We start from the raw sequence: 56,203 nt of genomic DNA on the forward strand, positions 1-56,203 counted from the left end.
TCTTCCACACACGCGCCTCGGCGTCGCCCACGGGCAACTGGCCGAACAGCTGGCTGTTGAGCCAGTTGGCAAAGCGCTTGCCTACCTCGGCAGGCCAGTCCATCCAAAGCCATTCGCGGGCGAAATCTGCTTCATCGCGCAGTTCGGCCCGCAATGGGTCCAGCCACAATTGCTCTTCACGCACCAGCTTGCCGAAGCGTTCCGCATCGCGGCTCCAGCCAGCGGGCAGGGTCTGCTGCACTTCGCCGGCGAGCGAGACCATTTCATCGATCAGCGCATCGACGAAGGCTTCGCGGCGCTCGCGCGTTTGCAGGTTGGGCTCCGGGTCGGTCGCAAGGAAGGCACGCAGCTTGCGCACCGTGCTGCGCACCTCGGGACGGCCGATGAACAGCTTGTCGAACACGGAGCTGGCATGCACCGGCAGCCGTACATCGCTGCTGCGCCAGACCGGTGGCAGCGACGCCAGCAGGTAGTTGACCCCGCCACGCTCGCTGTTGAGCTGGGAAATATTCTGTGGCTTTGTCCCTCCCATCTTCTGGACGGCCAGCCCCGGGTAGTCATGGAAGACGCCGTCATGCGCCTTGCGCTCGCGCCGCGCCTGCCGGGCCGCCTTGTTGCTTTCCCCAAAGCGGTCTTCCTGCACCTGCGCATGCACGGCATGCGCCAGCGAGGTGGCAAACAACGGCGCCAGCAATTCATAGCCTTCATCGACACAGGCATCGCTGCCCGTCAGCCAGTACAACTGCTTGGCCCGCGTGTGCGAACTGGGTGCGCCCGCGCGCGGCTGGGTCAGGCCGACGAAGGCATCGCGCAAGCCCATGGCCTGCTGCGGGTCCTCATGCAGGGCTTGGAGCGCGCCCGGCTCTTGCACCAGCAGCGCGGCCAGCAGGCTGGTGCCGTCCACCTCGACCTTGAGGAACTTGTAGACGTCAAGCGCCGCCGCATTGCCCACCACGTCGCCGGCGAATGACTGCCCCAGCGCATGGCTTCCCAGTTCCTGCAGCGCTGGCAGGCCGGCCGGCTCCACATAGAGATTGGTGCCGCGCGCATCGGGATGTATGGGCTTGAGGGAGTGGGTGACGGCCTGGATTTGATCGACGCGCTTGGCAGCACTGGCCACCCAGGTATCACGCAGGAATGATGCGACGAGTTCGTCACGCTGAGGATCGTCAGGCTTGAGCTTTTCGAGCTTGGATTGCAATCGTTCTTGCAGGAACTGGTCGATTGCCGCACGAAAACCTGCCTTGCGCCCTGTTGCCGGGGCGTTGGACATAGGGATCACCTTTCGTGAGAAATGAAAGATAATTCCTCGGTCAACGAACTGACCGAGGAACTTGATGTTGCGACTGGAAAGTCGTCATAACGCTCTTCTGAGCGCGTGATTGCTAGCCACTGTGACCTCTCTTTCTTGGTTAGCGCCTTGAGAGCACGTTGTTGACACAGTCACCACCTGTTGTTAGCGCAGCAGGTGGTGGCATTCCATAATCCCAACCAGTCAACTCTTTACGATAAACCGCAGGTTTAAAGAACCAACTTGGCAGCTGGATCGTAGCCGCTACGTGGTATCTTCGCAACCGCTTTCGAACAGGAAGCTCAGAAAAGTCACCTCTTCAAGATGACCGCCACATTTCTGCTGAACAAGCAGCGCCTTTGCCACTGAAGTGCTTCAACAGGCTGCCAAGTGGCAGCCTTGCCAACCCAAAGATCAAGCGGCACTGCCAATCCGTGCAACACAGATAGCCGAAATCGACTCGCCTTCATGGAGTTGGAGTTTGGATGATCAAAGCAGAGATGCGCCCCATACACCCAGGTGAAGTCCTGCGCGAGGACTACCTGAAGCCCATGGACATGAGCGCCAACGCGCTGGCCAGGCACCTGCACGTTCCCGCCTCGCGCGTGAACGACATCGTGCTGGAGCGGCGCGGCATCACGGCCGACACGGCGCTGCGGCTGAGCCGCTTTTTTGGGGGCGACGCCCAGTCCTGGCTGAACCTTCAGACCGCCTACGACCTGCGCACGGCAGAGCTGAACGCGGAGTTGCAGGCGTCCGTGAGGCAAGTTCATCCGATGCAGCTGCATACCGCCTGATCCTCAGGCACGGCCCACAAAGCCCAGCACGCCATGCCAGCGCCAGCCCTGTGTCTTGTCGGGCAGGCTGGCCGTGGCGTACTTGCTTGCACAGGCATCCAGCGCCAGCCCCTTGCCCTGCGCCAGGGCAAGCAGTTCATGCATCAGGTCGGCCTGCCCCCATGCAGTGACAGACCCCTTCCGTGGGTCCAATGGCTCCCGGTGCAGCAGGCTGTCCTGCACCAGCACATGGAGCTTGTCACCCCGCCGCTGGCCATCGACCACGCGGTGCAGTTGCAGGCCCTCTTCCTCATCGTCCGGCAGAAACACCACATCCACGCGCGGCAGCGGGTCGTAGCGGAAGCGCTGGAACTGCGGCAGCAGGCCCGTGAGCCAGAAGCAGGCTGGGCTGGCCCAGTGCAGGCTGGCGGCGCGCAGCACCGGCGTGGCATCCGGGCTGTCTGCGGGGCGCGGCAGCATGGTGTCGTGCAGGCGGGCGTGTTCCAGGTCCACGAGGTTCCTGGCCGGGTGGAACTGCTCCCTGGCCACTTCGATGCGGGCTCGGGCGTCCACGGGCCAGAGGGGCTCGCCCTTGGTGTGCTTGGCCAGCAGCGATTGCAGGTCATGCGAGCGCAGGTGGAAGTACCGCGCCGTGTCCGCCTTGTCATCCACCGGCTCCATCTCGAAACCCGGCTTGCAGAATGCCGCCCGGCCTGGATGCTCGAAAGCGCGCAGGTTGCTGTCCAGCACCCGCATGTTGGCCTCCTGCACCGCACCCGACCGGTGGCGCCGCACGCGTCCGGCCAGCTGGATCAGCGAGCGCATGGACGAGGGCTCGACCACGGCCCAGTCATAGTCGTGGTCGCGGCCCACTTCGGTGACGGGGGAGCCGAGCACGATGAAGAGGTGGTTGACCTCATCGTTGGCATCAAGCAATGCGCGGATGGCCGGCCTCTGGAAGATGGGGTCTGCGCCGTCGGGGGAGCGGCGGTCCAGCGCGGTGTCCAGGTGCCGCTCGATGCTGGAACGCGCCAGCAGCGGAAACTGCGAGTGGTAGACGCACAGGTGCACCCGCACGCCCGGTGCATGAGCGCCCTGGCCATACATGGCCACGGCCACGTCGAACAGCGGTTCGATGTTGGCCATGCGGATGAGGCCGAAGCTCACGCGCTTGCCACTGGCGGGGTCAATGCCATGGTTGCCCGGCTGCTGGTGCAACTGCCATGCATGCTCCAGCGCGATGCGCGCAAAATCCCGGCGCCGCGCGGCCGGGTCCAGCCCCTGCCAGCCGGCAGGCAGGGGAGCGATGGCAGCCAAGCGCCGCACCTCGGCCCGGGCGAGCTGGGCCACGCGCTTTTGCACAAAGCTTCCGTGGCCTGTGCGAAACCCTGCGCCATCGGCGCAGTCCAGTGCCTGCTGGTGGAATTCGTCCACCCACAGGCAGCAGATGGCCACGGGCTCGCCGGGCCGCTCGCCGCGATGGCGCTGGAAGATCTCGCGCCCGGCGCGGTAGGCCAGGTACAGCCCCTCCACCAGCGCTGGCGGCAAGGTGGCCGAGGACAGCAGCACGCGCGAGCCGAGAAGGCCCGCCCAGTGCACGAGCCGCGTGAGCGCGGGCAGGTCGGCCATGTCGAAATCATCGGGCTCGTCCAGTACCAGGTCGCCCGTCATGAGGCGCAGCATGGGCGCGATCTGGCGGCCGCCGCGCAGGCTTTCGGTGGCGGGCGTGAGGTGGTCCACGGTGCAGGCCAGCACGGGCGCGGCGATCAGCGAGCGCACCTGCGCATCGTCGGTCAGGCGCTGCAGCAGCGGGTGCTGGTCATTGCCGTCGAACAGGACTTGCCCGCCTTCGTCGAGCAGCGCCTGGCGCGAGGCCGAACCCGTGGCCTCGGCCTGCGCTTCCCAGTACTCGAACAGCGCGCGGCTGGCCGCGCCGCCGACCTTGATGGCGAGCTGGTCGTCGCCCAGTCCCAGGTCGTTCTGGAACACCCGCCCCGTCTGCAGCGTGAGCGTGCGCAGGCCAATGGCGAAGGCACAGCGCATGCCCACGCCCGGGTCGGCCAGCGCGTTCATGATGCGGGCATTGCCCAGCGTCTTGCCGCAGCCGGTGGAAGCCATGTTGACGATGAAGCCGCCCTGGCTGGCGGCCCGGTGGCGCACGCTGGCAGCCAGGTCGGCAGCCTTGTCCTGCCACTGGAAGCGCGCGTTGCTGCTGCGCTTTTTGAGGCCGCGATGGCTGCGCAGTGCCGGCAGGCTGCGCGCCAGCGTGGGCAGCGAGCGCGCCACCAGCGTGGCATGGGCCTGCACGCCAAGCAGGTGCTCGTCCAGCGTCTGGTTGAAAGCGGACGCGGCGCCTGGAGCTGCACTCTTGCACCGGGTGTTGGCGTACAGCGGATAGCCCGCGTTGCGGAAAGGCTGGCGGCGCGCCTCGTCCTCGATGCTGGAGTAGTGGTGGTCGGCCAGCATCAGGCACAGGCGCGAGAGGTGCAGCGTGAACGGATCGCCCAGGCTTGCAGCGTCAAGCGACCGGCCCGCCAACTCCTGCAGCTTGAGCGCATAGCGCGCCGCCTGCTTGCGCCAGGCGGCCGTGGCCACCGGAAGGCCCTGCGGGAAGTCCCAATGGGAGCGCACTTTCGCCGGCTCGGCTTTCTCGCGCGGCTCGTTCCAGTCGGCGCTGATGCACTGCAGCAGCTGCTCGATCTCATTGCTGTTGACGAAGCGCGGGCGCGCGCCGAAGCGGCACCATTGGCGGCGGTCGGGCTCCAGATCGTCGTCGGACTCCTGCCGGCCTGCAGCGACCGGCATGCAGGGCAGCCGATGGTGTGTCAGAACCAGCCAGGCCACGGCGGTGGCCAGCGGCGGCAGCGCCTTGAACGGCAGATGCTGGCTGGCCTGCGGCTCGTCCAGGCCATCGCGCAGAAGGCGGCCGCTGCGGTGATCCAGCCATTGCGCCTCAAAGGCCCGGGCATCGGCGGCCTCATCCACACAGGCTGCCAGCCTTTGCAGCCATGCCGCGTCGCCGTCGCCGCCCACGAAAGCCTGGAACAGCCGCACCGACACCCATTCATGGCGGTAGTGGTTGCGCTCGCGCAGGCCAGGATTCTTCAGCCGGTCCTGGAATGCCTGGGTGGCCTTGCCCAGGTCATGCACCAGGGCCGCCAAAGCGGCCAGCGCCGTGATCAGTGGCAGGTGGTGCCAGTGGCTTTCATCTTCGGCGCGCAGCACGTTGCTGGCCGAGGTGTTGGTGGGCACGGCGCCTTCGGCGTTGAACTGGCGCCCGTCGCCCACGACCCACAGCAGTTCGCTGTGGTCGCGTCCGCGTATCCAGTGGCAGGCCACGGCGGTGTTCTTGCGCGCGCTCTGGCGCAGCAGCTTGCGCACGGTATCGAGCCCGGCCGCCGTGATGGGTGTCTGCCAGGTGCGGTCGCCGCGCCGCTCGGCAAACTGGTCGAGGATGCGGCGCGTTTCGGTGAGGGCGCGCTTGCTGCACTGGGAGACGAAGAGCACGTTCATGTGCCGCCCTCCTGCACAGCGCCGGGCGTTGTGGGCGTGGTGGGCGCGCCGGCCATGCGCGCCGTGTCGACGGCAATGCGCTTGAGCGTGTCGATGATGAAGTCCAGCGATTCGCTGCGCGTAAGGGCCTCTATGCATTGGCGGCGAAATTGCGGCTCGTCGTCGCCGCGCATGGCCGACAGGAAGGCCTGGGGCAGGATGGCGGCATCCTTGACCAGGTCGGCCGCATCGAACACCAGGCCGCCGCGCCGCGTCTTGCCATGCAGAACGGCCAGACCGTGGGGCAGGCCCAGCACCCAGGTGGCCGTGGCGCCCAGTCCGTAGGCCAGGTAGTTGCCATGGTCCAGATAGCGGTTGGCTGCATCGGTGCCGGTGCCGCGCTTGGCGCGCGTGAATTCGCCATATCCCACGGCGTCCACGGCGAGCTTGAACAAGGCCTTGGTCAGCCGTGCCTCATCGGTCAGCAGTGTCATGACATCGGGCGCATTGGCCATCAGCGCCGCAAATTGCTGCACCAGCGCCTTCAGGCGCTCCATGTCCACGGCAAAGCCGGATTCACGCAAGGCACGTGCACCCCATTCCTGCTGCAGCCGCTGCAATCGCAAAGCCTGCAATTGTTTGGCGGCATGCAGGCGCAGTTCATCGTCAAACCAGAATTGGACCCAGGCCTGCAGGTATTCAGTGGGGCGGTACTCGCTTTGCGGAGTGAGCCAGGCGACTTCCACATCGACTTCATTGGCGCTGAACAAGGGAGTTCCACCGCCGCCGCAAAAGCCCACCAGCACCCCAGCCTTGGCCAGCTCCCGCATGGCCGCCTGCGTGATGGAGGTGCCGGTGCCCAGCAGGATGCTGGTGGTGTTGGCAATGGGAATATTCCAATACAGGCTGCGCTTGCCGGCATCGGTCACATATTCCACCCGCCCGCCATTGACCAGGACACGGCAGTGCTCAAGGTAATAGATGTTGGCGCGTTTGGAATGGAGAATGGTCTTGAGATCCTGGCCCTTGATATCCTGCATTGCAGCCTCCCGCAGGCAGTTGTATCAAATTGCCAATCCCCTTCAATGGCCTGCCCCAGGAATAAAAAGGCGCCTTGCTTCCACAAGGCGCCTTTCTTTACATCCCAGTGAATGATCACTGCATCTGCTTCAGATTCCCAATCCGCACCAGCATTTCCGTGAACATCTGCATGTCGGCGCGCAGGTCGGGCAGTTCCTTGTATTCGAGCGCGTTGTGCGCCGTGTACTTCTTGCCGGGCATGGCGGGGCCGAAGTTGATGGCGTTGGGCATGAGCTTGGCCGTGGTGCTGCCGGCCGTGGGCACGGGCTTGGCGTCCAGGCCCGTGGTGTCGCCGAAGATGTTGAGCAGGGTGGACAGCCAGGCGCCCTTGGGATCGCGCGCCATCCAGTTGCCCTGGGTGTACTGCAGGGTGAGGGGAACCTTGGCGGCCTCGCTCCAGCGGGTGATGCGCTGCTCGACTTCGGTGCGCAGCTGCTCGGGCGTCTTGCCGCGCGGCATGCGCACGTTGGTGGTGACTTCGAGCTTGCCGTCTGCCGCCTTGATGAGGTTGGGCGACAGGGTCAGCGGGCCCATGAAGTCGTCGGCATAGGCAACGCCCAGCTGCTTGCCGAAGTAGTCGAGGCCGAAGGCGCCGTTGATGTAGCGCAGGGCGTTGCTGTAGGCATTGGGCTGGACCAGGGCCACGCCATCGGTGGGCATGAGCACCTGCTGCAGGAACAGCGTCAGGCGCGGCACGGGGTTGACGCCTTCCTCGGGGCGGGAGCCGTGGGCCGAGGTGCCCGTGACCTTGACGGTGGCCGTCGCGCCGCTGTGCTGTATGTCGATGGTGAACGGCCCGCCCTGCCCGGCATAACTGGTGGTGAAGTCACCCTTGGCCGCCTGCAGGCGCGCGGCGATGGCGGCAATGGCGGCTTCGTCGCTGGCCGTGATGGTGGCGGTGGCGGTCTGGGCAATGGCGTTGGCCGAGGCGGCGCCGGCCATGGCGGTGATGGCCGGGCGGGCGGGGTCGGTCTTCACGTCGTCGAACACGGCCTTGAGCGCGCCCGAGCCTTTTTCCGCGACGACGGCCGGGTACTTGCTGTCCAGCACGATGTTGTAGGCAGGCAGCGTGGTCTTGCCCTGGTAGTACTTCATGGCGTCGCCGCCGGTTTCCTCGGTGGTCTCGATCATGAGGCGTATGCCGCGCGACAGGGGCAGGCCGCTGTCCTTGACGGCCTTCATGGCGAACAGCACGGTGGCGATGGAGCCCTTGTCGTCGATGGTGCCGCGCCCGTAGATCCGATCAGGCATGGGTGGGACAAGCACCGGGGGATGGCTCATCAGGGTGATCCCGCTGTTGCCGGGCACAAAGGTAACCTCGAATGGGTTGATTTGCTTGCCGTCCAGCACCCATTCGGCGGCCACGGCAGGTACGACGTCGGCATGGGTGAGGATGCCGAATTCATCGGTGCCCGCGTTCGCTGCGTTCGCAGGCAGGGTGACCTCGAAGATGCGGTTGTCCACGTTGCGGTACTGCAGGCCGAAGTCCTTGGCCATCTGCTGCACCAGTTCGCCGAAAGCCAGGATGGCCGGGCTTTCGTGCGGCGGCACCTTGGGGTCGCGCACCGTGGGCAGGGCGACCATGCGCTCGATGCTGGCCAGCACGGCCCGCTCCTGCGTGAGACGCGTGTACAGGCCCAGCAGGCGGGCGATGTGGTTGAGTTCATCCCCCGTGAGCGCGGCGCCTGCGGCATGGCGCTGCACGGCCTGGGCGATGGCAGGCTGCGCGGCCGCGGCCTGCTTCAGGAAGCTGGCGAAGTCGGTAGGTGCCGGCTGCGCCTGGGCCAGCGCGTCCAGCGCGGGCTTCTTGAGGGTGTCGGCGCCGGCCGCGCCGCTCCACGCCAGGGCCATGCTCATGGCAAGGGCCAGGGTGGAGGCTTTGAACGGATGGTTCTTCATGGTCGTCGGTCTGTCGATGAATGCTGAGGCCGCAAGAATACGGGCTTTGCAGGCATGTTCCGACCAGGCCGCGCTCGCAGATCGCGCCAGAATCCGCCCCAGAACAGCAGGTCTGCGGCGCGCTATGCCGCGGAGGCCGGAGCTATCGACAGCGGAATGGTCACGGGCCCGTCGTTGAGCAGGTGCACCTGCATGTCGGCCCCGAAGCGGCCCGTGGCGACTTCCGGGTGCAGGGCGCGCGCCCGCTGCACGATGTAGTCGTACAGGCGCTCTCCCTCGGCCGGTGGCGCGGCGCGCGTGAAGCTGGGGCGGTTGCCGCCGCCGGTGTCGGCCGCCAGCGTGAACTGACTGACGATGAGCAGGCCGCCGCAGGCGCCCTGCCCGTCCAGGTCCTGCACGCTGCGGTTCATCTTGCCCGCGTCGTCGGCAAAGATGCGCAGCTTGAGCATCTTGGCCAGCAGCTTGTCGGCTTCGGCCTCGGTGTCGCCGCGCTCTGCGCAGACCAGGGCCAGCAGGCCAGGGCCTATGCTGCCGGCGACCTGGCCATCGATTTCCACGCGGGCCTGTTGCACGCGCTGCAGGATGCTGATCATGGTTCGGGGTTCGGGTTCTTGTCGGTGGATGGGGAAGGAGTGTCTGTCTGGCCTGCCGCCTCGATGGCGGCTTCCATGGCGGTCTGCATGCCCAGCGGCAGCAGCTCTATGCGCGCGTACAGGCCGGGCACGGCCTGCAGCAGTTCGGCCTCTATCTCGGTGCGCAGCCGCGCGGCGCGGGCCACGCTCCAGTCGCCGGGCACGTGCATGTGCAGGTCGGCAAAGCTGCGCTCGCCGGCGCGCCGGCTGGAGATGTTGTCAAAGACCACGCCATGCGCGCGGCGCGCATGGCGGTCCAGAACGGCGTCGATGCTCAGGCGCTCGGGCGCGTCCAGGGCCTGGTCCATCAGGCCCTGGGAAGACTGCCAGACCAGTTGCGCGCCCTGCACGCAGATGTTGATCGCAACCCCGATGGCCACGGCCGCGTCCAGCCACAGCCAGCCTGTGAGCGCTGCGCCCATCAGGCCGATGACCACGCCGGCCGAGGTCCAGACATCGGTGAGCAGATGACGGGCATCGCCCTCCAGCGCCATGGAGCGGTGCTGGCGCGCCGAGCGCAGCATGGCCACGGCCAGCAGGCCGTTGAGGGCAGAGCTGGCCACGGACAGCGCCAGGCCCCAGCCCAGCTGCTCCAGCGGCTGCGGGTTCCACAGCCGCGCCAGCGCCGCCCAGCCAATGGCCAGGCTGGCTCCGATGACCAGGATGCCCTCGAAGCCCGCAGAGAAGTACTCGGCCTTGTGGTGCCCATAGGGATGGTCGGTGTCCGCCGGCCGCTTGGCGATGGTGACCATGGTCAGCGCGAACACGGCGCCGGCCAGGTTGACGAAGGATTCGAGCGCATCCGACAGCAGGCCCACCGATCCCGTCAGCCACCAGGCCAGGGTCTTGAGCACGATGGTCAGCAGGGCCACAGCCACCGAGATGCGCAGCAGGCTGTGCGGCGCCATCCAGCCGGCCGCGGAAGCGGGGGCGGGAGCGTTGGCAGTAGAGGGAGTGGGTTCGGCCATGCTGCGCTGCGGTACGTGGGGGGTGCTCCGGATTAGACCACCGCGTGCCCACCGCGTGCGCGAGCCGCATGACAGAATCCGCGCCATGAATGGATGGCAGCGATCAGCGGGGTGGGTGCTGGCCTGGGCCCTGGCCGCAGGCTGCGGCGCGGCGTGGCTGGCGCACAAGCGCCTGCAGTCGCTGCGCGAGGTCTTCGACACCGATGCCCGCATTGCCCACCGGCTGCTGAGCCAGCGCATGGTGCAGCACGACGCCATTCTGGGCACGCTGGCCCTGCTGCAGCCGCGCCAACCCGCATCCGGCCAGGCGCCATGGAGGCAGCTGCAGCGCCTGTATCCCCAGGTGCTGGATGTGGCGCGCCGCGCGGCCACCGCAGGCGAGTCCTGGCCCGAGACCTGGCCGCCCGGCATGGCCGAGGCCGAGCGCCGCTCCCAGGCCAGCGGCCAGGCCGAACTGGCCCTGGCCGACCTGGTCCGGGGCCGCCTGTACCTGGTGCAGGCCGGGCTGCCGGCCAGCTACGCGCTGCTGCTGGACCTGCGCGCCACGATTCCCGCCGACGAGTGGCCGCTGCCGCCCGCCACCAGCCCGGTGCGCGCATGGCTGGCCCTGGGCGGGCAGGAATTCGTGATCCAGCCGGGCCGAGCCGCCGCGCACGGCTGGAACACATGGTCGTGGGAGGTGAGCAAGACCCTGGCCTCGCCCAGCCAGCCGCTGGTGCTGCACCTGCGCCAGCCGCTGGACGCCACGGTGCTGCCCTGGACGGCCATGCTGGGCTGGGCCCTGGGCTGTGCGCTGGCCGTGGCCGCGCTGCGCGCCCTGCTGCGCCAGCGCGTGGCCCGCCGCCGCGCCGAGCAATTGCTGCAGCTGGGCCAGGTGGCACGGCTCAATACGCTGGGCGAGCTGGCCGCAGGCATGGCGCATGAGCTGAACCAGCCGCTGACGGCCGTGCTGTCCAACAGCCAGGCCGCGCGCCGCCTGCTGGCCGAGGACCCGCCCGAGCTGGACGCCGCACGCCAGGCCATGGGGCAGGCTGCCGAGCAGGCCAAGCGCGCATCGGCCGTGGTGGGCAGGCTGCGCCGCCTGGTGGAGCAACCGGGGCTTGCGCCCCAGGCCGAGCCGCTGGATCTGAACCAGGCCGTTGCCGAGGCGCTTTATCTGCTGGAGCCCGAGCTGCGGCGCCGCCAGGTTCAGGTCATGGTGCAGGCCGCCGATCTGCCCGCCGCCCAGGCCGACCCCGTGGCGGTGCAGCAGATACTGCACAACCTGCTGGTCAATGCACTGCAGGCCATGGACGAGCAGCCGCCCGCAGCCCGCCATCTGCGGGTGGAGCTGGCACGCCGCGACAGCCGCCTGATGGTGGCCGTGCACGACAGCGGCCCCGGCGTGGCGCCCGAGATGCGCCAGCGCCTGTTCACCCCGTTTGCCACGGGCCGCGCCCAGGGCCTGGGACTGGGCCTGACGCTCAGCCAGAGCCTGGCCGAATCCATGGGCGGCAGCCTGGAGCTGGCCGCATCCGCCGCCACCCCGCCGCAAGGCGGGGCGCGCTTCGAGCTGCTGCTGCCTGCGGCCCATGGCCCGGCACCTGCCGCACCCAACGCCCCTCAGGAACCACCGACCCCATGACTGCCGCGCCCGCCCAAGACCTGTCCCCGCTGATCCATCTGGTCGATGACGACGAGGCCGTGCGCGACAGCCTGGCCCTGCTGATCGGCACCGTGGGCCTGCGCGTGCAGTGCTGGGCCGATCCGCTGGCCTTTCTCGACGGGCTGGACCGCCAGGGCATAGGCGCCATCGTGCTGGACGTGCGCATGCCCGGCATCGGCGGGCTGGCCCTGCTGGGCCGGCTGATGGAGCAGGGTGTGGACCAGCCCGTGATCATGCTCACCGGCCATGGCACGGTGGACATGTGCCGGCGCGCCTTCAAGGCCGGCGCGGCCGAGTTCCTGGAGAAGCCCGTGGACGACGAAGTGCTGATCGATGCGCTGCAAAGCGCCGTGCGCCAGCATGTGCAGTCGCGCGAACGCCAGCAGGCCGACCGCGATGCCCAGCAGCGCTTTGCGCAGCTTTCCGCGCGCGAACGCGAGGTGCTGGGGCTGATCGTGCAGGGGCTGACCAACAAGGAGATAGGCCGCAGCCTGGAGCTGTCGCCCCGCACGGTGGAGACGCACCGCGCCAACCTGTTCGCCAAGCTGGATGCGCCCAGCCTGGCGCAGCTCATACGCCGCTACGCCAGCCTGGCCGATCCGGCGGCAGGCGCCTGAAGCTCCATCGCCGCGCCCAGCGCGCCTGGCTTCTCCGTATTTCTACGCAGCGGCGCGCGTAACCGTCCGAATGGTGCGCGGCGACGGCATTTTCTACAGTGCATGCATGCCGTCCGGGCTTGTGTCCCGGGCCGTCCTGACCCCCAAGGAGAAGACCATGCAACGCCACGCCACCAAGCTCGCCACCCTGACCCTGGGCCTGATCGCCACCGCCGCCCAGGCCGATGCCGTGCGCACGGAAAAGAACATGTCGCTGGAGCTGGCCAACCAGATCGCCGCACGCAGCGTGGCCGCCTGCGCCGCCGACGGCCATGCCGTCACCGCCACCGTGGTGGACCGCGCCGGCACCGTGCGCGCCGTGCAGCGTGCCGACAACGCGGGCCCCCACACGCTGGAGGCCAGCCGCCTGAAAGCCTACACGGCCGCATCGGCCAAGAACAGCACGCTGGCCATCATGGAGGGCGCGCAGAAGAACCCCGGCGCCGCCAACCTGGTGAATATTCCCGGCTACCTGCTGCTGGGCGGTGGCCTGCCGGTGAAGGTGGGCAACGAGGTGATCGGCGCCGTGGGCATCGGCGGCGCGCCTGGCGGCCACCTGGACGACAAATGCGCCCAGGCCGCGCTGGGCCAGGTGCAGGAACTGCTCAAGTAAGGCGCCCGCAAGGGCTACCACACTGCGCCGCACCGCGCCCGGCCGCGCCTGCCCTTGATGCGGCGCTGCAAAAAAAAGACAGGCCGCCACGGCGGCCGCTGATGCCCGACAGCCGCACGCGCCCCCACGCGTCAGCGGCCGCTCACCCTCGCACAAGAGCGCTATCAAAATCTCTGCGATTCCGCTATAAATCCCCAGCGAGGGGGACGCATGCCAGAGAACATCGATGCGCAAGACACGGGGCCCGATGATGCGCTGTTGCGGCTGATAGCAGACACGGCTCCGGCCATGCTGGCCTATTTCGATGCGCGCACGCTGCGCTGCCGCTTCGCCAACATCAACTACGCACGCAATTTCGGCTTGACGCCCGCCGAGGCCGTGGGCAAGACCGTGCGCGAGATCGTGGGCGAGGCCGTGTGGCAGCTCATCGCGCCGCAGGTGGAGCGCGGCCTGCGCGGCGAGCATGTGCGCTACGAGCGCGAGGTGCCCCAGCCGGACGGCCCGCCTCGCCATATCGAGTCGCTGCTGATGCCGCACTTCGAGCAGGGCCGGCTGCAGGGCGCCGTGGTGCAGATCACCGACGTGAGCCACCACCACCATGTGGCGCAGAAGGTGCGTGACAGCGAAGAGCGCATGCGCAAGTTCACCGAGGTCACGACCGAGGCCATCGTCATGCACCGCGACGGCCTCATCATCGACGGCAACGAGGCCCTGTCCCGCCTGGCCGGCTACACGCTGGACGAGCTGATCGGCCGCCCCATCCTCGACTACATCTGCCCGGAATTCCGCCTCTACGCGCTGCAGTACATGCGCAGCGGCCGCGAGGACCGTTTCGATGGCGCCCTCCAGCACAAGGACGGCCACCGCATTCCCGTGGAGATCGAGGCCAAGACCATGCCGGCCGGGGGCAGGCCCTACCGCATCGTGCTGGTGCGCGACATCACGCTGCGCCAGCTGGCCCAGGAGCGCATGGACTTCCTGGCCCAGCACGACCAGCTGACCCAGCTGCCCAACCGGGTGCGCCTGATCCAGATGCTGCGCCAGGCGCTGTCGCTGGCCTCGGTCAAGCAGCGCACGCTGGCCGTGCTCCTCATCGACCTGGACCATTTCAAGACCATCAACGACTCGCTGGGCCACCAGGCCGGCGACCTGCTGCTGTGCGAGGTCGCCCAGCGCCTGCGCGGCAGCGTGCGCGCCCATGATCTGGTGGCGCGCGTGGGCGGCGACGAATTCGTGGTCGTGCTCACCGATGATCCCGATCCGCAGGAGACCGAGACCCAGGCCAGGCACCTGCAACGCATCATCGAGGCACCCTGCACCATCGACGGCACGCCGCTGGTGGTCTCGCCATGCATGGGCATCGCCATGTACCCGGGCGACGGAAAAAGCGCCGAGGAACTGCTCAACCGCGCCGAAAGCGCCACGCATACGGCCAAGGACAGCGGCCGGCGCAACCTGCAGTTCTACGCACCCGCCCACGGCGGCCAGGCCACCCAGATGCTGATGCAGGAGCAGCAACTGCGCGGCGCGCTGGAGCGCGGAGAGTTCGAGCTGCACTACCAGCCCCAGACCTTCACGGCCGATGGCCGGCTGGCGGGCTTCGAGGCCCTGGTGCGCTGGCGCCACCCGCAGCGCGGCCTGGTGCTGCCCGGCGAGTTCATCGGCTTTGCCGAGGCGCGCGGCCTGATCTCGGCCATAGACCACTGGGTGCTGCGCGAGGCCTGCCGCCAGGCTCGCCAGTGGCAGGACGAGGGGCTGCGGCCCGTACCCCTGTCCGTGAATGTCTCCGCGCTGGAATTTCGCCAGCGCAACATGGCGCGCGAGGTGGCCCTGGTGCTGGAGGAAACCGGCCTGGAAGCGCGCTGGCTGCACATCGAGCTGACAGAGTCCACGCTGATGCACACCAGCGGCCAGGTGCAGGACACCTTGCAGGCGCTGCAGGCCCTGGGCGTGGGCCTGGCCATCGACGACTTCGGCACCGGCTATTCCTCGCTGGCCTATCTGCGCCGCCACCCCATCAACCAGCTCAAGATAGACCGGTCCTTCATCGCCGACGTGCCCGATAGCGAGGACGACACGGCCATCGTCACCGCCATCGTGCAGATGGGCCACAGCCTGCATCTGGACATCGTCGCTGAAGGCGTGGAAACACCTGCCCAATTGGAGCTTTTGCGCGACCTGGGCTGCGGCATGATGCAGGGGTACCTTGTGGCGCCGCCCATGCCGGCCGACAGAGCGCGCGCCTGGCAGTTGCACAACAGTCATCCAGTCCAACGACAATAGCCCATGGTTTCGCTTCACAACCCCTCGCAGGCCTCACGGGCCGCAGCCACCTTGCACACCGACCCCCAGCGGGCCCTGGAGCATGTACAGCAGATCTACCGCGAGCAGATAGAGCACCTGCGCACGAACATGCAGCGCTTCGTCTCCGGTGAAACCCCGGCCGCCCCCGTCCACGCCTACTACCCCTTCGTGCGCATGCATACGGCCACCGTGTCACGCGCGGACACGCAGCTGGCCTACGGCTTCGTCGAGGGGCCGGGCACGCACGAGGCCACGCTCACGCGGCCCGACCTGTTCTCGCGCTACTACGCCGAGCAGTTCCGCCTGCTGATCAAGAGCCACGGCGTGCCGCTGGAAGTGGGCCTGAGCGACAAGCCCATCCCCATCCACTTCTCGTTTGCCGAGAACGACCACATCGAAGGCACGCTGTCGCGCGAGCGCCGGCAGCTGATGCGCGATGTGTTCGACCTGCCCGACCTCGAGGCCATGGACGACGGCATCGCCAACGGCACCTGGCGCCCCCAGCCGGGCGAGGCCCTGCCGCTGTCGCTGTTCACGGCCCCGCGCGTGGACTATTCGCTGCACCGGCTGCGCCACTACACGGGCACCCAGCCCGAGTGGTTCCAGAACTTCGTGCTGTTCACCAACTACCAGTTCTACATCGACGAGTTCATCCGCCTGGGCCACGCCGAGATGGCCCGGGAAGACAGCGAGTACGTGGCCTTCATCGAGCCCGGCAACGTGGTCACGCGCCGCACCGGCCTGCCGGCCCAGCCCAATGACGAGCTGGGCACGCCGCCGCCGCGCCTGCCGCAGATGCCGGCATACCACCTGGTGCGCGCCGACCACAGCGGCATCACCATGGTCAACATCGGCGTGGGGCCGGCCAATGCCAAGACCATCACCGACCACATTGCCGTGCTGCGCCCGCACGCCTGGATGATGCTGGGCCACTGCGCGGGCCTGCGCAACAGCCAGCAGCTGGGCGACTACGTGCTGGCCCACGCCTATGTGCGCGAGGACCATGTGCTGGACGAGGAGCTGCCGCTGTGGGTGCCCATTCCCGCGCTGGCCGAGATCCAGCTGGCCCTGCAGCAGGCCGTGGCCGACGTCACGCAGATGGACGGGCCCGACCTCAAGCGCATCATGCGCACCGGCACCGTGGCCAGCACCGACAACCGCAACTGGGAGCTGCTGCCCAACAACCTGCCCCAGCTGCGCTTCAGCCAGAGCCGCGCCGTGGCGCTGGACATGGAAAGCGCCACCATTGCGGCCAACGGCTTCCGCTTCCGCGTGCCCTATGGAACGCTGCTGTGCGTGTCCGACAAGCCGCTGCACGGCGAGATCAAGCTGCCCGGCATGGCCAACCACTTCTACCGCGAGCGCGTGGACCAGCATCTGCGCATCGGCATGCGCGCCATCGACATCCTGCGCGAGGGCGGCACCCAGCGCCTGCACAGCCGCAAGCTGCGCAGCTTCGCGGAGGTGGCGTTCCAGTAGCGCCCCGCCACCGGCCACCTTCTTCCAAGGGCCCCGCTTCGCACCGCCATCCAGGGACGCACATGCCATCCACGCTGCCCACCCTGGATTTTTTCTCCATGACCTCGGTCGTGGCCCTCAACATGATGGCCATGTCAGCCGCCCTGCCGCTGGCCATGGGGCGGCGCGTCAGCGGTGCCGCGCGCCATGCCCAGCATTTCTTCCTGATCCAGGCCGGGGCCTGGATCTTCATCCTCATCGCCAGCCGCCTGCCGCAAGGCCTGCTCTCGCGCGAACTGCTGTCGCTGGGCGCAGCAGCCTGCGCGGCATCGGCACAGTGGCAGATGGCGCGCGCCTTGCGCGAATGGCTGGGGCCCCGGCCGCCCTGGCTGGAACGCGGCCTGATCGCGCTGTGCTTTCTGGGGCCGCTGGGCTTCACCCTGCTGCTGCCCCACTTGTCCTTGCGCACCGGCTGGTTCAGCGCCGCCCACGGACTGAGCCTGCTGGCGCTGGCCGGCCTGTGCCTGGAGCCACGCCGCCCCGTGGCACGCAGCTGGCGCTATCTGATGTGCGGCGTGGCCGTCTTCATGGGGCTGGTACTTCTGGTGCGCAGCTACCTGGCCCTGGCCACGCCCTTCCTGCCCAGCTTCACGGCCGACAGCGGCGCCAACCAGATATTCGCCCTGCTGGTCACGTTGAGCAGCACGCTGCTGATGGTGGCCGTGCTGGTGGCCTGGCGCGACGAGACCAACCAGCAGCTGCGCGACATGGCCTTGCAGGACATGCTCACCGGCCTGCCCAACCGCCGCGCCCTGCTGGAGCGCGCCCCCGCCATGCTGGCGCATGCCCAGCGCCACCGGCAGGCCCTGGCCCTGGTGATGCTGGACCTGGACCACTTCAAGCATGTCAACGACGAATACGGCCATGCCATGGGCGACCGTACGCTGTGCCTCTTCGCCCGCCTGCTGCAGCAGCAATTGCGCAGTGACGAAATCGCTGCGCGCTGGGGCGGCGAGGAGTTCTGCCTGCTGCTCTACACCACGGACGACGGTGTGGATACCCTGTGCACCCGGCTGCAGTCCGCGCTGCTGCAGGCCTCGACGCAGACGCTGGGCTTCGAAGTCCGCTTCAGTGCCGGCTGCGCCCACGCGCCCCAGGTCTGGGACGGCCTGCGCCTGGAAATGCTGCTGCCCGCCGCCGATGCCGCGCTCTACGCTGCCAAGCGCCGCGGGCGTGACTGCTGGACGCAGGTGCGGCTGAGCCCGCCGCAGCAGCAGGCCTGCGCCGATGCGCCAGCTGTATCGGAGACGCCGGAGACGCCGGATGCGCCGGCCAGGCCCGCACTGGCCGCCAAGCCTGCGCGCTAGCCCCGGACCCCAGGAAAACGCTCCATGCCCGCGCTCTTCGACGCCCTGAACCTGCGCAAGCGCTACGGCGACACCACGGTGGTCGATGACCTGTCCTTTTCCATCGCTCCCGGCGAATGCCTGGGCGTGATCGGCCCCAATGGCGCGGGCAAGACCACCACGCTGCGCATCTGCCTGGGCCTGACGGCACCCGATGCGGGCCATGTTCTCTACCACCCCGAAGACGGCTCGCCGCCGCTGCACATGCCTGCCGATGCACTGGCCATCAAGGCGCGGCTGGGCGTGGTCTCGCAGAACGACACGCTGGACCCCGACTTCAGCTGCGCGGAAAACCTGGGCGTCTACGCGCGCTACTTCGGACTGGGTACGGCGCAGATGCGTGACCGCATACCGCAGCTGCTGGACTTCGCGGCGCTGTCGCACAAGGCCGCGGCCAGGCCGGGCGAGTTGTCCGGCGGCATGAAACGGCGCCTGTCCCTGGCGCGCGCCCTGGTCAACGACCCGCGCCTGCTGCTGCTGGACGAACCCACCACGGGCCTGGACCCGCAGGCACGCCACCTGATCTGGGAGCGTCTGCAGTGGCTGCTGCAGCAGGGCAAGGCCATCTTGCTGACCACGCATTTCATGGACGAGGCCGAGCGCCTGTGCTCCCGGCTGCTGGTGCTGGACCACGGCCGCAAGATCGCCGAAGGCCGCCCGCGCGAACTCATCGCCGAGCACCTGGAGCCCGAAGTGGTCGAGGCCTACGGCAACGGCGCCCTGGGCCTGGCGCATGACGCGGCACTGCGCCCACTGGCCGGGCGCACCGAGGTCAGTGGCGACACCGTCTTCTTCTATACGCACGACGCGCGCCCGCTGCTGCAGGCGCTGGCCGCGCACAGCCACCTGCGCACCCTGCACCGCCCGGCCAACCTGGAGGACCTGTTCCTCAAGCTCACCGGCCGACAGATCAGAACCGACGGCTGAACCACCATGACCGAACCCGCATCGGACACCCCCAGCATCTGGCGCCCGCCCGACCTGTCGCTGCGCTGGTGGCCGGTGTTCCTGCGCAACCTGCTGGTGTGGCGCAAGCTGGCCCTGCCCAGCCTGATCGGCAACATCGCCGAGCCGCTGATGTGGCTGGTGGCCTTCGGCTACGGCATGGGCGCCTTGGTGGGCGAGGTCACCGTGGGCACCACGGGCCGGCAGGTGCCCTACATCCTGTTCCTGGCCAGCGGCTCCATCTGCATGAGCGCCATGAATGCCGCCAGCTTCGAGGCGCTGTACTCGGCCTTCTCGCGCATGCATGTGCAAAAGACCTGGGACGGCATCATGAACGCGCCCATCAGCCTGGACAGCGTGCTGCTGGCCGAGATGCTCTGGGCCGCCTTCAAGGCGCTGTTCACGGTCACCGCCATCCTGGGCGTGATGCTGGCGCTGGGCATCAGCCATTCGCCCAGGCTGCTGGTGGCCTGGCCCGTGCTGCTGTGCGTGGGCATCATGTTCTCCAGCATCGCGCTGATCTTCAACGCCCTGGCCAAGGGCTATGACTTCTTCACCTACTACTTCACCCTGGTGCTCACGCCCATGATGTTCCTGTCCGGCGTGTTCTTCCCGCGCGAGCAGCTGCCCGAGGCCGTGCGCCTGGCCTCGGACTGGCTGCCGCTGACCAATGCCGTGGAGCTGGTGCGCCCGCTGTTCATGGACGAGTGGCCGGCCCACCCGCTGCGCCACGGCCTGGTGCTGGCCGCCACCACGGTGGCGGCCTACTGGTTTGCGCTGGCGATGACGCGCAGGCGCTTCAGGGCCTGAGATCCGGCCGTTCTTCAGCGCGCTGCGGCGCGGATCATGTCCACCGCCTTCTCCGCGATCATCACCGTGGGCGCATTGGTGTTGCCGCTGACGATGCGCGGCATGACCGAGGCATCGACCACGCGCAGGCCCTTGATGCCGTAGACGCGCAGCTGCGCATCGACCACGTCCATGGGCCCCGGCCCCATGCGGCAGCTGCCCACGGGGTGGTAGATGGTGTCGGCATGGCTGCGGATGAAGGCCTCGATGCCCGCATCGTCCTGCGCGCCGGCCGAGGCCGGCATCTCGCGCCCGCCCAGGGCCGCCAGCGCCGGCTGGGCCAGGATCTCGCGGGCGCGGCGCACGCCGTTCACCATGCGCCGCAGGTCCTGCGCGTCGGAGAAAAAGGCCGGATCCACCAGCGGCAGGGCCAGCGGGTCGGCACTGGCCAGGCGCAGGCTGCCGCGGCTGGCCGGCTGCAGCACGCAGACATGCAGGGAATAGCCGTGGCCCCAGACCGTCTTGCGCCCGTGGTCCACCAGCTTGGCGACGACGAAGTGCAGTTGCAGGTCGGGCGCGGCCTCGCCGGGGCTGCTGCGGATGAAGCCGCCCGCCTCGGCAAAGTTGGTGGTCAGCATGCCGCGCCGCTGGCTGCGCCATTGGCCCACGGCGGCCAGCAATCTGCGCGCACCGCCCAGTGACAGGCCGAAGCTGTCGGTCAGCTGCGCGCCATCGACCACCAGCACCACATCCGGGTGGTCATGCAGATGGGCGCCCACGCCGGGCAGATGGTGGACCACATCGATGCCCAGCGAACGCAGGTGCTCGCCCGGCCCCACGCCAGACAGCATCAGCAGCTGCGGCGACAGCAGCGCGCCGCCGCTGAGCAGCACCTCGCGCCGGCAGTGCAGTTGCTGCACCGTACCGCCCTGCAGGTACTCCACGCCCACGGCGCGCCGGCCCTCGAACAGAATGCGCAGCACCTGGGCACCCGTTTCCACGCGCAGATTGGGCCTGGCACGGTGCGGCGCCAGATAGGCCTTGGCGACGTGGTGGCGCTCGCCGTTGCGCTGGGTGACCTGGTACAGGCCCACGCCCTCCTGCGCCTGGCCGTTGAAATCCGCGTTGTGCGCATGGCCGGCCTGCACGCCCGCCTGCACGAAGGCCCGGGACAACGGGTTGGGATCGCGCAGCTCGGCCACGTTCAGGGGCCCGCCCGTGCCATGCCAGGCGTCGGCGCCGCGCTCGTTGTGCTCGGCGCGCAGGAAGTAGGGCAAGACTTCGCTCCAGCTCCAGCCCGGGTTGCCCTGGGCGGCCCAGTGGTCGTAGTCGGCCGGCTGGCCGCGCACATAGACCATGGCGTTGACCGCGCTGGAGCCGCCCAGCACCTTGCCGCGCGGCTGGTGGCCACGCCGCCCGCCCAGGCCCGGCTGCGGCACGGTGGACAGGCCCCAGCTGTGGCGCCCGCCCTTGGCCATGGCGGCCATGCCCGCCGGGCAGTGGATGAGCACGCTGGAGTCGGGGGGCCCGGCCTCCAGCAGCGCCACCTGCGTCTGCGCATCCTCGCTGAGCCGCCCGGCCAGCACCGAGCCCGCCGAGCCGCCTCCGATCACGATGTAGTCCAGCATGCCTCCCCCTCCCCTGCGGTGTAGCCATCCACTGTTGCAGTCGCCTGCGCGGCGCCGCAAGCCGGGGCAAACCCGGTGGATGCTCCGAATCCCGCTACGATCGCTGGATCGCATTCACGTTCGCATTCACTTTGTTCGTTTGAGGAGACTGACAGTCATGGCAATTCAAACCGTAGGCATCATCGGCGCAGGCACCATGGGCAACGGCATCGCGCAGGCCTGCGCGGTATCGGGCATCGACGTGGTCATGGTGGACATCTCCGATGCCGCCGTCCAGAAGGGCGTGGCCACCGTCTCGGGCAGCCTGGACCGCCTGATCAAGAAGGAAAAGCTGACCGAGGCCGACAAGGCCGCCGCCCTGGCCCGCATCAAGACATCGACCGACTACGCGGCGCTCAAGGGCGCGCAACTGGTCATCGAGGCCGCCACCGAGAACTACGAGCTCAAGGTCAAGATCCTCAAGCAGCTGGACGCCCTGCTGGATGCCGACGTCATCGTCGCCACCAACACCTCGTCCATCTCCATCACCCAGCTGGCCGCCGTGACGGGCCGTGCCGACAAGTTCATCGGCATGCACTTCTTCAACCCCGTGCCCATGATGGCGCTGGTGGAGATCATCGTCGGCCTGCAGACCAGCGACGAGACGCACGCCACGGTCAAGGAACTGTCCGAGCGCCTGGGCAAGAGCCCCATCACCGTGAAGAACGCGCCCGGCTTCGTGGTCAACCGCATCCTGGTGCCCATGATCAACGAGGCCTTCTTCGTGCTGGCCGAAGGCCTGGCATCGGCCGAGGACATCGACGCCGGCATGAAGCTGGGCTGCAACCAGCCCATCGGCCCGCTGGCCCTGGCCGACATGATCGGCCTGGACGTGTGCCTGGCCGTGATGGAGGTCTACCTCAAGGAATTCGGCGACAGCAAGTACCGTCCCTGCCCCCTGCTCAAGGAAATGGTGGCCGCCGGCCGCCTGGGCCGCAAGACGGGCCGCGGCGTGTACAGCTACTGATACACCGCCCCCAAGGCCAAGCGAAGGCGAAGGCAGCTCAGGCTGGCCTTCGCCTTTTGTTTTGGTGCCCGCGCGCTACTTGGTTTTGCGCACCAGCGCCAGCATGTCCTCGATGACGATGTGACGTATCGACCTGAGCATTCTCAGGTGGGCACTTCTTGTGGAATGGTCCATTGCAGAGTCGGCAGGCTGGTGGAGCTGGCCAGCCTCGAATTCTGCGATCAACGTATCGGCCTGCGGAGCCAGCATGCCAAGCATCCTGTCGAGCACACGTCCGCTTGTGCTCTGGGTCAGGCCCAAGGCCGTACCTGCGGCCAGCAGCTTTCCGTAGGTCACGTCGGCAAAGAAGGCCGCACCCGCAAGCGGAACCGTCAGCCGCTCCTGTGGCCATACCGCATGTTCATCGGCGTAAGCCCGCGTGTGATAGACGGCGGTGCTCAGGAGATCGTAGAACGGCGCCAGCCTGACGCCGCCCCGGTCCACCAGGAACGACAGATTCTTCAGATGACTGTCGCTGTTGCCCACCAGGGTGTTGAACAGCAGCCACTGATAGATGCCCATCCGGGCTTGCGCCTTTTCGCGGCAGCGGTCCATCAACGACGCCAGTGTCTGGATGCTGGCTCCTTGATATTTGAAAGTCCGGGCCAGGTCGAGCAGTTGGCAGGCATCCACCACATGCAGTCGCAGCCACTCTTGGGACGCTTCATCAAACACGCGGTCAAAGCGGTTGATGACATAGGCCGGCTCGGGCGTGTACAGCAGGTGTACCGGCGGCACATCAAGCCCCAGGCGCCCGGCAAGCTTCATGGTGAAGGCCTCGTTGACGGTCGAGTGCGGATAGCCTTCGGCCGTGGAGTCCGGCTTGAGGATATGGCTGGAAGCCGTCCCTTGGAAGGGTTCCTGCAGGCGAGCGGTTTTCTCGTCGTACAGCACCACCATTTTGTGCTGCGCTCCAGCCAGGGACATGCGCTTGGGTGATCCGGCATGCAAGGATGTGCGCGGCAAGTTCCTGAGTCTTAGTGACAGTTCGCCGAACTCCAGCCTCCTTGCGCCGCGCTCGGCTGCACCCGCCCCAGGCGGCAGCAGGACCAGGGATCCGGCCGATTCCGCGCCAAGGGCCTGCAAAAGGCCGAAGGCATCGTGCTCATTCACCTCCAGCTCTTTGCTGATCGCACTGCGCAGTGCTTCCTCGGGCAGCAGGTTGTCGAAGAACCATTGGACGCTGCGGTGCGTAGATCCGTCGATGTGCCTGCGCTTTGCCAAGGAAATGCCGGGCGCCAATGGGAAAGCACGAGGGTCGCCCATCCACTCCTCCTCATAGGCAAAGCCCCAGACATCCCTGTTTTCGACCAGCTTTCCGGCAAGCCGGCCGTTGATGAATACGTCCAGGATGCGTGCGGTCACGGCCTGTTCTTTTCGAAGGCGGTGCGGAAGAACGCATCGTCCGAGTCGCGGGCACCGGGCTCCTCCCTGACTTCAGCGGCTGGCCCTCCGTCCGGTGCGCCCTGGCGCGTTCGGTACTCGTGGGAACCATGGGACTCAGGTGGCAGCCTGGCCTGGCGGCGCTGCAGATAGGCCTGCTCGGTTCCCTCGGGAAGGTCGATGAGCACTTCGATTCCCAGTTCGGACAGCAGTTGCAGCACGCGCCCAAACTGGACCGTGGGCTTGCCGCGCTCCACGTCCCGCACAAAGACATGGCTCACGCCTGCGGCGCCTGCTGCATCGTCCTGGCGCAAGCGCCGCGCCTTGCGAACGGCCCATACCGCGTCACCGAGTGCATCCACAGAGTCGATGGAGATCTTCATGGCTTCAATGAAATCGAAAGCATGGTTTCGATCTTATCGATCGGCAATGGCGCTGGCAATGAATCGAAACGAACTTATCGATTTTCATCGATCAGCTTCCCAAACCTCAGAAAACGAAAGCATTGCTTAGATATTCATTTCGTTTTCAACCGTCCTCTGCGCGACTGCACCCATCCCTGGCCTGCTCTAAGGTCCATGCGCAGGAGACACGCATGGACATCAACACCCCCACCCCGCCGCCCGAAGGCTGCATCAGCTGCGAAGTGCGCGGCCATGTGCTGCTGATCGGCATCAACCGTCCCGCCAAGCGCAACGGCTGGACGCCCACCATGTTCCAGCAGCTGGCCGAGGCCTATACCCGGCTGGACGACGACCCGCAATTGCGCGTGGGCGTGCTGCATGCGTTCGGCAGCCATTTCACGGCGGGGCTGGACCTGCCGGTGATGGCGGAGTACCTGCGCTCGGGCAGGAAGGCCATCCCGCAAGGCCTGGTGGAGCCGCACGACTACGGCCTGGTCGGCTACCGGCGCCGCGCCAAGCCCATGGTGGTGGCGGTCAAGGGCATTTGCTTCACGGTGGGCATCGAGCTGATGCTGGGCGCCGACATCGTGGTCGCGGCCGATGACTGCCGCTTTTCCCAGCTGGAGGTGCAGCGCTGCATCATGCCCACGGGCGGCGCCACGCTGCGCATGGCCGAACGTGCGGGCGTGGGCAATGCCATGCTGCACCTGCTGACGGCCGACGAATTCGACAGCGCCGAGGCCTATCGCCTGAACTTCGTGCAGAAGGTGGTGCCGGCCGGCGAGGAGCTGGCCGAGGCGCTGCGCATTGCCGAGCGCATTGCCGCCCAGGCCCCGCAGGCCGTGGTGGCCACGCGGCTCAATGTGCTCAAGGCCATCGAGCTGGGCCAGGCCGCCGCCGTGGCCGACTTCATTCCCGTGCAGCAGCGCCTGGCCAGCAGCGAGGATGCGGCCGAGGGCGTGCGCTCCTTCATCGAAAAACGCCCCGCTCGCTTCACGGGCCGATAGGCCCCCTCGGTCCCTCGACCCCTGCGGATCTTCACCTTCCGATCCGAAGGGGTTTTTCAAATTAAGTTGTGCACAATTTAATTGACAGCAATAATTCAACCCATGCCCAGCAGCCCTCCCCTTCCTCTCGACAGCTCCGAGCTTCTGCGCCTGGACAACCAGGTCTGCTTCGCGCTGTACTCGGCATCGCTGGCCATGACCAAGCTGTACAAGCCCCTGCTCGATGGCATCGGCCTGACCTATCCGCAGTACCTGGTGATGCTGGTGCTGTGGGAGCGCGACGGCCTGACCGTGTCCGAGATCGGCGAACAGCTGTATCTGGATTCGGGCACGCTGACCCCGTTGCTCAAGCGCCTGGAAGGCGCGGGCCTGCTGGAGCGGGTGCGCGATGCGCATGACGAGAGGCGCGTGCGCATCACGCTCACGCCGCAAGGCCGGGCACTGCGCGATGCGGCTGAAAAGATTCCCGCCTGCGTGCTGCAGAGCACGCAGTGCACGCTGCCCGAGTTGCAGGCGCTGACGCAGCAACTGGGCGCACTGCGCCAGCGACTGGTGCCGCGCTGCAGCGATTGACGACCACCCACAGACGATTTCCTCCACCCGTCCGCACCGCCGGACAACTTTGCAAAAGGAAGACACCATGGCCCAGCTCGAAAAAGTCCTGTACACCGCACGTGCCCACACCACCGGCGGCCGCGACGGCGCCTCGCGCACCGATGACGGACGCCTGGATGTGACCCTGTCCTCGCCGGGCACCAGCGGCACGGGCACCAACCCCGAGCAACTGTTCGCCGCCGGCTACTCGGCCTGCTTCATCGGCGCCATCAAGGCCGTGGCCGGCAAGCAGAAGATCAGCCTGCCCCAGGACCTGGCCATCGACGCCGAAGTGGACCTGGGCACCATCCCCAACGCCTACGGCATCGCCGCGCGCCTGAAGGTCAGCCTGCCCGGCATGGACAGGGCCGCCGCCCAGGCCCTGGTGGACGCGGCCCACCAGGTCTGCCCCTACTCCAACGCCACGCGCGGCAACATCGACGTGCAGATCACCCTGGCCTGATCAGGCCCAGTCCGGCCTCTGCAGCCAGTGCAGCCTGCGGCCCAGGAGGTCGTAGCGGGCGTGACAGGTCAACGGCCCGTGCAGCACATCGGCTGCATAGCTGACCAGCGCGATCTCGCCCACGGCGGCCTGCCAGTGCTCCTGCATTGGCAGGCCGCTCATCCATTGCAGCACCTGGTCACGGGGCCAGGCAGCGCTCCAGGCGCCCAGCGTCACATGGGGCACGTAGGGGCGCATCGCCTCGGTCAGCGCCAGCCCTGGCCCTGTCTGCGCGAGCACGCCATGCAGTCCGTGCAGCGTGCAGCCGTCCGGCCTGCCGTCGCGCACCTGAAGGTAGGGCGCCATCTCGAAACTTCCCCAGCCACCGAACTCCAGCTGCAGCGGCGCGGCCGGCAGGTGCTGCAGCGCGAGCAGGTCGCGCGACAGTTGCGCCGCGCCGTAGGCCTGCGGCAGTTGCGCACCGCCATCCAGAAAGCCCGCGGTGGCCAGGGTCACGTGCAGTTGCCGCTGGCAGTGCGGGACCAGCGCCGCGCCCAGCCAGCGGCGTGCCTGCGCACAGGCGGCTTGCACTGCGTCGCGCACAGGCGGGGCCAGCGCCTGCATCGTCACCACCCAGACCGCATAGCGGCCACGGCCGAGGTGCCAGGCGCTCCAGTCGTCGGATGGCCCGGCCGCACTGGCGATGGCATGGGATTGCAGGAAGTGGGGCAGCAGCGGCACGGCGGACGGATCGGCGTTGTCGGGCGGACGCAAAGCTTAAGCCAGCCCGGCGACAATCTCCCCATGTCTGCCACACCATACGATCCTGATCTGAGTGCCGTCCCCGATGCCGGTTCGCACGCCTATGCCCGGCTCACGCCCGACGCCGTGCTCGACGCACTGGCCTCGGTCGGCCTGTGGGGCGATGGCCGGCTCACGGCCCTGGCCTCCTACGAAAACCGCGTCTACCAGGCCGTGCTGGAGGACGGCGAACGCGTGGTGCTGAAGTTCTACCGCCCGGGCCGCTGGAGCCGCGATCAGATCCTGGAGGAGCACGCCTTCAGCGCCGAGCTGACGGCCGCCGAAGTGCCTGCCGTGCCCCCGCTGGTGCTGGCAGGTGCCACGCTGCACAGCTACGCGGGCTTTGATTTCTCGGTCAGCCCCTGGCGCGGTGGCCGCCCGCCCGAGCTGGACGATTTCGAGGTGCTGGAGTGGACCGGGCGCTTCCTGGCCCGCATCCACACCGTGGGCGAAGCGCGCCCGTTTGTGCACCGGCCCGCGCTGGACCTGGCCACCTTCGGCCACGACTCCATGCAATGGCTGCTGGACCGGAAAATGATTCCGCTGGAGGTGGAATCCACCTGGGAAGCCGCCTGCCAGCGCGCCCTTGAGCTGATGGCACCCGCTGCCGACGGCCTGAGCGCAGCCGGCCACTTCGGCCTGCACAGCGCGCGCACGCTGCGCCTGCACGGCGACTGCCATCCCGGCAACGTGCTGTGGACGCCGCTGGACGACGAAGGCCATGGCGGCCCGCATTTCGTGGACCTGGACGATGCGCGCACGGGCCCGGCCGTGCAGGACCTGTGGATGCTGCTGTCGGGCGACCGCAGCCAGCGCACGCGCCAGCTGGGGGCCCTGCTGGATGGCTATGAACAGTTCCGCCCCTTCGACCGACGCGAGCTGGCCCTGATCGAGCCGCTGCGCACGCTGCGACTCATCCACTACAGCGCCTGGCTGGCGCGACGCCAGGACGACCCGATCTTTGCCATCAACTTCCCGTGGTTCGGCACACCCGACTACTGGCGCGGACAGGTGGACATGCTCAACGAGCAGATCGAGGCGATGCAGGAAGAGCCTCTATACGCCTGAGGCCACCGGGCCGCCTGCCTGCCGAAGACAGAGATCTTTACAAATTGTCCAGACCTCCTGCGCCCTATCCAGGGCTGCGGGTTCCGGGGTATTCTCGGCCCGAAATCCCACCGGCCATGCCCTACTCCGCCTTCCCCCCTACGCTGCCCAACCCGCTACAGCCCTTGCCTGCCGGGCAGAAGGTGCTTGTGGTGGACGACGTCCCGGACAACGCCGCCATCATCTGCCAGGTGATCAAGGATCTGTGCAGCGTGCTCATGGCCCACACGGGCGAGGACGCGCTGACCCTGGCCCGCCAGTACCTGCCCGACCTCATCCTGCTGGACATCCGCATGCCCGAGATGGACGGCTTCGAGGTCTGCCGGCGCCTGAAGGCGGACCTGGAAACCGCCCACATCCCCGTCATCTTTCTCACGGCGCTGACCGAGCCCCATTGCGAGGAACTGGGACTGAACCTGGGCGCGGTGGATTTCGTGACCAAGCCCTTTCGCCCGCCCGTGCTCAAGGCGCGCGTGCGCACGCATCTGGAGATTGCACAGCAGCGCAAGATGCTGCAGCTGCTCTCGCACAGCGACGGGCTGACGGGCACGGCCAACCGGCGCTTTTTCGGCGCCCAGCTGGAGCGCGAGTTCATGCGCCTGCAGCGGCTGGGCGAGCCGCTGTCGCTGGTGATGATCGATGTGGACCACTTCAAGGCCTACAACGACCACTACGGCCATCTGGTCGGCGATGAATGCCTGAGCCAGCTGTCCCAGGCCATACAGGGCGCGCTGCACCGGCCTGGCGACCTGCTGGCGCGCTATGGCGGCGAGGAATTCGTCTGCCTGCTGCCCCATACGGCGCTGGACGGCGCGGTGCTGGTTGCGCAGGGCATCGTCGATGCGCTCAGGGCGCTGGACCTGCCCCACGCCGCCTCGCCCCTGGGCCATGCGCTGACCGTCAGCCTGGGTGTGGCCAGCATGGCGCCTTCGCCCGACAACAGCGCCGACCAATTGCTGGCCGATGCCGACCGGCGCCTGTACCTCGCCAAGAACGCGGGCCGGGACCGTATCGTCTGGGCGGGGTGAACCGAAGTACCCCCTGAGCGGCTGCCCTAGGCTGGGCCAGGCGCACCTTACAGGGCGACGCATACGCTTAAGCGTTAGCAACGCCCGTCGACGCGGCAGGCCGGTACGACCTGACCGCTGGCGTCGCGCCATTGCAGCTGGCCGGCGGGGGTCTGGGAGGGCGCTGCAGGTGCGGGCTCCTGCGGTGTTTGGGTGGCGGAGCGCTGCGGGTCGTGCAGCACGGTGGACGAGCCCACGCCCACACCCACCCGCGCGCCGCCCACGCCCGTGGAGGCGCCCACGCCGGCGCTGCCCAGGACCTGGCCACTCTGGTTGACGCCCACCCCAACGCCCAGCGGCCCCACGCCCGTGCCGACACCGGCGCTCAGCCCGCCGCTGCCCAGCCCGACGCCCACCGATACCGGGCCGACGGGAATGCCTATGCCCACGCCGCCGCCTACCGAGCCGCAACCGGCCAGCAGCAGCGCGCAGGCGGCAAGCGCGGCACCAGCCGCCTTGCGCGATGGCGGGCAGGTGATGAAGGCGGTGGGTGGAACTGGCATGCCGGACTCTCAGGACAAGGGGAAAACACAGGGACGGCCACAGGGTACACCCGCCCGCCTGGCGCACGATGCCAGCGGTATGCCCGGGTGCATGCCAGGGGCTCGGAGGCGGCGCAACACCCAGGACACGCGGGTTTCTTAGAATTCACCCATTGGCCTGCGGGTCATTCCAGATTCCATGCGCTCCCGGACAGTGCCGCGGCGCCTCGGGGCGCAAGGCCTGCGCGGCGCCTCTTTCCCTCGCTTTCGTCTTCTTCGCGTTCCCTTTTTCTATGCAAACCCGTTGGCCGCCCTATGCGTGGGTGTGTTTTTCCATGTGCGTGGGTGTCATGGGCACGGCCCTGGCCAGCCCGCTGTACCCGCTGTACCAGCAGGCCTGGGGGCTGCAGCCCAGCCACATCACGCAGATCTTCGTGGCCTACATGTTCGGCGCGCTGGCCAGCCTGCTGTTCCTGGGCCGGCTGACCGACCGCTTCGGCTTTGTCGCCGTGCTGCGCGCAGGCCTGATCCTGATGACGCTGGGCGTGCTGGCCTCCACCGTGGCCTGGAACGTGCCCAGCTTTGCGCTGGGCCGCGTGGTGATCGGCGTGGCTTCGGGGCTGATCACCACCTCGGCCTCGGTGGGCATGACCCGGCTCAACAACCGGGGCGACCTGCAGCGCGCCGCGGCCACGACCAGCCTGACCATTGCCTTCGGCTTCGGGCTGGGCCCCGTGGTGGGCGGGCTGATCGCGCAGTGGCTGCCCTGGCCGCTGGTCACGGCCTATATCCCCTCGCTGGGGCTGGGCCTGCTGGCCATCTATGCGCTGTACCAGGTGCGCATTGCCGAGCCGGCGGAGCTGGCCTCCACCCAGGCACGTGCGCTGCACTGGCGCGATTTCATGCCCACCATCACCCTGCCCGAGCGCCGCTTTGCGCGCCACTACGCGCTGGGCGGCATGTGTGCGTTCTGCGCCTTCGGCATGTTCAGCCTGTTCGCATCGCTGGCGCCCAGCTTCATGCAGCGCATGGTGCCCTGGCATGGGCCGGCCGTTTCGGGCCTGTCCATCGGCGTGATCCTGTTCCTCTCGGCGGGCTTCCAGTACCTGGCGCGCCCGCGCCCGACCAAGGGCTCGGCCATTCTGGGCTTTGCCTGCCTGGTGGCCTGCAACCTCCTGCTGCTGGTCAACAGCTTTGCGGGCTCGGCCCTGCTGTTCGCGCTCAGCGTGATCACCACGGCGGCGGGCCACGGCCTGTGCAATCTGGCGGGCATGTCCATCGTCAACAAGGTCTCGACACCGGCCACGCGCACGGGCCTGCTGTCCACGTACCTGGTGGTCGGCTACCTGGGCACCATCGTGCCCATCCTCGGCCTGGGCTGGCTCTCGGACCACATCGGCATCACCGAGGCCCTGGTCGCCTACTGCATCGTCATGGGCGCGCTGGCCGGCTGGCTGTGCTGGATGTGCACGCGCACGCCCACGCTGCCCATGCCCAAGCACTAGGGCCTGTTCGCGCCCACGCGCATGCTATTCAGCGAAAGTGCGGCCCCGGCCCGTCCTTGGCCAGGCAATCGCCGTCATTGCGCAGCGGGCAGACCTTGAGGGACAGGCAGCCGCAGCCAATGCAGCCGTCGATCTGGTCGCGCAGCTGGGTCAGCCCCTGGATGCGCGCATCCAGCGCATGGCGCCAGCGCGCGGACAGCGCGCTCCAGTCGGCCTGCGTGGGCGTGCGGCCGCTGGGCAGCTCCTGCAGCGCCTCGGCAATCTCGGCCAGCGGCACGCCCATGCGCTGGGCCACCCTGATGACGGCCACGCGCCGCAGCACGGCACGCGCATAGCGGCGCTGGTTGCCGGGCGTGCGCAGGCTCTCGATCAGCCCCTGGCGCTCGTAGAAATGCAGGGCCGAGACGGTGATGCCACTGCGCCGGGCCACTTCGCCCACGGAGAGGATGGCCGGCCCGTCATGGTCGGACGCGGTGACACCGGCAGAAGACAGATTCATGGCAGCAGAAAATAGGCGCAGGAAAAATAGGTCCAAGCAGGCCTGCATTTGACCTCAACTTTGGTTGAGGTTTCACACTGGCAAGCCTCACCGGTCCAGCCGGCGCACTTTCGGACTCCAGGCCCACCATGCAACACGACGCACTTCCAGCCGCCTCGGCACAGCCCGCCGCTTCCACGGCCCCGCAACTGCACCATCTGCAGCCCGCCGGCCTCTACGACGCCACGCCCAACGGCTACACCCATGTGGTCACCGTGCACGGGCCGGCGCAATGGGCCTTCGTCTCGGGCCAGGGCGGCGAGAACCAGGCGGGCGACTTGCCCGACAGCTTCGCGGCCCAGGCGCAGCAGGCGCTGTCCAACCTCAAGCTGGCGCTGCAGGCGGCGGGCGCGGACATGGGCCAGGTGGTCAAGCTGACCCTGCTCATCGTGGACCACTCGGAGGCCCGCTTCAACGACTGGCAGGCCGCCGTGCGCCTGCATTGGAGCGACGGTGCCCCCGGCGATGGCGCCCCCAGCAATACCCTGCCGCGCTTTCCGGCCTGCACCCTGATCCCCGTGCCCCGGCTGGCCCTGCCCGGCATGCTGATCGAGGTCGATGCCGTGGCCGTACTGCCCGCCACCGCCCAGCCGGCGCGGCCGCCGCTGTGGGTCTGAGCCATCCGCTTGCCACCCATCAGCAGATACCACAGGCATTCGTCCGATGAACAGATCCTCCCCGGCCCCCGCCCTGCCCTCGCCGCCCATGCAGGCCACCGCCACCCCCGTGCTGCCCCAGAGCACCCTGCTGCTCATGGCCACGGCCTGCGGCCTGTGCGCGGGCGCCAACTACTTCAACCAGCCGCTGCTGCACTCCATCGCCATCGACCTGGGCATCAGCGAGGCGCGTGCCTCGCTGACGGTGACCATGGCCCAGGTCTCCTATGCGCTGGGACTGCTGCTGCTCGTGCCGCTGGGCGACATGCTGGAACGCCGCCGCCTGGTGCTGAGCCTGATGCTGCTGGCCGCGCTGGGCATGCTGGCCAGCGGCATGGCGCACAGCTTCACCCTGCTGGCGGCGGGCACGCTGATGACCGGGCTGTTCTCGGTCGCGGCCCAGGTGCTGGTGCCCATGGCGGCCAGCTTTGCGGCGCCCGGCGCCAGCGGGCGCGCCGTGGGCCTGGTCATGAGCGGGCTGCTGATCGGCATCCTGGCCTCGCGCAGCGTGGCCGGCGTGCTCTCGGACCTGGGCGGCTGGAATGCCGTGTACTGGGTCGGTGCCCTGGCCACGGCCGGCGTGGCCCTGCTGCTGCGGCGCGCGCTGCCGCTGGCGCAGCCGGCCCAGCGCATCGGCTATGGCGCGGTGATGCGCTCCCTGCTCACGCTGGCGCGCGAGCAGCCGCGCCTGCGCAGCCGGGCGCTGATCGGCGGCATGGGCTTTGCCACGGTGAGCGTGCTGTTCTCCACCATGGCGCTGCTGCTGGCCGGGCCGGGCTACGGGTTCGGCGATGCGCAGATCGGCCTCATCGGCCTGGTCGGCGTGGCCGGCGCCCTCATGGCCAACATGGCCGGCCGGCTGGCCGACCGGGGGCTGGAGCAGCGCACCACGCTGGCCGGCGGCCTGCTCATGCTGGCGGGCTGGGGGGCGCTGTGGCTGGGCGGCACCAGCCTGTGGTGGTTCCTGGCGGGGCTGCTCATCGTCGATGCTGCGCTGCAGGCCCTGCACATCAGCAACCAGAACGTGATCTACGCGCTGGCGCCTTCGGCGCGATCGCGCATCAATGCGGTCTACATGACGGGGTACTTCATCGGCGCCTCGCTGGGCTCAGCCGTGGGCTCGACGGTGTGGCTGCACTGGGGATGGACGGGTGCCGGCGTTGCAGGCCTGGCCCTGAGCCTGTGCACGCTGGCCGTGGTCGCCTGGGACAGAAGCCTGGCGCGCCAAGCCAAGGCACGGGCGTAGGGCATCGCACCAACCTGCGGCACGGCGGCGCAGGAATGCACCGCAAGCGTGCCGCATTCCGCCCCGCGCATGGCAGCGCACGCACCAATCCGATGCACCAGCGCACCAGCAGGGCGCAGCCGCCACTGCACCGGATTGGCACGCTAAATGCATGACGGAAGGCCGTTACCACCCACACGCCCTGTACCGTCCGCCCCGCCCATGTCCGCAGCGCTACCGATCACCGCCGTGCCCACGTCCGCCTCGGGCTGGCAGGCCATGCTGGAGCTGCGCTTCGGGCACCGCGCCGGCCAGGGCAGCGTGCTTTCCCACGCACGCCACAGCGGCCCGCTGCGCGTGCAAAAGCCGCTGCACCCTGAAGGCCCCGGCATCTGCCATGCCGTGCTGCTGCACCCGCCCGGCGGCGTGGCTGGCGGCGACCAGTTGCAGATCGATGTGACCGTGGAGCCCGGCGCCCACGCCCTGCTGACCACGCCAGGCGCCACGCGCTGGTACAAGTCCCAGGGCCGCCCGGCCGCGCAGCGCGTGCGGCTGCGCGTGGAAGAAGGCGCCATCCTGGAATGGCTGCCGCAGGAAAACATGCTGTTTGCCGGTGCCGACGCCACCATGGCGCTGGACCTGGATCTTGCGCCGGGCGCGCGCGCCATCGGCTGGGACGCCACGGTGCTGGGCCGCTATGGCGCAGGCGAGCACTGGAACCATGCCGACGCACCGCCTGCGCGGCTGCAGCTTCACAACCGGCTGACCCATGCGGGCCTGCCACTGTGGCTGGAACAGGGCGAGCTGCACTGCGGCCATGCCCTGCTGTCCAGCCCGGTTGCCTGGGCAGGCTTGCCCATACAGGCCAGCCTCTGGGCCGTGGCCCCGGAACCCCTGGCGGCCATGGAGCCATTGAGCGAGCAACTGGCCGCGAGCCTGCCCTGGAGCGACGAAGTGCGCGCCGGCGCCAGCCTGCTGGCCGGCCAGGGCGGCGCGCCCTCGGTGCTGCTGCTGCGCGTGCTGGCGCGGCGCATGGAGGCGGCACGGGCCGTGCTGCATGAAGGCTGGCGCCTGCTGCGCCCCGCACTGCTGGACATGCCTGCCCGCCCTCCCCGCCTCTGGGCCACCTGATCAACGGAGACTCATCCATGGAACTCACCCCGCGTGAAAAAGACAAGCTGCTGCTGTTCACCGCAGCCCTGGTGGCCGAGCGGCGCAAGGCGCGCGGCCTGAAGCTCAACTACCCCGAGGCCGTGGCGCTGATCAGCGCTGCCGTGCTGGAGTGGGCGCGCGACGGCAAGACCGTGGCCGAGCTCATGCACCTGGGCACCACGGTGCTGACGCGCGCCGATGTGATGGAGGGCATCCCAGAAATGATCCCGGACATCCAGGTCGAAGCCACTTTCCCGGACGGCACCAAGCTGGTCACCGTTCATCACCCAATAGTTTGACCCCCTGAGCGGCTACGCCGCTTCCCCCAAGGGGGACGGCGCCATCGCTGCGGGGCGGCGCGGCCAGCTTAGGCCCTTGCTGGGCACCCCCAACCAGCCCGCTGCATCCGCTTGTGCCGTGGGCAGATCCAGTCTCGATAGCGATCAAGGAGATCTCCATGTTCAGATTCCGCAACACTTTCAACTACCTGCTCGCCCCGGCCCTGCTGGCCGCCGCCACGGCTGCCAGCGCCCATACGGGGGCCGGCGCCCACCTGCATGCCGGCGACGGCGCCATGCAGGCCCTGATGGCCGGGCTGTCCCATCCCATCGCGGGCCTGGACCATCTGCTGGCCATGGTGGCGCTGGGCCTGTGGTGCGGGCTGATGCTCAAGCGCCAGTGGCTGCCGCCCGTGGCCTTTGCCGCCTGCATGGCGCTGGGCCTGGCGCTGACGCAGACCCCGCTGGAGCTGCCGGCCGTGGAGCCCATGGTGGCTGCATCGCTGCTGGCCTTCGGCCTGCTGCTGGTGGCCCAGCGCCGCCTGCCCGTGGCCCTGGCCATGGTGCTGGCCGGCGCCTTCGCGCTGTTCCACGGATACGCGCATGGCGAGGTCTTCCCCCACGCGCTGCCCGCAGCCGTGTTCTGGGCCTACATGGCGGGCATGGTCGCCACCACGCTGGTGCTGCATGCGCTGGGCGTGGCCTTTGGCCGGGCCATGCGCGGCGGCACGGCATCGGCCTGGGCCGCACGCCTGGCCGGCGTGGCCGCCATGGGCTACGGTGCCGTGGCGCTGGCAGGCTGAGCGCGGGAGCCGCACATGACCGAGCGCATCACCCCCGGCGAACTGCTGGCCGAGCCCGGCGAGATCCTGCTGAACGCAGGCCGGCCCGTGCAGACCCTCACGGTCACCAACACCGGCGACCGGCCCGTGCAGGTGGGCTCGCACTTTCATTTCTTCGAGGTCAACGAGGCCCTGCACTTCGACCGCGCCGCCGCACGCGGCTGGCGGCTGAACATCGCGGCCGGCACGGCCGTGCGCTTCGAGCCGGGCCAGGAACGCACGGTGGAACTGGTGGAAATCTCCGGCGACCGCATCATCTATGGCTTCAACGCCAAGGTGATGGGACCTCTCTGAAAGGGAACATTCATGGCAAGCATCACGCGTCAGGCCTATGCCGAGATGTTCGGCCCCACCGTGGGCGACCGCCTGCGGCTGGCCGACACGGCCCTGGTCATCGAGATCGAGAAGGACCACACGATCTACGGCGAAGAGGTCAAGTTCGGCGGCGGCAAGGTCATCCGCGACGGCATGGGCCAGAGCCAGCGCATGGCCGCCGACTGCGCCGACACCGTCATCACCAATGCCGTGATCATCGACCACTGGGGCATCGTCAAGGCCGACATCGCCATCAAGAACGGGCTGATCGCCGGCATAGGCAAGGCCGGCAACCCGGACATGCAGCCGGGCGTGACCATCGTCATCGGCCCCGGCACGGAAATCATTGCGGGCGAGGGCATGATCGTCACGGCCGGCGGCATCGACACGCACATCCACTTCATCTGCCCGCAGCAGATCGACGAGGCGCTGACCAGCGGCGTGACCACCATGATCGGCGGCGGCACGGGCCCGGCCACGGGCACCTTCGCCACCACGGTCACGCCCGGCCCCTGGCACATGGAGCGCATGCTGCAGGCCGTGGACGGCTACCCCATGAACATCGGCCTGCTGGGCAAGGGCAACGCCAGCCAGGCCGCGCCGCTGCGCGAGCAGATCGCGGCAGGCGCCATCGGCCTGAAGCTGCACGAGGACTGGGGATCGACGCCCGCCGCCATCGACTGCTGCCTGGGCGTGGCCGACGAGACCGACACCCAGGTCGCCATCCACACCGACACGCTCAACGAGGGCGGCTTCGTGGAAGCCACGGTGGCCGCCTTCAAGGGCCGCACCATCCACACCTACCACACCGAAGGCGCGGGCGGCGGCCACGCGCCCGACATCATCAAGGTCTGCGGCGAGGCCAACGTGCTGCCCTCGTCCACCAACCCCACGCGGCCCTACACGGTGAACACGCTGGACGAGCACCTGGACATGCTCATGGTCTGCCACCACCTGGACGCCTCGATTGCCGAGGACATCGCCTTCGCCGAAAGCCGCATCCGCCGCGAGACCATCGCCGCCGAGGACGTGCTGCACGACCTGGGCGCCTTCTCCATGATCTCCAGCGACAGCCAGGCCATGGGCCGCGTGGGCGAGGTCGTGCTGCGCACCTGGCAGACCGCGCACAAGATGAAGGTCCAGCGCGGCAGCCTGCCGGGCGACAACGCGCGCCACGACAACTTCCGCGTCAAGCGCTACGTGGCCAAGTACACCATCAACCCCGCACGCACGCATGGCATCGCCCATGTCGTGGGCTCGGTCGAGGTCGGCAAGCTGGCCGACCTGGTGCTGTGGCGGCCTGCGTTCTTCGGCGTCAAGCCCAGCCTCATCCTCAAGGGCGGCAGCATCGCCAGCGCCGCCATGGGCGACCCCAACGCCAGCATCCCCACGCCCCAGCCCGTGCACTACCGCCCCATGTTCGCGGGCCAGGGCAGCGGCGTGGCGGCGGCCAGCCTCACCTTCGTCTCGCAGGCCGCCCAGCAGGCCGGCGTGGCCGACCGCTACGGCCTGCGCAAGCGCACCGTGGCCGTGGAAAACTGCCGCAGCGTCAGCAAGCGCGACATGGTGCACAACGACTGGCAGCCCGACATCAGCGTCGATCCCGAGACCTACCAGGTCGTGGCCGACGGCCAGCTGCTGACCTGCGAGCCCGCCACCGAGCTGCCGATGGCGCAGCGGTATTTTCTTTTTTAAGGGGGAGCAATGGGGTCAGCGGGGCAAGGGCGCACTGTGCTCACGTATCCAGAGGGCGAACCCGGCCTCGTCCAGTTCGCCTGCGGCCAAGGCCACCATGGTCAGCACACAGGACTCGTCACCCGCCGTCAATTCCCAGCCATTGAGATGGAGAAACAGCTCGGTCGCCACAAAGGCTGTGCGTTTATTGCCATCCGCAAAGGGATGGTTGCGCGCGATGCCAAAGCCATAGCTGGCTGCCAGCTCGGCCGCATCAGGCGCCCCATAAGCGGCCAGATGGCGTGGCCTGGCCAGGGCGGATGCCAGCAACCCGGCATCACGCACGCCCGCCGGGCCACCATGCTCGGTCAGTTGCTCTTCGTGAACAGCCAGCATGACGGCCTCGCTGAGCCAGACCCAAACCTGCATGTTCCCGGTCATTTCGCCAGCTCACGCAAAACACCACGCCGCTTTTTCATGATCAGGCGCGCTGCATCCATCTGCTGCCCGAAGTCCTCGTCATACGGAGAAAGCTTGATGCCACCGTCGGCAACCTCGGTCAGATACACCGTGTCGCCTTTGCCCAGGTTCAGCTTCGCCAGAATCTCCTTGGGCAGGATCAAGCCCACGGAATTGCCGACCTGGGTGAGTTTGAGAGTGGTCATGATGGAATCTCCAGGGAAGTCATTGACCTCGCAATGTTATAACGAACGTTAATACGAAACAATTCATGCTCACCGTCAACAAACACATGCCCCAGGGCGGCGGCCTTGCCGCCGTGCTGGTCAGGCGCGCCGCCACGCTGGAACTGGACTGGGACATGCGCCAGAAGAGCCGCTTTGCGGCCATCGATTCCACGGGGCGCGAGCTGGCCGTGGTGCTGGCGCGCGGCAGCGTGCTGCGCGGCGGCGATGTGCTGGTGGCCGAGGATGGCAGCCTGGTCGCCGTGCGCGCCGCGCCCCAGGCGGTGTTGCGCGTGACGGCGGCTACGCCGCTGGGCCTGCTGCGTGCGGCCTACCACCTGGGCAACCGGCATATCCCGGTGGAGGTCACGCCCACGCACCTGCACCTGGAACACGACCCCGTGCTGCACGACATGCTGCTGCGCCTGGGCGCGCAGGTGGCCCTGGTGGATGCGCCCTTCGAGCCCGAGGCCGGCGCCTATGGCGGCGGCCACCGCCACGGCCATGACGCCAGCTTTGCCGAGGACCAGGCACTGGCGCAGAGCGTGTATGCGCTGCATGACCATGGGCACGCACACGGCCATTCACACGATCATTCCCACGGGCATGAACATGGCCACGACCACAGCCATGACCATGATCACAAAGGCTGCTGCGGACACGGGCACGGCCACGACCATCCGCATGGCTGACCTGTCGATGCAGGGGCTGTGCGCCCTGCTGCACCTGGCATCGCCCCAGCTGCCCGTGGGCGGCTTCAGCTATTCGCAGGGGCTGGAGGCCGCCATCGAGCACGGCCTGGTCACGGACGCCGGCACGGCGCGCACCTGGATTGCCGATGCGCTGGCCCACGGCTTTGCACGCTGCGAGGCGCCGCTGTGGCTGCTGCTGCGCCGGGCCTGGAGCGAAGGCGACGAAGGGGCAGTGCACGAATGGAACCAATGGTTCATTGCCAGCCGCGACAGCCGTGAGGCCCGTGCCGAGACGCTGCAGATGGGCTGGTCGCTGCACAGCCTGCTGCGCTCCGTGCCCTGGGGCGGCGAGGCCTTTGCGCCCCGCATCGCACAACTGGGCGCGCTGGTGGACACCCCTGGCCTGGCCTATCCCACGGCCTTTGCCTGCGCCTGCGCCGCCGTGGATGCCGACGAGGACCATGCCCTGCTGGCCTATGGCTTTGCCTGGCTGGAGAACCAGGTGGCCGCCGCCATCAAGGCCGTGCCGCTGGGCCAGGTGGCGGGCCAGAGCCTGCTGCTGGCCCTGCATCCGCTGCTGGAGCAGGTCGTGGGCGAGGCACGCCGCCGCGCCAGCGAGGCGCCGCCCCGGCTGGACACCATGCTGCCCCAATGGAGCGTGCTGCAGGCGCGGCACGAACACCAGTACTCCCGGCTCTTCCGGTCCTGATCACTCACCCCAAGTCCACCATGAACACCCGCACCAAGAAACTCCCCCCGCTGCGCGTCGGCATCGGCGGCCCGGTCGGCTCCGGCAAGACCACGCTGCTGGAGATGCTGTGCAAGGCCATGCGCGCCCACTACGACCTGGTGGTCATCACCAACGACATCTACACCAAGGAAGACCAGCGCCTGCTGACGGTGGCCGAGGCCCTGCCGCCCGAGCGCATCATGGGCGTGGAGACCGGCGGCTGCCCGCACACGGCCATCCGCGAGGACGCCTCCATCAACCTCGAGGCCGTGGACCGCATGCTGCGCCAGTTCCCCGAGGCGGACATCGTCTTCATCGAAAGCGGCGGCGACAACCTGGCCGCCACCTTCAGCCCCGAGCTGTCGGACCTGACCATCTACGTGATCGACGTGGCCGGCGGCGAGAAGATTCCGCGCAAGGGCGGCCCCGGCATCACCAAGAGCGATCTGCTGGTGGTCAACAAGACCGACCTGGCGCCCTACGTGGGCGCCAACCTGTCCATCATGGAAGCCGACACGCAGCGCATGCGCGCCCACAAGCCCTATGTGATGGGCAGCGTGAAAAGCGGCAAGGGCCTGCGCGAGGTGATCGACTTCATCACCGAGCGCGGCCTGCTGCCGCCCATGCCCGCTCAGGCCTGAAGACGGCCGCGCACGGCCTTCAGCGCTGCGGCGTGCCGCTGGTGGCCTTGGCCTTGGGCAGGGTGGCTGCGCTGCTGGAGGACACCAGCGGGTGGCCGGTGGAGGTGGCGGCGCCATCGGTCTGGCGCCAGGCCGAGGGCTTGGGCGCCACCATGGGCTGGGGCGCGGCGGCAGGCGCCCGGCTGCGGTTCCAGGCCGGCAGCAGCACGCGGCGCACAAAGCCCATGTCCAGCGCCAGCCACAGCAGCACCGGGCACAGCGTGGGCACCATCAGCCCGCCCATCTGGTAGGCGTAGACGATGGCCTCCAGCTGCCATGTCTGTATGCCCAGCACGTTGAGGTCAAGCCGGGCCGCAAGGCACAGCTGCATCAGCACCTGCGAGACCACGCTGAAGGTCTGCAAGGGCAGCAGCGCCACATACCCCACCAGGATGCGCCACCACCGGCCCGGCCCCCAGGCCGCCAGCAGCATGGCCACCAGCACCGGCAGGCCGTAGCCGTAGCGGGCGGGATCGACCTCGACGATGGCCTCGGCGCGGCGCCAGCCGGTCTGCTCGTTCGATACCTGGACCGAGGAATTGACGACCAGGTTGCGGGGCGTCTCCAGGTCCACGCGCTGCACCCAGCCGTTGGCGGCGTTCTCCAGCACCCACTTGCTCATGCCGGACACCGGCACGGCCAGCCAGCCGGCCGCCAGCGTCCAGGCCAGGGTCAGCACCACGATGCCGCCCATGGCCAGGGCCGCGAAGCGCGAGATGGGATTGCGTCCGATCATGGCCTGCTCCTCAGGCGGCCACGGCGGCGGAAGCTGCAGCGGCAGGCGGCAGCGGCGGCTGGCCGCCGTCATCGTGCGACGGCGCCTTGCGGCCGCTCCAGCGCACCCACAGCAGCCAGAACACCAGCACGTCCAGCATGATCAGCGCTTGCCAGAGGTACTCATGCGCGAAGTTGAAGGCCGTGGTGCTCCACTGGCCCAGGTAGAACAGGCTGATGACGCGCAGCACGTTGATGGCCTGCACGGCCACGAAGCCGGCCAGCAGGCCCACCAGCTTCTGGCGCCATGACGAGGGGAAGGCCATCACGGCGGCAAACAGCACGATGTAGGCCTCCAGGCCGTTGCAGCCGGCCTCGATGGAGACGCCGAAGCCCGTGGCCGTGTTCCACAGCACCTTGCCCGTGGCCGAGGCCGTGCTGTCGAACCAGGTCACCAGCGAGGCGCAGATGTGCGCCAGGAAGGCCGTCCAGGGCAGCACGATGTGCTGCTGCACCCAACTGAGCAGGTTCAGCCCGAACATCGTCAGCTGGATGGCCAGAAAGATCAGAAAGAAACGCAGCATGGCAGGTCTTGGAGTGTTGGTTGCCGGGCTTGCGACCTGGCGGTTGCGAAACAGTGTCCCTCTATAGGCTCGCATTATCTTCGGACCGCTCAAAGACGACAAAGGCCGGTGCGTGAATCACGCCACCGGCCCTTGTCGTCACGGGCGCATCACCGACGCTCGCGCCTGCGCATGGTCCCCAGCGCCATCAGCGCCAGCAGGGACGACATCAGCATCAGGCCCCACTGCGACAGCGTGGGAATGCTGGCCGTGCCGCCCGGCCCCGGCTTGAGCGGCGTGGTGGTCGTGCTCTTGTCGTTGTCGGGATTGCCGTCACCGGGCACCGAGACCGTTGCCGAGTTGACCAGCGGGCGGGCGCCCTTGTAGGGCTTGTCCAGCTTGGTCTCCAGCGTGAAGACGGCCGTGCCGCCCTGGGCCAGCTGCGGCACGCTGCAGGTCACGGTGCGCGTGCCGCTGGCATAGCTGCAGCCTGCCGAGGCCGAGACGAACTCCAGCCCTGCGGGCAGCACGTCGGTCACCGAGCCGCCCGCGGGCGACTGCGGATCGCGGCCGTAGTTGGTGACGGTCAGCGTGTAGCTGGCCGTGTCGCCATCGTCCAGCGGGCCGGCGGGGCCCTGCTTGCCGATCCCCAGGTCCACGGCATTGCCCTGGCGGCTGGTGGAGGTCCGGTCGGTGGTGGTGTTGTTGACGATCACATCGCCGCCATTGCTCAGCCATTCCGTCTCGAAGGGCTTGACCGAGGCCTCGTGGTAGATGGTGCCGCCCGATGCCTTGTCGGGCAGGGTCTGGGCGCGCATCTTGAACTTGATGGTCATGCTCTGGCCCGGCGCCAGCGAGGGGATGGTGCACTGCAGAGGCCCGCTGGTCGCGTTCAGCGCCGGCTGCACGCCGCACCAGGATGCGGAGGCGCCGGGAATGCCGGCCAGCGCCAGGCCGTTCTGGTAGCTGAAGGTGGCCGTGGAGCCCGATGCGGGGAACTTGTCGGTCACGACCACCTGGGTGGCGTAGGAGGGGCCGGAGTTGGTCACCGTGATGGTGTATTCGGTGTCCTCACCCAGCACCAGGCCGTCCGCCGTGTGGCGCATGCTGATGTTCACATCCAGCTCGGCACGCTTGAGCCGGGCCTTGGCCTCGGCCTGGTTGTTGGCCTTGGTCAGTTCCTCGGTGGCGGTGTCCACGGCGACCGTGTTGAGGATCTCCGTGTCAGCCGCCAGATCGCCGCGCGAGCGCATCTTGTAGGTCACGGTGTACTGCGCGCCTGTGGGCAGCGGATTGGCCCAGGCGCACTCCAGCGTTCCGCCCTGCACGCCATCGGTGGCAGCCGGAGTGCAGGTGCCGCCGCCGGAGACCGTGGGCGTGCCGATGAAGATGGCGTCTGCAGGCAGCACGTCCTTGAGCGTGACATTGGCGGCCGACGAGGGGCCGTAGTTGGGCACCGTGACCGTATAGGTCAGCGGCTCGCCCGCAGCCGCCACCTTGGGCGAGACCTGCTTTTGCGCCGCAATTTCCGCGATGGCCTGCACGGTGATGCTGGCCGTCGAGGAATCGTTGCCGGGATCGGCGTCATGGATGTCCAGGGACTGGGCCGAGGCCGCGTTGGCATAGGTGCCGGTGGTGGCGCGCTTGGGGCGGATCTTGACCTCGATCACCACCTCGGCCTCCGGGGCCATGGAGGTGATGTCGCAGGTCAGATCGCGCGTCTCGCTGTTGACGCCGCCCGTGGGCGTGCCGCAGCTGGCGTTGGCCCCGGAGACGATGCGGCTGGAGACAAAGCCGCCGCCCGGGTAGGTGTACGGCACGGGATTGCCGGCCTCGTCCACCGGGTTGCCGCCCACGATGCGCACGCCGTCGGTCTGCTTGACCAGGGACTGCAGCGCGTCGCGCACGCGGACATTCGTCACCGTCGTGCTGGCCGAGTGGTTCTTCACCACCAGCTGGTAGGTGACCTCCTCACCGCTCTTGATGGCAGCCGGCGGCACGGGGCTGACCACGCTCTTGACGATGCCCACATCCACCTTGTCGGCAGACACGGTGACGGTCGCGGAGGTGGTGGCCGATGCATTGTCCCGGCCGATCACGCCAGCGGAGGCGTTGTTGGTGAAGTCCAGATGGCCCGAAGCCAGCGTGACCTTGGCCCTGACCTTGATCTGGCGGCTGGCGCCCACGGCCAGGCCCGCGGTCGAGGTGCAGCTCAGGGTGGTGCAGGTCCATTCCCCCGCGCCGGTGCCCGCACCGGACATGCTGACGATGGCCATGCGGCCGTCTGCGGGGTTGTCGGTCACGGTGATCTGCTGATTCGGCAGCACGGGCATGGGGCCGGTGTTGGTCACCGTGATCGTGTACTCGAACTCCTGGCCTGCCAGCACCGGGCGGCCAGGGCCGGCCTTGGCCAGCCTCAGCCGCGCATCGTTGCTGAAGTCCACGGCCGCGCTGGCCGTGTTGTTGGTCGTATTGGGCTCGTTGAGGCCGGGTGCCACACCGATCACGCCCTGGTTGACCAGCTGCGTGCCGGGTGTCCCGCCCGCAGCCACGCTGGCCTTGAAGCGGATGGCCTGCATGTTGGCGTAGCCGGCCACCGGGTACTCGCCCGCATGGGTGCAGGTGATGGTGCCGCTGTTGTGGCCGCAGTTCCAGGGCGCCGTGCTGCCGTCGAAGCCCGTGAAGGTCACGCCGGCCGGCAGGGTGTCGGTGACGGTGAGATCGCGCGGCACGAGGGAGCCGCCTTCGCGGCGCGGCTGCAGCGTGTAGGTGACCTCGGTCGCCTGCAGCGCATCCAGCACTGTAGGCGCCACCTGCTTGCGCAGCGAGACATCCACGAACTCGCTGCCGCTGGAGACCACGGCGGCGCTGGCGGTGTTGTTGCCGGACTGGCCGTCGGGCATCTCCGTGCTGGCGTCCTTGTAGCCCTTGACGCTGGCAGCGCCGGCAATGGTGCCGCTCATGTTGGCGATGGCCGGCACGGTGATGGCTGGCAGCACGGCGCCTGGCAGCACCGGGCCGCCGCGCGTGCAGTTGAGCTCGCCCGAGATCAGCGGATAGCCCGAGGCCGGCGTACAGCTCCAGCCGCTGCCTGAGGGCACGCCCGTGACCACGGCGCCGTTGGGCACGGGGAAACGCACCACGGTACGGCCACCGGCGGGGACCTCGGACGGGCCCTTGTTCTGCACGTCGATGACGTACTGGAAGGCGCCGCCGTTGGCGACGCTGGCGGGAGCCGCCATCGCGATGGCCAGATCGGCGGCCTCGGTGGTGGTGAAGTTGCGGTCCAGCTGCGTGTTGTTCTGGTCGTTGTCGTAGTCGGGCGATGCCATGCGCGCGCTGGCCACGGCGCGCCAGTTGGTGCCGACGGTCGGCAGGATGACCTCGAAGCCCACGGACTTGAAGCCATCGGTGGGCGCAAGGTTGCCGATGTTGCAGACCAGCGTGTTGTTGCCTGCGGTGAGCACCGTGCCGGCCGCGGGTGCCGTGCAGGTGATGCCGCCCGGGCTGCTGCTGTAGCCCTGGAACACGGCGCCCACGGGCAGCACCTCGGTCAGGGTGACGCCTACGGCGTCGGGACCGATGTTGTTGTGCCTGACCTTGGCCACATAGGTGAAGGTGCCGCCGGCAGGCCCTGCCGATGCGTCCTGTCCGTCATAGAGACCATCCTGGTTGACCAGGATGTCGGTATCGGCCGGCGCCGCCACGGCAGCCGCTGTTGCCAGCAAGCCGCCGGACAGCAGCGCACGCGCCAGCCAGCCCTTTCTCGTGAAAGCCATACAAACCTCTCTTTTGCTTCGTTGACAGCGCCGAATGCCGCAGGCACTGACGCACGGGTTGCCCGGCTGGAACAGCTCTGTCAAAAAGCCGACAACCGGACGCACCAAAGGGAGGCATGATGGTTCTTTATTACCAAAAGTAAATATGATCTGGAATTTTTGACAAAAGTGAGTATTTAGAAGAATTTGTGAGTTTTCCGTGAGTCCACCGACGACTACCGGTTTTCCTCACGGATTGCAGACGTGAAAAAGCCGGTGGCAGCTTGGCTGGCACCGGCTTGGAAGGCTTGTCTGCCGTGCGCTGGCACGACAGTGAGCAGGCACTGAGGCCTATGGAATGCGCCTGGGCGATCCTTGTGAGGAACTCACGCGAGAAGAGCGTTCACGCGCTTGACGTAGGCGGCCGGGTCCTCGGGCATGCCGCCTTCGGCCAGCACGGCCTGGTCGAAAAGGATGTTGGCCAGGTCATGGAAATGCACCGATCCGTCCAGCTTCTTGACCAGCGGATGCTCGGGGTTGACCTCCAGCACGGGGCGGGCGTCCGGCGCCTGCTGGCCGGCCTGCTTGAGCAGGCGCGCCAGCTGCAGGCTCATGCCGCCGTCCTGCACCACCAGGCAGGCCGGCGAGTCGACCAGGCGCGTGGACACGCGCACGTCCTCGGCCTTGTCCTTGAGCGCCTCCTTGAGCTTGGCCAGCAGGGGCTTGAAGGCTTCGGCCGCTTCCTCGGCGGCCTTCTTTTCCTCTTCGTCCTGCAGCTTGCCCAGGTCCACGGCGCCCTTGGCCACGGACTGCAGCGGCGTGCCGTCGAAGTCGGTCAGGTAGCCCATGGCCCATTCGTCCACGCGGTCGGCCATCAGCAGCACTTCGATGCCCTTCTTGCGGAAGACTTCGAGCTGCGGGCTGTTGCGCGCTGCCGTCAGGGAGTCGGCCGTGATGTAGTAGATCGCGTCCTGGCCTTCCTTCATGCGGGCCTTGTAGTCGGCCAGCGAGACCATGGCGTCTTCCTGGCTGGTGGAGGCAAAGCGCAGCAGCTTGGCGATGCGTTCCTTGTTGGCGAAGTCCTCGCCCAGGCCTTCCTTGAGCACGGCGCCGAACTCGGCGTAGAACTGGCTGTACTTGCCTTCCTTGGCCTTGTCCTCTTCGCTGACCACGTCGGTGACGCCGTCCGTGCCTTCGCCGGCCTCGTGGCGATCGTGCTTGGCCAGGTCTTCCAGCATGGACAGCACGCGCTTGGTGGAGCCGTCGCGGATCAGGCGCACGTCGCGGCTTTCCTGCAGCAGCTCGCGGCTGACGTTCAGCGGCAGATCGGCCGAGTCGATCACGCCCTTGACGAAGCGCAGGTAGCCGGGCATCAGCGCCTCGGCGTCATCCATGATGAAGACGCGCTTGACGTAGAGCTTGACGCCGGCCTTCTTGTCGCGGTTGTAGAGATCGAACGGTGCCTTGGCCGGAATGAACAGCAGCTGCGTGTACTCGGTGTTGCCCTCCACGCGGTTGTGGCTCCAGGTCAGCGGGTTCTCGAAGTCGTGGCTGATGGCCTTGTAGAAGTCCTGGTACTGCTCGGCCGTGATGTCCTTCTTGGGACGCGTCCACAGCGCGCTGGCCTTGTTGATGGTCTCCCACTCGCCGGTCCTGACCATGGCGCCGGGCTGGTCGTTCTCACCGTCCTTCCATTCCTCCTTTTCCATGAGGATGGGCAGGCTGATGTGGTCGGAGTACTTGCCGATGACCTGCTTGATCTTCCAGGCATTGAGGAACTCCTCGGCCTCGGGGCGCAGGTGCAGCGTGATGCTGGTGCCGCGCTGGGGGCGCTCGATCTGCTCGACCTCGAACTCGCCCGTGCCGCCGCTGGTCCAGCGCACGCCTTCGGCGGCCGGCAGGCCCGCGCGGCGTGTCTCCACGGTGATCTTGTCGGCCACGATGTAGCCCGAGTAAAAGCCCACGCCGAACTGGCCGATGAGCTGCGAGTCCGACTTCTGGTCGCCCGACAGCTTTTCCATGAAGGCCTTGGTGCCGCTCTTGGCGATGGTGCCCAGGTTGTCGATGGCTTCCTGCTCGCTCATGCCGATGCCGGTGTCGGCAATGGTCAGCGTCTTGGCGGCGGCGTCGAAGGACACGCGCACTTCCAGGTTGGGCTGGTCTTCATACAGCGCGGCATTGTTCAGCGCCTCGAAGCGCAGCTTGTCGCAGGCGTCCGATGCGTTGGAGACCAGCTCGCGCAGGAAGATCTCGGGGTTGGAATACAGCGAATGCGTGACCAGGTGCAGCAGCTGTGCAACTTCGGCCTGAAAAGAATGGGTTTGCTTGCTCATGCAGACAGTGTCCTATGTCCTATGGGTTCACAACAGGGAAAAAATCAGCCCTCATCTCGGGTCGGCGGATGCAATTTCAAGAGCCCGCCGCCCCTGTGGCGATGCAGGCTCTGGACGATTGTTCACTTTCTTGCCCTCTCGGCAGGCCAGGCGCAGCGCTATAACTGCGCCACTTTCCGCCATTCGGCGGGCAGTGCGCGCAGGGCCCGGGCGCAGCGGCGGGCCTGTTTCAGGAGATTTCCCATGCACAGCTCTGTTCAAAAATGGTCCGCAGAATTCCTCGGAACCCTGTGGCTGACCCTGGGCGGCTGCGGTGCGGCCGTGCTGGCCGCCGCCTTCCCGCAGGTGGGCATCGGCCTGGTCGGCGTCTCGCTGGCCTTCGGCCTGACGGTGGTCACCGGCGCCTATGCCTTCGGCCCCATCTCGGGCGGGCACTTCAACCCTGCCGTCTCCGTGGGCCTGGCCATGGGCGGGCGCTTTGCCTGGAGCGAGCTGCCGGGCTACGTCGTGTCCCAGGTGCTGGGCGCCATCACGGGCGCAGGCATTCTCTACGTGATCGCCACGGGCAAGGCCGGTGCCGACATCGGCGGCTTTGCCACCAACGGCTTCGGCACGCATTCGCCGGGCGGCTACGGCATGACGGCTGCCCTGGTCACCGAGGTGGTGATGACGGCCTTCTTCATCCTGGTCATCCTGGGCGCCACGGCCAAGCGCGCGGCAGCCGGCTTTGGCGGGCTGGCCATCGGCCTGTGCCTGACGCTGATCCACCTGATCTCGATTCCCGTGACCAACACCTCGGTCAATCCCGCGCGCAGCACGGGCCCGGCCCTGTTCGGTCCCGAGATCGCCGTCTCGCAACTGTGGCTGTTCTGGGTGGCCCCCATCGTGGGCGCGCTGATCGGCGCCGTGATCTACAAGGCCCTGCTGTCCAATCCGGCCGACGAGTAAGGCCAGGCATGGGCGCAGCAGGCGCCCCGCAGCAAACCCCGGCGGCTGGCGACAGCCGCCTTTTTTTTGTCCGGCAGCAGCCGCGTTTTCATTGGACCTGTGGTGAAACACGGTTTTCGTTTGTTGCATGGCGGCAACGCGAAGGACTTTTACCCAGGGCAAACAGGCCAACTTTACGAAGCAGAAACCGAACACTAGTGATTCGCAATAACAATCCGCGGGCTTTCATCGGAGTGAACATGAGCAAAATCCAACAAATCCTCCCCCCCGCGAACCTCACCCAGCTGGCCCTTGCCGCTGCCCTGTGCCTTGCTGGCACCCCGGCCTTTGCGCAGGCCAGCACCACGCTGGGCACCGTGAACGTGACGTCTTCGACCGAAGCGCCCGTGAAGACCGACAACGCCTCCTCGGCCAAGTTCACGGCCCCGCTGGTGGACACGCCCAAGACGGTGCAGGTCATCAACGAGGAAATCATCAAGCAGATCGGCGCGACCAGCCTGCAGGAAGCCCTGCGGTCCACGCCCGGCATCACCTTCGGCAACGGCGAAGGCGGCAACCCCTCGGGTGACCAGCCCTTCATCCGCGGCATGGATGCCCAGGCCAGCACCTTCGTGGACGGCATGCGCGACATTGCGGCCGGTACGCGCGAAGTGTTCAACCTGGAATCGGTGGAGGTCATCAAGGGTGCCGATTCGGCCTATGCAGGCCGTGGCGGCGCTGGCGGCTCCATCAACCTGGTGACCAAGAAGGCCAGGAACGAGAACTTCATCAGCGGCGACGTGGGCCTGGGCACGGACAGCTACCGGCGCGCCACCATCGACGCCAACCGCGTGCTGGGCGAAGGCGTGGGCCTGCGCCTGAACGCCATGGTGCACGACGCCGACGTTCCCGGCCGCAGCGGCCCCGAGAACAAGCGCTGGGGCATCGCCCCCACGGTGACCTTCGGCATGGGCACGCCCACCGAGGTATCGCTGTCCTGGCAGCACCTGCAGACCGACAACATTCCCGATGGCGGCGTGCCCTACCTGTACACCAGCACGGCGGCCGCCGGACTGCCCGGCGGCAGCGTGGTGCGTCCCACCTACGGCAGCAACCGCGACAACTGGTACGGCCTGACCAGCCGCGACTACGAGAAGGAAAAGAGCGACCTGTTCACGGCCACCGTGGAGCACAAGTTCACCGACACGAACAAGTTCCGCAACAGCCTGCGCTACAGCAAGTCCGAACAGGACTACCTGTGGACCCAGCCCGACGACAGCAAGGGCAATGTCGTCAATGGCTATGTGTTCCGCCGCGGCAATGCACGCGTGGCCGACATCAAGACGCTGCAGAACCTGTCGGAATTCACGGGCAAGGCACAGACCGGCAGCGTGGGCCACAGCTACGCCTTCGGCCTGGAGCTGTCCAAGGAAAAGGCCGAGTCCCGCACCGCCGCGCTGCAGACCACCAACACCACCTGCACGGCCGCCAGCCTGTGGTGCGCCTCGCTGAACAACCCGGACAGCAGCCCGCTGTGGAACCTGCCCGTCACCCTGGGCGACCCCAGCCACAACAAGATCGACACCGTGGCGCTGTACGGTTTCGACACGCTCAAGTTCAACGACCGGTGGCTGCTCAACGCCGGCCTGCGCCTGGACCACTACAAGCTCAGCGCCTCCGGCCCCGCCGGCCGCAACACGCCGGCCTATGACCTGAGCCGTTCGGACACGCTTTTCAACTACCAGCTGGGCCTGGTCTACAAGCCGGCCACCAACGGCAGCATCTACGCCAGCCTCGGCACCTCCTCGCGCCCCGGCGGCTCCATGCTGGGCAACGGCAACGAGGACCTGGGCATCTCCACCGACCAGCTGGCCAACCTGGCGCCCGAGAAGACCCGCTCGCTCGAGCTGGGCACCAAGTGGGACCTGATGGAAAAGCGCCTGGCGCTGACCGCCGCGCTGTTCCGCAACGACGTGACCAATGCGCGCATCACCGAAAACGGCGTCACCTACATGGGCGGCAACAAGGTGGTCAACGGCGTGGAGCTGGGCTTCACGGGCAGCGTGCTGCCGGGCCTGAGCGTCTTCGGCGGCTACACCTACATGGACAGCGAGCAGAAGAACGCAGGCGCAGGCAACGTGGCCAACGGCCAGCCCTTCCCCAACACGCCCAAGCACAGCTTCAGCCTGTGGACCAGCTACAAGCCCATGGCCAAGCTGACCGTGGGCCTGGGCATCTATGCCCAGAGCAGCGTGAACCAGAGCTACATCCGCTCCACCGTGGATGGCGGCATCGTCACCAAGGGCGCCAGCGGCTATGCACGCTACGACGCCATGGTGGCCTACCAGATCGACCGCAATCTGACCGTGCAGCTGAACCTGTACAACCTGGGCGACAAGGTCTACTACAGCGGCGTGCGTTCGCCCCACTACGCGACCATGGCGGCAGGCCGCTCGGCCGTGGCCTCGCTCAAGTGGACGTACTGATCTGCTGATCGCCCCGGGCGAACGCGCAGCGGCTTGACGCTGCGCAGATCACCGCAAAGCCCCGCAGGCCATCGCCGCCTGCGGGGCTTTTTTGCGGGACACTCATTGATTCCGCCCCTGAGGACCGCATGCCATGATGCTCCGCATACCCGCCCTGCTCAGCCCCGACGAAGTGCGCCAGTGCCGCCAGGCGCTGGAGCAGGCCCCGTGGCAGGACGGCCGCGCCACGGCCGGCCCCCTGGCGGCCCAGGTCAAGGCCAACCTGCAGCTGCCGCTGGACAGCCAGGCCGGCCAGGCGATAGGCAACCTCATCCTCGACAGACTGGGGGCCAGCGCGCTGTTCATGTCGGCCACGCTGCCGCTGAAGGTGCTGCCGCCGCGCTTCAACCGCTACGAAGGCGGCGGCACCTACGGCAACCACATAGACAATGCCATCTTCACCATCCCCGGCACGGCCATCAAGGTGCGCAGCGATGTCTCCACCACCGTATTCCTCAGCGAGCCCGACGAATACGAAGGCGGCGAGCTGGTCGTGGAAGACACCTTCGGCCACCAGAGCGTGAAGCTGGCCGCAGGCGACGCCATCGTCTACCCCGGCACCAGCCTGCACCGCGTCAACCCCGTCACGCGCGGCACGCGCTACGCCAGCTTCTTCTGGACCCACAGCCTCGTGGCCTCGGACGAGAAGCGCCGCCTCCTGTTCGACCTGGACCAGCAGATCCAGCAGTTGACGCTGCGCCACCCGGGCGACCCCGCCCTATCCGCGCTGTCCGGCACGTACCACAACCTGTTGCGGATGTGGTCGCAGGCCTAGTGGCACAGCCGCCAGGCAGCCGCATCAGAACCTGTAGCGGGCCGTGACCAGCACATTGCGCGGATCGCCATACACGCCCGTGCCGTACGAACCCAGGCCCGGCATATAGGTCTTGTCGAACAGGTTGTTGACGTTCAGCGTCACCGACCACTGGCGGTCCACGTCGTAGCGCGCCATCAGGCCCACCAGCGCATAGGCACGCTGGTCGGCGCGCGCGTAGGGAGCGGCGGACTGCTGGTAGTAGGTCAGGCTCTGCCAGGCCAGCGAGCCGCCCACGGTCCACTGCGGGTTGAGACGGTAGCTGGTGCTGAGCTTGAACAGGTGGCGCGGCTGGTTGGTGTTGACCGCGCTGAGGATCACGTCGGGCTGGGCCGGCGCACGCGAAGTGCGGTAGGTGTAGCCGCCGTAGATGTTCCAGGCCGGCGTGATGCTGCCCGACACCTCCATCTCCACGCCCTTGCTGGTCACGCCGTCGATGGCCGCATAGACCTCTTCCCCGGATTGCGGGTTGGCGCTGACGTACTGCGCGGCATTGCGCTGCTGGATGTGGAACAGCGCCAGCGAGGCGTTGAGCCGGCCGTCCAGAAACTCGCCCTTGACGCCCACTTCGCGGCTGCGGCCCGTGAGCGGCGGCAGCGGGCTGCCGGCAGCGTCCTTGTAGTAGGTCTGCGGATTGAAGATATCGGTCTGGCTGGCGTACAGCGACAGCTGGCGGTTCAGGTCATACACCACGCCCGCATAGGGCACGGTCTTGTGCGCCACGCGCAGCGCGTTGTTCACGACGTAGCTGCCGTTCAGGCCCGTGGTGTCGTCCAGCATGTCGTACCAGCTCACGCGCGCACCCAGGATCACCGACAGGTCGTCCGTGGGCCGCAGGCGCGCGGCGCCGAAGACGCCCTTTTCCACGATGCGCGTCATGCGGTGGTTGCGCAGCTGGAAGTCGGGCCGGGGCACCTGGCCGTCCCACTCGAAGTAGTTGCCCACGGGACCGTAGGCATTGCTGTAGCCGGGCGCATGGCGGCGCTGGCGCGACCAGCTGGCGCCGAACGACAGCTCATGCTCGCGCCCGAACAGCTGCAACGGCCCGGACAGCGCCGCATTCACGGCCTGCGTGGTGGCATCGGTGGGAATCTTGTTGGACAGCATGTTGATGCCCAGGCCGCTGACCGGGTCCACCATGCCGTGGGCTGCCACGCCGACCTCCACGTCGCGCGACTGGCGCAGCCGGCTGGCAGACAGGTCCATCTTCCAGCCATTGCCGAAGCTGTGCTTGAGTTCGGCAAACACGTTGGTGCTGTCGTTGTCCCAGTACGACCAGCGCGCCGCAGGGTTGAGCGAGGTGGGGAAATGCGTGCGGCTGCCATCCTTGAAGAACAGCGGGATGTGGCCGAAGCTGGCCCCGTCGGCGCGCGTCTGCATGTGGTCAATGCCCAGGCTGGCCACGGTGCCCGGGCCCAGGTCGGCCTCGATGATGCCGTACAGGCTGCGCACGTTGCGGCTGTAGTCGTCCACATGGGACCTGGCGTTCTGCGCCACGGCCACCACGCGGGCGCGCACGCGGCCGTCTTCGGTCAGCGGCGCGGAGATGTCGCCCACGCCGCGCAACCGGTCATGGCTGCCGATGGCCGCCTCGGCCGAGGCCTGGAAGGTCTTGGTGGGCCGCTTGCGCACCAGATTGACCACGGCCGACGGATAGCCCGCGCCCGTGAGCAGGCCTGTGGCGCCCTTGACCACTTCCACGCGGTCATAGATGGCGCTGTCGGCCAGCGAGGTCGTGTACTGGTTGGCCGAGTCCATGGTGTTGGGCACGCCGTCGAACTGGAAATTCTCGATGGCATAGCCGCGCGAGTAGAAGGTGGTGCGCTCGCTGTCGTTGCGGCCCACGGTGATGCCGGGCGTCTTCTCCAGCACCTCCGGCAGGCTGGTCAGGCCCTGGTCGTCCATCAGCTGGCGCGTGACCACGCTGACCGACTGCGGCGTCTCGCGCTGCGACAGGCCCAGCCGTGTGGCCGTGCTGGACTGGCGCGTGGCGTAGGAGCCCGTGCCTTCGGAGACCGCGCTGCGCTCGGCAGCGGCCGTCACGTTGACCGTGGCCAGCGCCGTGCCCTCGGCAGCGGAGACCGGCGCCGTCGGCACCGCCGCGCGCCGCAGCGCGTAGCCCCCGCCCTGCCCCGCCTGGGGCACGGCTTCCAGGCCGCTGCCCGCCAGCAGGGCGGCCAGGCCCTCGCGCACCGAATAGCTGCCATGCAGGGCCGCGCCGGTCTTGCCTGCCGTCAGGCTGCCATCGGCGGTCAGCAGAATGCCGGCCTGGGTGGCAAAAGCGTTAAGGGCACGGTCCAGCGGCGCGGCAGGCAGATCGAAGCGCTGGGCGGCGGCCGGCGCGGCCGTGGTTTGCGCGTGGGCGGCATTGGCGCTCAGGCCACCGACAGCGCAGGCCTGCAGGGCCATGGCGAGCACGGTTCTGGCGAAGGCAGGAGCCAGCGCGGGAGCCTGTGCAGGAGGTCGGAAGCGGACAAGAGCGCCGGGCACGGGGTGCGGCATGGAGAATTCCTTTCGATGGATGGCGGACATAGCCATTCACTGCAGAAAATGGCTGTTGTCTCTATCCCGAACGAGATCCGGAAAGCGGCACGCCCTGCCGCAAATATTTTTTCGCCGGATCTCAGGCCGGTCCCACCGTGACCCAGAAACGCGTGGCCCGGCGCACGCGCACCGGCAGCGCGCCCTGCAGCGCGGCCAGCGTGGCATCGCTGTCGTCCAGCGAGAACACGCCCGAGACGATCTGCCCGGCCACGGCCGGGTCGCAGCGCAGCACGCCACGGCGGTAGCGCGACAGCTCGGCCAGAAAGTCTTCCAGGCGCATGCGCTCGGCCACCAGCAGGCCGCGTGTCCAGGGGGCATCGCCCTGCGGCGGCAAGACGCCGGCCTGCACCGTCTCGGCGCCGAAGTCTGCCCACTCGCCGGCCTCCACGCGGCGCGACGGCCCCTGCAGCGGAGCGACGGCCACCGCCCCCTCGAATACTTCGACCCGGTCCCGCCCCGCTGCGCCGCCACCGTCCAGACGCACGGAAAACCGTGTCCCCAGCGCCTGCAGCGTGCCCCGGGGAGTCTCCACTATGAAGGGGCGATGCGCGCCGGCCGGATCCGACGCCGTGCGCACATGGATGGCACCCGCTCGCAGCAGCAGGCGGCGTTCCGTGGCCGTGTAGCGCAGGTCCAGCGCGCTGCCTGTGTCCAGCGTGACCACGGAGCCGTCGGCCAGTCGGTGCTCGCGCCGCTCGCCCGTGCCCGTGTGCAGCGCGGCCAGCTGACCGCTGCGCTCCAGTGCGCCATGACCGGCATAGAGCGCCACGCCCGTGCCCGCGCCCCAGGCCAGCACGCGCAGCGCCTTGCGCCTCCCGGCCGCGGGCGCACGCGCCGTGCGCAGCGTGCGCGAGGCCAGCTGCGGCGGCACGGCCTGCAAGCGCTGCTGCATTTGCATCAGCTGCTGCCAGGCCTCCTCGTGACGGGCATCGGCCGCGCGCCACGCGGCCAGGGCCTGGTGTTCGGCCTCGGTGGCGCTGCCCGACAGCAGCACGGCCATCCAGTCGAAGGCCTGGTCCAGGGCCTCGGTCGGGTCGGCGGCAAGGAGTCCGGTGGCGGTGTGCGTCATTCCATCAGCGCCTGGAAACATGCCTGCAGCGCATCGCGCATGTGCTTGCGCACCGTGCGCTCGGCCGTGCCC

At 68.1% G+C, this 56,203-nt stretch carries 50 protein-coding genes (2 of these 50 cut by a window edge); 29 read left to right on the top strand and 21 right to left on the bottom strand.

Annotated features, from left to right (window positions below; all coding sequences use genetic code 11):
- A protein-coding gene (csy1, locus tag AC5I49_RS18910) for a type I-F CRISPR-associated protein Csy1 (protein ID WP_495789728.1) crosses the window boundary here: on the bottom strand, positions 1–1,273 show its 5' portion. The gene continues 86 nt to the left of window position 1, outside the view; the window shows 1,273 of its 1,359 coding nt (coding positions 1–1,273); its start codon is at positions 1,271–1,273; its stop codon lies off the left edge, out of view.
- Between the two features lie 503 nt (positions 1,274–1,776).
- Between csy1 and AC5I49_RS18915 the strand changes: the two genes are divergently transcribed.
- Complete coding sequence (locus AC5I49_RS18915) at positions 1,777–2,088, top strand: HigA family addiction module antitoxin (RefSeq protein ID WP_016451884.1); 312 nt, start codon at positions 1,777–1,779, stop codon at positions 2,086–2,088.
- 3 nt (positions 2,089–2,091) lie between these two features.
- On the opposite strand, the gene cas3f is transcribed toward AC5I49_RS18915, so the two are convergent.
- The 5 genes from cas3f to AC5I49_RS18940 all read right to left on the bottom strand — a co-directional run bounded on the left by cas3f (position 2,092) and on the right by AC5I49_RS18940 (position 10,138).
- Complete coding sequence (cas3f, locus tag AC5I49_RS18920) at positions 2,092–5,580, bottom strand: type I-F CRISPR-associated helicase Cas3f (protein WP_495789729.1); 3,489 nt, start codon at positions 5,578–5,580, stop codon at positions 2,092–2,094.
- Positions 5,577–6,599, bottom strand: a complete 1,023-nt coding sequence (gene cas1f, locus AC5I49_RS18925) for a type I-F CRISPR-associated endonuclease Cas1f (RefSeq protein WP_016451886.1) — start codon at positions 6,597–6,599, stop codon at positions 5,577–5,579. Before cas1f ends, cas3f begins: the two co-directional genes overlap by 4 nt.
- 115 nt (positions 6,600–6,714) lie before the next feature.
- The gene (locus AC5I49_RS18930) at positions 6,715–8,538 is read right to left on the bottom strand and encodes a dipeptidase (RefSeq protein ID WP_016446539.1); all 1,824 of its coding nucleotides are present in this window, start codon (positions 8,536–8,538) and stop codon (positions 6,715–6,717) included.
- 122 nt (positions 8,539–8,660) lie between these two features.
- Entirely contained in the window at positions 8,661–9,131 is a 471-nt protein-coding gene (gene dtd, locus AC5I49_RS18935; RefSeq protein ID WP_279493463.1) for a D-aminoacyl-tRNA deacylase, read from the bottom strand.
- Positions 9,128–10,138 carry a cation diffusion facilitator family transporter gene (locus AC5I49_RS18940; RefSeq protein ID WP_495789730.1) on the bottom strand — a complete coding sequence of 337 codons (1,011 nt, stop codon included), beginning with the start codon at positions 10,136–10,138 and terminating at the stop codon, positions 9,128–9,130. Before AC5I49_RS18940 ends, dtd begins: the two co-directional genes overlap by 4 nt.
- An 85-nt stretch (positions 10,139–10,223) precedes the next feature.
- On the opposite strand from AC5I49_RS18940, the gene AC5I49_RS18945 reads away from it, so the two are divergent.
- From AC5I49_RS18945 to AC5I49_RS18980, 8 genes are all read left to right on the top strand, one after another.
- On the top strand, positions 10,224–11,762 hold the full coding sequence (locus AC5I49_RS18945) for a sensor histidine kinase (protein ID WP_495789731.1): 1,539 nt from the start codon (positions 10,224–10,226) through the stop codon (positions 11,760–11,762).
- Positions 11,759–12,400 (top strand): response regulator transcription factor, encoded by a 642-nt coding sequence (locus AC5I49_RS18950; RefSeq protein WP_016446543.1) that lies wholly within the window; start codon positions 11,759–11,761, stop codon positions 12,398–12,400. Before AC5I49_RS18945 ends, AC5I49_RS18950 begins: the two co-directional genes overlap by 4 nt.
- Before the next feature lie 157 nt (positions 12,401–12,557).
- Entirely contained in the window at positions 12,558–13,052 is a 495-nt protein-coding gene (locus AC5I49_RS18955; protein WP_016451891.1) for a GlcG/HbpS family heme-binding protein, read from the top strand.
- Between the two features lie 210 nt (positions 13,053–13,262).
- The gene (locus AC5I49_RS18960) at positions 13,263–15,335 is read left to right on the top strand and encodes a putative bifunctional diguanylate cyclase/phosphodiesterase (protein ID WP_016446545.1); all 2,073 of its coding nucleotides are present in this window, start codon (positions 13,263–13,265) and stop codon (positions 15,333–15,335) included.
- A 3-nt stretch (positions 15,336–15,338) separates the two neighbouring features.
- A complete protein-coding gene (locus AC5I49_RS18965) occupies positions 15,339–16,835 on the top strand; it encodes an AMP nucleosidase (protein WP_016446546.1) in 1,497 nt (498 codons plus the stop codon).
- A 62-nt stretch (positions 16,836–16,897) separates the two neighbouring features.
- Positions 16,898–18,181, top strand: coding sequence for a GGDEF domain-containing protein (locus AC5I49_RS18970; RefSeq protein WP_016446547.1), 1,284 nt, complete (start codon positions 16,898–16,900; stop codon positions 18,179–18,181).
- Positions 18,182–18,205: 24 nt separating this feature from the next.
- Positions 18,206–19,147, top strand: a complete 942-nt coding sequence (locus AC5I49_RS18975; RefSeq protein ID WP_034366837.1) for an ATP-binding cassette domain-containing protein — start codon at positions 18,206–18,208, stop codon at positions 19,145–19,147.
- Positions 19,148–19,153: 6 nt separating this feature from the next.
- Positions 19,154–19,975, top strand: coding sequence for an ABC transporter permease (locus tag AC5I49_RS18980; RefSeq protein WP_016446549.1), 822 nt, complete (start codon positions 19,154–19,156; stop codon positions 19,973–19,975).
- A gap of 14 nt (positions 19,976–19,989) precedes the next feature.
- Here AC5I49_RS18980 and AC5I49_RS18985 read toward each other — a convergent pair whose 3' ends face one another.
- On the bottom strand, positions 19,990–21,582 hold the full coding sequence (locus tag AC5I49_RS18985) for a GMC family oxidoreductase (protein WP_495789732.1): 1,593 nt from the start codon (positions 21,580–21,582) through the stop codon (positions 19,990–19,992).
- A 157-nt stretch (positions 21,583–21,739) separates the two neighbouring features.
- On the opposite strand from AC5I49_RS18985, the gene AC5I49_RS18990 reads away from it, so the two are divergent.
- Positions 21,740–22,588 (top strand): 3-hydroxybutyryl-CoA dehydrogenase, encoded by an 849-nt coding sequence (locus tag AC5I49_RS18990; protein ID WP_016446551.1) that lies wholly within the window; start codon positions 21,740–21,742, stop codon positions 22,586–22,588.
- Positions 22,589–22,663: 75 nt separating this feature from the next.
- Here AC5I49_RS18990 and AC5I49_RS18995 read toward each other — a convergent pair whose 3' ends face one another.
- Together AC5I49_RS18995 and AC5I49_RS19000 are read right to left on the bottom strand one after the other, a co-directional pair.
- Entirely contained in the window at positions 22,664–23,992 is a 1,329-nt protein-coding gene (locus tag AC5I49_RS18995; protein ID WP_016446552.1) for a HipA domain-containing protein, read from the bottom strand.
- The gene (locus tag AC5I49_RS19000; protein WP_016446553.1) at positions 23,989–24,393 is read right to left on the bottom strand and encodes a helix-turn-helix domain-containing protein; all 405 of its coding nucleotides are present in this window, start codon (positions 24,391–24,393) and stop codon (positions 23,989–23,991) included. The genes AC5I49_RS18995 and AC5I49_RS19000 overlap by 4 nt, the downstream gene beginning before the upstream one ends.
- 212 nt (positions 24,394–24,605) lie before the next feature.
- On the opposite strand from AC5I49_RS19000, the gene AC5I49_RS19005 reads away from it, so the two are divergent.
- From AC5I49_RS19005 to AC5I49_RS19015, 3 genes are all read left to right on the top strand, one after another.
- Positions 24,606–25,421: a crotonase/enoyl-CoA hydratase family protein gene (locus AC5I49_RS19005; protein ID WP_495789733.1), complete on the top strand. Its 816-nt coding sequence runs from the start codon at positions 24,606–24,608 to the stop codon at positions 25,419–25,421.
- A gap of 102 nt (positions 25,422–25,523) precedes the next feature.
- A complete protein-coding gene (locus AC5I49_RS19010; protein ID WP_495789734.1) occupies positions 25,524–25,994 on the top strand; it encodes a MarR family winged helix-turn-helix transcriptional regulator in 471 nt (156 codons plus the stop codon).
- 67 nt (positions 25,995–26,061) lie between these two features.
- Complete coding sequence (locus AC5I49_RS19015; protein WP_016451896.1) at positions 26,062–26,478, top strand: organic hydroperoxide resistance protein; 417 nt, start codon at positions 26,062–26,064, stop codon at positions 26,476–26,478.
- On the opposite strand, the gene AC5I49_RS19020 is transcribed toward AC5I49_RS19015, so the two are convergent.
- The gene (locus AC5I49_RS19020) at positions 26,479–27,231 is read right to left on the bottom strand and encodes a 2'-5' RNA ligase family protein (protein WP_495789735.1); all 753 of its coding nucleotides are present in this window, start codon (positions 27,229–27,231) and stop codon (positions 26,479–26,481) included. It abuts the gene before it with no gap.
- A 30-nt stretch (positions 27,232–27,261) separates the two neighbouring features.
- On the opposite strand from AC5I49_RS19020, the gene AC5I49_RS19025 reads away from it, so the two are divergent.
- Together AC5I49_RS19025 and AC5I49_RS19030 are read left to right on the top strand one after the other, a co-directional pair.
- Complete coding sequence (locus AC5I49_RS19025; protein WP_495789736.1) at positions 27,262–28,326, top strand: serine/threonine protein kinase; 1,065 nt, start codon at positions 27,262–27,264, stop codon at positions 28,324–28,326.
- Positions 28,327–28,442: 116 nt separating this feature from the next.
- Complete coding sequence (locus AC5I49_RS19030; protein WP_016446559.1) at positions 28,443–29,393, top strand: diguanylate cyclase; 951 nt, start codon at positions 28,443–28,445, stop codon at positions 29,391–29,393.
- A gap of 74 nt (positions 29,394–29,467) precedes the next feature.
- Here AC5I49_RS19030 and AC5I49_RS19035 read toward each other — a convergent pair whose 3' ends face one another.
- Complete coding sequence (locus AC5I49_RS19035; protein ID WP_016451899.1) at positions 29,468–29,935, bottom strand: hypothetical protein; 468 nt, start codon at positions 29,933–29,935, stop codon at positions 29,468–29,470.
- Between the two features lie 272 nt (positions 29,936–30,207).
- Here AC5I49_RS19035 and AC5I49_RS19040 point away from each other — a divergent pair, with 272 nt between their 5' ends.
- Entirely contained in the window at positions 30,208–31,419 is a 1,212-nt protein-coding gene (locus AC5I49_RS19040; RefSeq protein WP_437438704.1) for an MFS transporter, read from the top strand.
- Positions 31,420–31,447: 28 nt separating this feature from the next.
- Here AC5I49_RS19040 and soxR read toward each other — a convergent pair whose 3' ends face one another.
- Positions 31,448–31,918, bottom strand: a complete 471-nt coding sequence (gene soxR, locus AC5I49_RS19045; protein ID WP_034400108.1) for a redox-sensitive transcriptional activator SoxR — start codon at positions 31,916–31,918, stop codon at positions 31,448–31,450.
- A gap of 128 nt (positions 31,919–32,046) precedes the next feature.
- Between soxR and AC5I49_RS19050 the strand changes: the two genes are divergently transcribed.
- From AC5I49_RS19050 to ureC, 7 genes are all read left to right on the top strand, one after another.
- Positions 32,047–32,574: a RidA family protein gene (locus AC5I49_RS19050; protein ID WP_279493476.1), complete on the top strand. Its 528-nt coding sequence runs from the start codon at positions 32,047–32,049 to the stop codon at positions 32,572–32,574.
- Between the two features lie 46 nt (positions 32,575–32,620).
- Positions 32,621–33,859 carry an MFS transporter gene (locus tag AC5I49_RS19055; protein WP_495789737.1) on the top strand — a complete coding sequence of 413 codons (1,239 nt, stop codon included), beginning with the start codon at positions 32,621–32,623 and terminating at the stop codon, positions 33,857–33,859.
- 201 nt (positions 33,860–34,060) lie between these two features.
- Entirely contained in the window at positions 34,061–34,969 is a 909-nt protein-coding gene (locus AC5I49_RS19060; protein ID WP_203400024.1) for an urease accessory protein UreD, read from the top strand.
- Between the two features lie 17 nt (positions 34,970–34,986).
- A complete protein-coding gene (locus AC5I49_RS19065) occupies positions 34,987–35,289 on the top strand; it encodes an urease subunit gamma (RefSeq protein ID WP_017407199.1) in 303 nt (100 codons plus the stop codon).
- A gap of 158 nt (positions 35,290–35,447) precedes the next feature.
- The gene (locus AC5I49_RS19070; RefSeq protein WP_017407198.1) at positions 35,448–36,071 is read left to right on the top strand and encodes a HupE/UreJ family protein; all 624 of its coding nucleotides are present in this window, start codon (positions 35,448–35,450) and stop codon (positions 36,069–36,071) included.
- Between the two features lie 27 nt (positions 36,072–36,098).
- On the top strand, positions 36,099–36,404 hold the full coding sequence (locus AC5I49_RS19075; RefSeq protein WP_026062842.1) for an urease subunit beta: 306 nt from the start codon (positions 36,099–36,101) through the stop codon (positions 36,402–36,404).
- Between the two features lie 12 nt (positions 36,405–36,416).
- Positions 36,417–38,120 carry an urease subunit alpha gene (ureC, locus tag AC5I49_RS19080; protein WP_012203113.1) on the top strand — a complete coding sequence of 568 codons (1,704 nt, stop codon included), beginning with the start codon at positions 36,417–36,419 and terminating at the stop codon, positions 38,118–38,120.
- Positions 38,121–38,135: 15 nt separating this feature from the next.
- On the opposite strand, the gene AC5I49_RS19085 is transcribed toward ureC, so the two are convergent.
- Both AC5I49_RS19085 and AC5I49_RS19090 read right to left on the bottom strand, forming a co-directional pair.
- Positions 38,136–38,540 carry a type II toxin-antitoxin system death-on-curing family toxin gene (locus AC5I49_RS19085; RefSeq protein ID WP_034366858.1) on the bottom strand — a complete coding sequence of 135 codons (405 nt, stop codon included), beginning with the start codon at positions 38,538–38,540 and terminating at the stop codon, positions 38,136–38,138.
- Positions 38,537–38,764 (bottom strand): AbrB/MazE/SpoVT family DNA-binding domain-containing protein, encoded by a 228-nt coding sequence (locus AC5I49_RS19090; protein WP_016446570.1) that lies wholly within the window; start codon positions 38,762–38,764, stop codon positions 38,537–38,539. The genes AC5I49_RS19085 and AC5I49_RS19090 overlap by 4 nt, the downstream gene beginning before the upstream one ends.
- A gap of 65 nt (positions 38,765–38,829) precedes the next feature.
- On the opposite strand from AC5I49_RS19090, the gene ureE reads away from it, so the two are divergent.
- Genes ureE through ureG form a run of 3 tightly spaced genes read left to right on the top strand, consistent with a single transcriptional unit; the run spans position 38,830 to position 40,845 of the window.
- Positions 38,830–39,474 (top strand): urease accessory protein UreE, encoded by a 645-nt coding sequence (ureE, locus tag AC5I49_RS19095; RefSeq protein WP_495789738.1) that lies wholly within the window; start codon positions 38,830–38,832, stop codon positions 39,472–39,474.
- Complete coding sequence (locus AC5I49_RS19100; protein ID WP_495789841.1) at positions 39,467–40,183, top strand: urease accessory protein UreF; 717 nt, start codon at positions 39,467–39,469, stop codon at positions 40,181–40,183. Before ureE ends, AC5I49_RS19100 begins: the two co-directional genes overlap by 8 nt.
- A gap of 20 nt (positions 40,184–40,203) precedes the next feature.
- The gene (gene ureG, locus AC5I49_RS19105; RefSeq protein WP_016446573.1) at positions 40,204–40,845 is read left to right on the top strand and encodes an urease accessory protein UreG; all 642 of its coding nucleotides are present in this window, start codon (positions 40,204–40,206) and stop codon (positions 40,843–40,845) included.
- Positions 40,846–40,864: 19 nt separating this feature from the next.
- On the opposite strand, the gene AC5I49_RS19110 is transcribed toward ureG, so the two are convergent.
- The 4 genes from AC5I49_RS19110 to htpG form a co-directional block, all read right to left on the bottom strand.
- A complete protein-coding gene (locus AC5I49_RS19110) occupies positions 40,865–41,620 on the bottom strand; it encodes an exosortase H-associated membrane protein (RefSeq protein WP_012203109.1) in 756 nt (251 codons plus the stop codon).
- Between the two features lie 10 nt (positions 41,621–41,630).
- Complete coding sequence (xrtH, locus tag AC5I49_RS19115; protein WP_034366861.1) at positions 41,631–42,182, bottom strand: exosortase H; 552 nt, start codon at positions 42,180–42,182, stop codon at positions 41,631–41,633.
- A gap of 149 nt (positions 42,183–42,331) precedes the next feature.
- Positions 42,332–45,940, bottom strand: a complete 3,609-nt coding sequence (locus AC5I49_RS19120) for an IPTL-CTERM sorting domain-containing protein (protein ID WP_046986754.1) — start codon at positions 45,938–45,940, stop codon at positions 42,332–42,334.
- 365 nt (positions 45,941–46,305) lie between these two features.
- The gene (htpG, locus tag AC5I49_RS19125) at positions 46,306–48,252 is read right to left on the bottom strand and encodes a molecular chaperone HtpG (protein WP_495789739.1); all 1,947 of its coding nucleotides are present in this window, start codon (positions 48,250–48,252) and stop codon (positions 46,306–46,308) included.
- 243 nt (positions 48,253–48,495) lie between these two features.
- Here htpG and aqpZ point away from each other — a divergent pair, with 243 nt between their 5' ends.
- The 3 genes from aqpZ (at position 48,496) to AC5I49_RS19140 (ending at position 52,479) form a co-directional block, all read left to right on the top strand.
- Positions 48,496–49,200 (top strand): aquaporin Z, encoded by a 705-nt coding sequence (gene aqpZ, locus AC5I49_RS19130; RefSeq protein WP_016446578.1) that lies wholly within the window; start codon positions 48,496–48,498, stop codon positions 49,198–49,200.
- A 239-nt stretch (positions 49,201–49,439) separates the two neighbouring features.
- Positions 49,440–51,665, top strand: coding sequence for a TonB-dependent receptor (locus AC5I49_RS19135; protein WP_495789740.1), 2,226 nt, complete (start codon positions 49,440–49,442; stop codon positions 51,663–51,665).
- Between the two features lie 133 nt (positions 51,666–51,798).
- Positions 51,799–52,479 (top strand): Fe2+-dependent dioxygenase, encoded by a 681-nt coding sequence (locus tag AC5I49_RS19140; RefSeq protein ID WP_046986753.1) that lies wholly within the window; start codon positions 51,799–51,801, stop codon positions 52,477–52,479.
- A 24-nt stretch (positions 52,480–52,503) separates the two neighbouring features.
- On the opposite strand, the gene AC5I49_RS19145 is transcribed toward AC5I49_RS19140, so the two are convergent.
- From AC5I49_RS19145 to AC5I49_RS19155, 3 genes are all read right to left on the bottom strand, one after another.
- Positions 52,504–55,020: a TonB-dependent siderophore receptor gene (locus tag AC5I49_RS19145; protein WP_495789741.1), complete on the bottom strand. Its 2,517-nt coding sequence runs from the start codon at positions 55,018–55,020 to the stop codon at positions 52,504–52,506.
- Positions 55,021–55,141: 121 nt separating this feature from the next.
- Positions 55,142–56,131 carry a FecR domain-containing protein gene (locus AC5I49_RS19150; protein WP_464183163.1) on the bottom strand — a complete coding sequence of 330 codons (990 nt, stop codon included), beginning with the start codon at positions 56,129–56,131 and terminating at the stop codon, positions 55,142–55,144.
- A protein-coding gene (locus AC5I49_RS19155) for a sigma-70 family RNA polymerase sigma factor (protein WP_047218485.1) crosses the window boundary here: on the bottom strand, positions 56,128–56,203 show its end. It continues 437 nt past the right edge of the window; the window shows 76 of its 513 coding nt (coding positions 438–513); the start codon falls outside the window, past its right edge; the stop codon is at positions 56,128–56,130. The genes AC5I49_RS19150 and AC5I49_RS19155 overlap by 4 nt, the downstream gene beginning before the upstream one ends.

The organism is Delftia sp., assembly GCF_059499305.1.

Coding starts and splice junctions, on each gene's coding strand:
- AC5I49_RS18915 (WP_016451884.1), top strand. CDS start 1,777: ATGATCAAAGCAGAGATGCGCCCCATACACCCAGGTGAAGTCCTGCGC.
- cas3f (WP_495789729.1), bottom strand. CDS start 5,580: ATGAACGTGCTCTTCGTCTCCCAGTGCAGCAAGCGCGCCCTCACCGAA.
- cas1f (WP_016451886.1), bottom strand. CDS start 6,599: ATGCAGGATATCAAGGGCCAGGATCTCAAGACCATTCTCCATTCCAAA.
- AC5I49_RS18930 (WP_016446539.1), bottom strand. CDS start 8,538: ATGAAGAACCATCCGTTCAAAGCCTCCACCCTGGCCCTTGCCATGAGC.
- dtd (WP_279493463.1), bottom strand. CDS start 9,131: ATGATCAGCATCCTGCAGCGCGTGCAACAGGCCCGCGTGGAAATCGAT.
- AC5I49_RS18940 (WP_495789730.1), bottom strand. CDS start 10,138: ATGGCCGAACCCACTCCCTCTACTGCCAACGCTCCCGCCCCCGCTTCC.
- AC5I49_RS18945 (WP_495789731.1), top strand. CDS start 10,224: ATGAATGGATGGCAGCGATCAGCGGGGTGGGTGCTGGCCTGGGCCCTG.
- AC5I49_RS18950 (WP_016446543.1), top strand. CDS start 11,759: ATGACTGCCGCGCCCGCCCAAGACCTGTCCCCGCTGATCCATCTGGTC.
- AC5I49_RS18955 (WP_016451891.1), top strand. CDS start 12,558: ATGCAACGCCACGCCACCAAGCTCGCCACCCTGACCCTGGGCCTGATC.
- AC5I49_RS18960 (WP_016446545.1), top strand. CDS start 13,263: ATGCCAGAGAACATCGATGCGCAAGACACGGGGCCCGATGATGCGCTG.
- AC5I49_RS18965 (WP_016446546.1), top strand. CDS start 15,339: ATGGTTTCGCTTCACAACCCCTCGCAGGCCTCACGGGCCGCAGCCACC.
- AC5I49_RS18970 (WP_016446547.1), top strand. CDS start 16,898: ATGCCATCCACGCTGCCCACCCTGGATTTTTTCTCCATGACCTCGGTC.
- AC5I49_RS18975 (WP_034366837.1), top strand. CDS start 18,206: ATGCCCGCGCTCTTCGACGCCCTGAACCTGCGCAAGCGCTACGGCGAC.
- AC5I49_RS18980 (WP_016446549.1), top strand. CDS start 19,154: ATGACCGAACCCGCATCGGACACCCCCAGCATCTGGCGCCCGCCCGAC.
- AC5I49_RS18985 (WP_495789732.1), bottom strand. CDS start 21,582: ATGCTGGACTACATCGTGATCGGAGGCGGCTCGGCGGGCTCGGTGCTG.
- AC5I49_RS18990 (WP_016446551.1), top strand. CDS start 21,740: ATGGCAATTCAAACCGTAGGCATCATCGGCGCAGGCACCATGGGCAAC.
- AC5I49_RS19000 (WP_016446553.1), bottom strand. CDS start 24,393: ATGAAGATCTCCATCGACTCTGTGGATGCACTCGGTGACGCGGTATGG.
- AC5I49_RS19005 (WP_495789733.1), top strand. CDS start 24,606: ATGGACATCAACACCCCCACCCCGCCGCCCGAAGGCTGCATCAGCTGC.
- AC5I49_RS19010 (WP_495789734.1), top strand. CDS start 25,524: ATGCCCAGCAGCCCTCCCCTTCCTCTCGACAGCTCCGAGCTTCTGCGC.
- AC5I49_RS19015 (WP_016451896.1), top strand. CDS start 26,062: ATGGCCCAGCTCGAAAAAGTCCTGTACACCGCACGTGCCCACACCACC.
- AC5I49_RS19025 (WP_495789736.1), top strand. CDS start 27,262: ATGTCTGCCACACCATACGATCCTGATCTGAGTGCCGTCCCCGATGCC.
- AC5I49_RS19030 (WP_016446559.1), top strand. CDS start 28,443: ATGCCCTACTCCGCCTTCCCCCCTACGCTGCCCAACCCGCTACAGCCC.
- AC5I49_RS19035 (WP_016451899.1), bottom strand. CDS start 29,935: ATGCCAGTTCCACCCACCGCCTTCATCACCTGCCCGCCATCGCGCAAG.
- AC5I49_RS19040 (WP_437438704.1), top strand. CDS start 30,208: ATGCAAACCCGTTGGCCGCCCTATGCGTGGGTGTGTTTTTCCATGTGC.
- soxR (WP_034400108.1), bottom strand. CDS start 31,918: ATGAATCTGTCTTCTGCCGGTGTCACCGCGTCCGACCATGACGGGCCG.
- AC5I49_RS19050 (WP_279493476.1), top strand. CDS start 32,047: ATGCAACACGACGCACTTCCAGCCGCCTCGGCACAGCCCGCCGCTTCC.
- AC5I49_RS19055 (WP_495789737.1), top strand. CDS start 32,621: ATGAACAGATCCTCCCCGGCCCCCGCCCTGCCCTCGCCGCCCATGCAG.
- AC5I49_RS19060 (WP_203400024.1), top strand. CDS start 34,061: ATGTCCGCAGCGCTACCGATCACCGCCGTGCCCACGTCCGCCTCGGGC.
- AC5I49_RS19065 (WP_017407199.1), top strand. CDS start 34,987: ATGGAACTCACCCCGCGTGAAAAAGACAAGCTGCTGCTGTTCACCGCA.
- AC5I49_RS19070 (WP_017407198.1), top strand. CDS start 35,448: ATGTTCAGATTCCGCAACACTTTCAACTACCTGCTCGCCCCGGCCCTG.
- ureC (WP_012203113.1), top strand. CDS start 36,417: ATGGCAAGCATCACGCGTCAGGCCTATGCCGAGATGTTCGGCCCCACC.
- AC5I49_RS19085 (WP_034366858.1), bottom strand. CDS start 38,540: ATGACCGGGAACATGCAGGTTTGGGTCTGGCTCAGCGAGGCCGTCATG.
- AC5I49_RS19090 (WP_016446570.1), bottom strand. CDS start 38,764: ATGACCACTCTCAAACTCACCCAGGTCGGCAATTCCGTGGGCTTGATC.
- ureE (WP_495789738.1), top strand. CDS start 38,830: ATGCTCACCGTCAACAAACACATGCCCCAGGGCGGCGGCCTTGCCGCC.
- AC5I49_RS19100 (WP_495789841.1), top strand. CDS start 39,467: ATGGCTGACCTGTCGATGCAGGGGCTGTGCGCCCTGCTGCACCTGGCA.
- ureG (WP_016446573.1), top strand. CDS start 40,204: ATGAACACCCGCACCAAGAAACTCCCCCCGCTGCGCGTCGGCATCGGC.
- AC5I49_RS19110 (WP_012203109.1), bottom strand. CDS start 41,620: ATGATCGGACGCAATCCCATCTCGCGCTTCGCGGCCCTGGCCATGGGC.
- xrtH (WP_034366861.1), bottom strand. CDS start 42,182: ATGCTGCGTTTCTTTCTGATCTTTCTGGCCATCCAGCTGACGATGTTC.
- AC5I49_RS19120 (WP_046986754.1), bottom strand. CDS start 45,940: ATGGCTTTCACGAGAAAGGGCTGGCTGGCGCGTGCGCTGCTGTCCGGC.
- htpG (WP_495789739.1), bottom strand. CDS start 48,252: ATGAGCAAGCAAACCCATTCTTTTCAGGCCGAAGTTGCACAGCTGCTG.
- aqpZ (WP_016446578.1), top strand. CDS start 48,496: ATGCACAGCTCTGTTCAAAAATGGTCCGCAGAATTCCTCGGAACCCTG.
- AC5I49_RS19135 (WP_495789740.1), top strand. CDS start 49,440: ATGAGCAAAATCCAACAAATCCTCCCCCCCGCGAACCTCACCCAGCTG.
- AC5I49_RS19140 (WP_046986753.1), top strand. CDS start 51,799: ATGATGCTCCGCATACCCGCCCTGCTCAGCCCCGACGAAGTGCGCCAG.
- AC5I49_RS19145 (WP_495789741.1), bottom strand. CDS start 55,020: ATGCCGCACCCCGTGCCCGGCGCTCTTGTCCGCTTCCGACCTCCTGCA.
- AC5I49_RS19150 (WP_464183163.1), bottom strand. CDS start 56,131: ATGACGCACACCGCCACCGGACTCCTTGCCGCCGACCCGACCGAGGCC.